The sequence below is a fragment of the Microcoleus sp. AS-A8 genome (genome assembly GCA_039962225.1).
Lineage (GTDB): Bacteria > Cyanobacteriota > Cyanobacteriia > Cyanobacteriales > Coleofasciculaceae > Allocoleopsis.
Genome location: JAMPKV010000012.1, coordinates 57,672 through 115,342, shown reverse-complemented (window position 1 = coordinate 115,342; position 57,671 = coordinate 57,672). Strand labels below are relative to the sequence as shown.

Annotated in this window: 45 protein-coding genes and 1 pseudogene (1 of these 46 only partly in view); 22 read left to right on the top strand and 24 right to left on the bottom strand. The window is 46.7% G+C overall.

The window, feature by feature from the left end; all coding sequences use genetic code 11:
- A protein-coding gene (locus NDI48_20125; GenBank protein ID MEP0833477.1) for an RNA ligase crosses the window boundary here: on the bottom strand, positions 1–467 show its 5' portion. It extends 628 nt beyond the left edge of the window; the window shows 467 of its 1,095 coding nt (coding positions 1–467); its start codon is at positions 465–467; the stop codon falls past the left edge of the window.
- A 143-nt stretch (positions 468–610) separates the two neighbouring features.
- On the opposite strand from NDI48_20125, the gene NDI48_20120 reads away from it, so the two are divergent.
- Genes NDI48_20120 through NDI48_20105 form a run of 4 tightly spaced genes read left to right on the top strand, consistent with a single transcriptional unit; the run spans position 611 to position 6,153 of the window.
- Positions 611–871, top strand: a complete 261-nt coding sequence (locus NDI48_20120; protein ID MEP0833476.1) for a hypothetical protein — start codon at positions 611–613, stop codon at positions 869–871.
- Entirely contained in the window at positions 855–5,243 is a 4,389-nt protein-coding gene (locus NDI48_20115) for a PAS domain S-box protein (protein ID MEP0833475.1), read from the top strand. The genes NDI48_20120 and NDI48_20115 overlap by 17 nt, the downstream gene beginning before the upstream one ends.
- Positions 5,240–5,683, top strand: coding sequence for a response regulator (locus NDI48_20110; GenBank protein MEP0833474.1), 444 nt, complete (start codon positions 5,240–5,242; stop codon positions 5,681–5,683). The genes NDI48_20115 and NDI48_20110 overlap by 4 nt, the downstream gene beginning before the upstream one ends.
- Positions 5,684–5,733: 50 nt before the next feature.
- Complete coding sequence (locus NDI48_20105) at positions 5,734–6,153, top strand: response regulator (GenBank protein MEP0833473.1); 420 nt, start codon at positions 5,734–5,736, stop codon at positions 6,151–6,153.
- On the opposite strand, the gene NDI48_20100 is transcribed toward NDI48_20105, so the two are convergent.
- Positions 6,139–6,375: a hypothetical protein gene (locus tag NDI48_20100; protein ID MEP0833472.1), complete on the bottom strand. Its 237-nt coding sequence runs from the start codon at positions 6,373–6,375 to the stop codon at positions 6,139–6,141. The genes NDI48_20105 and NDI48_20100 overlap by 15 nt on opposite strands.
- The gene (locus NDI48_20095) at positions 6,372–7,394 is read right to left on the bottom strand and encodes a GAF domain-containing protein (protein ID MEP0833471.1); all 1,023 of its coding nucleotides are present in this window, start codon (positions 7,392–7,394) and stop codon (positions 6,372–6,374) included. Before NDI48_20095 ends, NDI48_20100 begins: the two co-directional genes overlap by 4 nt.
- Before the next feature lie 270 nt (positions 7,395–7,664).
- Between NDI48_20095 and NDI48_20090 the strand changes: the two genes are divergently transcribed.
- The gene (locus NDI48_20090) at positions 7,665–8,270 is read left to right on the top strand and encodes a class I SAM-dependent methyltransferase (GenBank protein ID MEP0833470.1); all 606 of its coding nucleotides are present in this window, start codon (positions 7,665–7,667) and stop codon (positions 8,268–8,270) included.
- A 445-nt stretch (positions 8,271–8,715) separates the two neighbouring features.
- On the opposite strand, the gene rpe is transcribed toward NDI48_20090, so the two are convergent.
- Positions 8,716–9,423: a ribulose-phosphate 3-epimerase gene (gene rpe / locus NDI48_20085; GenBank protein ID MEP0833469.1), complete on the bottom strand. Its 708-nt coding sequence runs from the start codon at positions 9,421–9,423 to the stop codon at positions 8,716–8,718.
- Between the two features lie 276 nt (positions 9,424–9,699).
- On the opposite strand from rpe, the gene NDI48_20080 reads away from it, so the two are divergent.
- A complete protein-coding gene (locus NDI48_20080) occupies positions 9,700–11,262 on the top strand; it encodes a S8 family serine peptidase (GenBank protein MEP0833468.1) in 1,563 nt (520 codons plus the stop codon).
- Positions 11,263–11,311: 49 nt separating this feature from the next.
- On the opposite strand, the gene NDI48_20075 is transcribed toward NDI48_20080, so the two are convergent.
- The 7 genes from NDI48_20075 to NDI48_20045 all read right to left on the bottom strand — a co-directional run bounded on the left by NDI48_20075 (position 11,312) and on the right by NDI48_20045 (position 16,847).
- Positions 11,312–11,905, bottom strand: coding sequence for a hypothetical protein (locus NDI48_20075; protein ID MEP0833467.1), 594 nt, complete (start codon positions 11,903–11,905; stop codon positions 11,312–11,314).
- A gap of 366 nt (positions 11,906–12,271) precedes the next feature.
- Positions 12,272–12,619: a type II toxin-antitoxin system PemK/MazF family toxin gene (locus tag NDI48_20070; GenBank protein ID MEP0833466.1), complete on the bottom strand. Its 348-nt coding sequence runs from the start codon at positions 12,617–12,619 to the stop codon at positions 12,272–12,274.
- Positions 12,616–12,867: a hypothetical protein gene (locus NDI48_20065; protein ID MEP0833465.1), complete on the bottom strand. Its 252-nt coding sequence runs from the start codon at positions 12,865–12,867 to the stop codon at positions 12,616–12,618. Before NDI48_20065 ends, NDI48_20070 begins: the two co-directional genes overlap by 4 nt.
- Before the next feature lie 178 nt (positions 12,868–13,045).
- The gene (locus NDI48_20060) at positions 13,046–13,609 is read right to left on the bottom strand and encodes a Uma2 family endonuclease (GenBank protein ID MEP0833464.1); all 564 of its coding nucleotides are present in this window, start codon (positions 13,607–13,609) and stop codon (positions 13,046–13,048) included.
- Positions 13,606–13,881, bottom strand: coding sequence for a TIGR02450 family Trp-rich protein (locus NDI48_20055; GenBank protein ID MEP0833463.1), 276 nt, complete (start codon positions 13,879–13,881; stop codon positions 13,606–13,608). The genes NDI48_20060 and NDI48_20055 overlap by 4 nt, the downstream gene beginning before the upstream one ends.
- 35 nt (positions 13,882–13,916) lie before the next feature.
- On the bottom strand, positions 13,917–14,522 hold the full coding sequence (locus tag NDI48_20050; protein ID MEP0833462.1) for a rhomboid family intramembrane serine protease: 606 nt from the start codon (positions 14,520–14,522) through the stop codon (positions 13,917–13,919).
- Positions 14,523–14,867: 345 nt separating this feature from the next.
- Entirely contained in the window at positions 14,868–16,847 is a 1,980-nt protein-coding gene (locus NDI48_20045; protein ID MEP0833461.1) for a S9 family peptidase, read from the bottom strand.
- A gap of 402 nt (positions 16,848–17,249) precedes the next feature.
- On the opposite strand from NDI48_20045, the gene NDI48_20040 reads away from it, so the two are divergent.
- From NDI48_20040 to NDI48_20030, 3 genes are all read left to right on the top strand, one after another.
- Positions 17,250–17,459, top strand: a complete 210-nt coding sequence (locus NDI48_20040; GenBank protein MEP0833460.1) for a hypothetical protein — start codon at positions 17,250–17,252, stop codon at positions 17,457–17,459.
- A gap of 655 nt (positions 17,460–18,114) precedes the next feature.
- Positions 18,115–18,642: a peptidoglycan-binding protein gene (locus tag NDI48_20035; protein MEP0833459.1), complete on the top strand. Its 528-nt coding sequence runs from the start codon at positions 18,115–18,117 to the stop codon at positions 18,640–18,642.
- Between the two features lie 582 nt (positions 18,643–19,224).
- Positions 19,225–19,596 (top strand): hypothetical protein, encoded by a 372-nt coding sequence (locus NDI48_20030; protein ID MEP0833458.1) that lies wholly within the window; start codon positions 19,225–19,227, stop codon positions 19,594–19,596.
- A 252-nt stretch (positions 19,597–19,848) separates the two neighbouring features.
- Here NDI48_20030 and NDI48_20025 read toward each other — a convergent pair whose 3' ends face one another.
- Both NDI48_20025 and NDI48_20020 read right to left on the bottom strand, forming a co-directional pair.
- On the bottom strand, positions 19,849–21,420 hold the full coding sequence (locus NDI48_20025) for an NAD(P)H-quinone oxidoreductase subunit N (GenBank protein ID MEP0833457.1): 1,572 nt from the start codon (positions 21,418–21,420) through the stop codon (positions 19,849–19,851).
- Between the two features lie 232 nt (positions 21,421–21,652).
- Entirely contained in the window at positions 21,653–24,019 is a 2,367-nt protein-coding gene (locus tag NDI48_20020; protein MEP0833456.1) for a response regulator, read from the bottom strand.
- Positions 24,020–24,491: 472 nt separating this feature from the next.
- Here NDI48_20020 and NDI48_20015 point away from each other — a divergent pair, with 472 nt between their 5' ends.
- Both NDI48_20015 and topA read left to right on the top strand, forming a co-directional pair.
- Positions 24,492–30,521 (top strand): AAA family ATPase, encoded by a 6,030-nt coding sequence (locus tag NDI48_20015; GenBank protein MEP0833455.1) that lies wholly within the window; start codon positions 24,492–24,494, stop codon positions 30,519–30,521.
- Positions 30,522–31,128: 607 nt separating this feature from the next.
- Positions 31,129–33,801 (top strand): type I DNA topoisomerase, encoded by a 2,673-nt coding sequence (gene topA, locus NDI48_20010; protein ID MEP0833454.1) that lies wholly within the window; start codon positions 31,129–31,131, stop codon positions 33,799–33,801.
- A gap of 205 nt (positions 33,802–34,006) precedes the next feature.
- Here topA and NDI48_20005 read toward each other — a convergent pair whose 3' ends face one another.
- The 4 genes from NDI48_20005 to NDI48_19990 all read right to left on the bottom strand — a co-directional run bounded on the left by NDI48_20005 (position 34,007) and on the right by NDI48_19990 (position 35,962).
- Complete coding sequence (locus NDI48_20005; GenBank protein MEP0833453.1) at positions 34,007–34,180, bottom strand: hypothetical protein; 174 nt, start codon at positions 34,178–34,180, stop codon at positions 34,007–34,009.
- 65 nt (positions 34,181–34,245) lie between these two features.
- Positions 34,246–34,707, bottom strand: coding sequence for a hypothetical protein (locus tag NDI48_20000; GenBank protein MEP0833452.1), 462 nt, complete (start codon positions 34,705–34,707; stop codon positions 34,246–34,248).
- Positions 34,708–34,790: 83 nt separating this feature from the next.
- Entirely contained in the window at positions 34,791–35,621 is an 831-nt protein-coding gene (locus NDI48_19995; protein ID MEP0833451.1) for an EAL domain-containing protein, read from the bottom strand.
- Between the two features lie 128 nt (positions 35,622–35,749).
- On the bottom strand, positions 35,750–35,962 hold the full coding sequence (locus NDI48_19990; protein ID MEP0833450.1) for a hypothetical protein: 213 nt from the start codon (positions 35,960–35,962) through the stop codon (positions 35,750–35,752).
- 87 nt (positions 35,963–36,049) lie between these two features.
- Here NDI48_19990 and NDI48_19985 point away from each other — a divergent pair, with 87 nt between their 5' ends.
- Both NDI48_19985 and cobJ read left to right on the top strand, forming a co-directional pair.
- Positions 36,050–37,537 carry a hypothetical protein gene (locus tag NDI48_19985; protein MEP0833449.1) on the top strand — a complete coding sequence of 496 codons (1,488 nt, stop codon included), beginning with the start codon at positions 36,050–36,052 and terminating at the stop codon, positions 37,535–37,537.
- A gap of 125 nt (positions 37,538–37,662) precedes the next feature.
- On the top strand, positions 37,663–39,711 hold the full coding sequence (gene cobJ, locus NDI48_19980; GenBank protein MEP0833448.1) for a precorrin-3B C(17)-methyltransferase: 2,049 nt from the start codon (positions 37,663–37,665) through the stop codon (positions 39,709–39,711).
- On the opposite strand, the gene NDI48_19975 is transcribed toward cobJ, so the two are convergent.
- Positions 39,683–40,030, bottom strand: coding sequence for a phage holin family protein (locus NDI48_19975; GenBank protein MEP0833447.1), 348 nt, complete (start codon positions 40,028–40,030; stop codon positions 39,683–39,685). The two genes, cobJ and NDI48_19975, sit on opposite strands and share 29 nt — an antisense overlap.
- 199 nt (positions 40,031–40,229) lie before the next feature.
- Here NDI48_19975 and NDI48_19970 point away from each other — a divergent pair, with 199 nt between their 5' ends.
- From NDI48_19970 to NDI48_19960, 3 genes and pseudogenes are all read left to right on the top strand, one after another.
- Positions 40,230–40,730, top strand: a complete 501-nt coding sequence (locus tag NDI48_19970; protein ID MEP0833446.1) for a pentapeptide repeat-containing protein — start codon at positions 40,230–40,232, stop codon at positions 40,728–40,730.
- A gap of 281 nt (positions 40,731–41,011) precedes the next feature.
- Complete coding sequence (locus NDI48_19965; protein ID MEP0833445.1) at positions 41,012–42,175, top strand: 5-(carboxyamino)imidazole ribonucleotide synthase; 1,164 nt, start codon at positions 41,012–41,014, stop codon at positions 42,173–42,175.
- A gap of 71 nt (positions 42,176–42,246) precedes the next feature.
- Positions 42,247–42,375 (top strand): annotated as a pseudogene (locus NDI48_19960) (Uma2 family endonuclease).
- 1,679 nt (positions 42,376–44,054) lie between these two features.
- Here the strand turns inward: NDI48_19960 and NDI48_19955 are convergent.
- The 3 genes from NDI48_19955 to NDI48_19945 form a co-directional block, all read right to left on the bottom strand.
- Positions 44,055–44,261: a glycogen debranching protein gene (locus tag NDI48_19955; protein MEP0833444.1), complete on the bottom strand. Its 207-nt coding sequence runs from the start codon at positions 44,259–44,261 to the stop codon at positions 44,055–44,057.
- 147 nt (positions 44,262–44,408) lie between these two features.
- Positions 44,409–44,912 carry a GNAT family N-acetyltransferase gene (locus NDI48_19950; GenBank protein MEP0833443.1) on the bottom strand — a complete coding sequence of 168 codons (504 nt, stop codon included), beginning with the start codon at positions 44,910–44,912 and terminating at the stop codon, positions 44,409–44,411.
- A gap of 84 nt (positions 44,913–44,996) precedes the next feature.
- On the bottom strand, positions 44,997–46,124 hold the full coding sequence (locus NDI48_19945; protein MEP0833442.1) for an RNA polymerase sigma factor, RpoD/SigA family: 1,128 nt from the start codon (positions 46,122–46,124) through the stop codon (positions 44,997–44,999).
- Positions 46,125–46,835: 711 nt separating this feature from the next.
- Here NDI48_19945 and priA point away from each other — a divergent pair.
- From priA to NDI48_19920, 5 genes are all read left to right on the top strand, one after another.
- Positions 46,836–49,439, top strand: coding sequence for a primosomal protein N' (gene priA, locus NDI48_19940; GenBank protein ID MEP0833441.1), 2,604 nt, complete (start codon positions 46,836–46,838; stop codon positions 49,437–49,439).
- Between the two features lie 52 nt (positions 49,440–49,491).
- Positions 49,492–50,655 carry a class I SAM-dependent methyltransferase gene (locus tag NDI48_19935; GenBank protein ID MEP0833440.1) on the top strand — a complete coding sequence of 388 codons (1,164 nt, stop codon included), beginning with the start codon at positions 49,492–49,494 and terminating at the stop codon, positions 50,653–50,655.
- Positions 50,656–50,671: 16 nt separating this feature from the next.
- Positions 50,672–50,953 (top strand): hypothetical protein, encoded by a 282-nt coding sequence (locus tag NDI48_19930; protein MEP0833439.1) that lies wholly within the window; start codon positions 50,672–50,674, stop codon positions 50,951–50,953.
- A 139-nt stretch (positions 50,954–51,092) separates the two neighbouring features.
- Positions 51,093–52,508 (top strand): aldehyde dehydrogenase family protein, encoded by a 1,416-nt coding sequence (locus tag NDI48_19925; GenBank protein ID MEP0833438.1) that lies wholly within the window; start codon positions 51,093–51,095, stop codon positions 52,506–52,508.
- 260 nt (positions 52,509–52,768) lie between these two features.
- A complete protein-coding gene (locus NDI48_19920; GenBank protein ID MEP0833437.1) occupies positions 52,769–53,887 on the top strand; it encodes an FHA domain-containing protein in 1,119 nt (372 codons plus the stop codon).
- Between the two features lie 11 nt (positions 53,888–53,898).
- Here the strand turns inward: NDI48_19920 and NDI48_19915 are convergent, their stop codons facing one another.
- Positions 53,899–54,582: a PD-(D/E)XK nuclease family protein gene (locus tag NDI48_19915; GenBank protein ID MEP0833436.1), complete on the bottom strand. Its 684-nt coding sequence runs from the start codon at positions 54,580–54,582 to the stop codon at positions 53,899–53,901.
- A 174-nt stretch (positions 54,583–54,756) separates the two neighbouring features.
- Between NDI48_19915 and NDI48_19910 the strand changes: the two genes are divergently transcribed.
- Positions 54,757–55,191, top strand: coding sequence for a hypothetical protein (locus tag NDI48_19910; protein MEP0833435.1), 435 nt, complete (start codon positions 54,757–54,759; stop codon positions 55,189–55,191).
- Between the two features lie 89 nt (positions 55,192–55,280).
- Here the strand turns inward: NDI48_19910 and NDI48_19905 are convergent, their stop codons facing one another.
- Positions 55,281–55,712: a hypothetical protein gene (locus NDI48_19905; protein MEP0833434.1), complete on the bottom strand. Its 432-nt coding sequence runs from the start codon at positions 55,710–55,712 to the stop codon at positions 55,281–55,283.
- A gap of 143 nt (positions 55,713–55,855) precedes the next feature.
- Complete coding sequence (locus NDI48_19900) at positions 55,856–57,598, bottom strand: ABC transporter ATP-binding protein/permease (GenBank protein ID MEP0833433.1); 1,743 nt, start codon at positions 57,596–57,598, stop codon at positions 55,856–55,858.
- Between the last annotated feature and the right edge of the window lie 73 nt (positions 57,599–57,671).

Below are 57,671 nucleotides of genomic sequence, written 5' to 3'. Positions count from 1 at the left end.
TTACCGATCCTTTCAACCGCCATATCAAAGGCACAGTATTCGATTGTCGGACAGTAAAAAATACCTGTTTGAACGGCCTGGATATGAGGAATAGAAGGAACCTCTGGATGAGGATATTCTCCCCCAAATAATTCACCGTATATAAACAGTTTTAGTAAGTCATTTCGTTCTGCTTGCAAAATATTGAATATTTTCTTGGCTTGCTCAACTAATTGAGCTTTCAAAGATTTATAATCAAAGAAATCTTCTTCTGGCTGTAAAAATTCTTTTCGTTTGGCAAAACGAACCTCTGAGCCATCGGTGACTATGCCAAAATTAGCGCCATGGATTTTTTCGGTTACGACCCAATTGTTTTTTTTGAAGACTCGATAATCGGATTCTGTAAGATGCCATTTATTCAAATTTTCTGATATTTTTTCATAACTCACATACGTCCAGTCAGTGCTGTTACCTTTTCCCATATTCATGAATTAATAATTTTTTGTTAATATATAGCGTTTCTCGATTGACCGTCAGAGTTGAGCATTCTGTTCAAGCCCAATGGGAGATGCCTTTCAAGTAGAGTTTCTTAACCTTATATATATAAGGCGATCAAGAGAACAGCGGGGTCATGGCGAATTATCAACGAGATCGGTCTGGGAAGCTGGCGCGGTATTTTGAGGAGCCAAAGCAACAGGTTTCCATCAGTCTGACCCCAAAAGCGATCGCGGGATTGGATGCATTAGCTCAATGCTATGGCGTTAAGGGGCGATCGGCTTTTCTCGAACTGTTAGGTCGGGGTAAGGTTCAACTTATCCCAACAGGTACGAGTAGAGCCTGTTCAAAAGCATTTCCAGCAAAGGCAGGAAGGCGTGATGAATCATTTAGTTAGTCCCTCAACTATGCCCTCCTTACAAAGGGTTGCTAAAGTGGCGGCTGCCTTTGTGGTTAGCATTGGCTGTCTAGTACTGATCGGCTGGATTCTGGACATTGACATTCTCAAGAGCGTGCTGCCCGGTTTAGCCACCATGAAGGCGAACACGGCATTGGGCTTTGTTCTGTCTGGAACATCCCTATTTCTGTTAATAGAGCCTTCCTCCAAACAGCGTTTAGCGGGACGGCTATGCAGCCTTTTTGTGATTGCGATTTGCTTAGCAACGCTGGTTGAGTACGTTTTGGGGTGGAATCTTGGCATTGATCAATTGCTGGCTACCGATGATCCGCAGCCAATTAACACGTTGAGTCCTGGTCGGATGTCTCCGCTTACGGCTGTGTGCTTCACTTGGATTGGTATTGCTTTATGGCTGAGTGGAGCAAAGACACGACAGGTGACTACAGCTCTAATTCGTTGGGTTGAAGTCTTATCTGTTTTGACCAGTCTCAGTGCAGTACAGGTACTCATTGCTTATCTTTACCAAGTTCAAGCCATTCTTGGTTTCATTGTTTATACCCACATGGCAGTACATACAGCGCTCTGCTTTGTCGTGTTAAGCGTCGGTATTTTGTTGGCTCATCCGCATCATGGGTTAGTGCGGGTGATGACGGCAGACAGTGCTGGAGGCGTTATTGCTCGTCGCCTTCTACCTGCGGCGATCGCTATTCCCTTGATTTTGGGATGGCTCCGGATTACGAGTGAGCGCATGGGTTTAGTTCAGCCAGCGTTTGGCATGTCCATACTGATTGTATTGTACATTAGCATCTTCGCTGGATTGATTCTCTGGAATGCTCAACAGTTGCATCGCATCGATTTGCAACGGCAATCGGCTGTTAAAGCTCTACAGCAAGCCAATGATGAGCTAGAAGCCAGGATTGGGCAGCGCACCACCGAACTGAGGGAAACCGACAATCGCCTTACGCAAAGCGAAGAACGTTTGAGCCTAGCGATCGAAGGGGCTGGCATGGCGACTTGGGATTTGGATCTGCAAACAGACAAGCTATTATGGTCAGCCCAGCATTTCAAATTGATGGGCTATGAACCTGTCGCCAGTGGCGAGGCAACGATAGAGATGTGGCGAAGTCGGGTTCATTCGGATGACTTGACGCGAGTTATGCAGGCAATGGAACGCGCCCAACGCGAACAAACACTCTTTTGTCCAGAGCATCGCATTATCCGAGCAGATAACGGTCAGGTGGTTTGGCTGAGAGTGTTTGGGCGTTTCTTCTACAATGAGGTCGGTCAAGCCGTGCGCTTTATTGGCATTCTCTTCGACAATACGGAGAAAAAACAGGCGCAAGAGGAGCGCGATCGCTTCTTTACCCTTTCCCTCGATATGCTGTGCATTGCCGGGGTCGATGGCTACTTCAAACAGCTCAATCCAGCCTGGGAAAGAATCCTTGGCTATACTCAGGCAGAACTCATGGCTCAACCGTTTGTCAGCTTTGTTCACCCCGAAGACCGGGCGAGAACGAGTGTAGAGGCTGAAAGACATGCGCGTCGTACGCCCGCAGTCAACTTTGAAAATCGCTACCGTTGTAAAGATGGGTCATACAAGTGGCTTTCCTGGGCATCGGTTGCGAGTCCTGAAAATGGTTTGCTGTATTCCGTTGCGCGGGACGTGACGGCTCGTAAGCAAGCAGAGCAACAGCTAGAGCAACAGGCAACCACCTTGCAGAGACAGGCTGACCTGCTGGAGTTGACATACGAGGCAATTATTGTCCGGGATGAGCAAGGAGCGATTACTTACTGGAACCGGGGTGCAGAAGAGATGTATGGCTGGATGCGAGAAGAAGCGATCGGTCATGTGACTCACAGCTTTTTGCACACCCAGTTTCCAGAGCCATGGGTTGATTTCGACAAAATTCTTTTGCAGCAGGAACGCTGGCAGGGTGAGTTGACCCACGCTTGCAAAGAGGGTCAGCAAATTATCGTCGAGAGCCGTCAAGTGTTGATTCGCAACGAACAGGGAATACCAACCGGATTTTTAGAAGTCAATCGCGATATCACCGAACGCAAGCAAGCCGAAGTAGATTTACAGAAATACAAAGACATTTTTCAATTTGCAGAACACGGTTTAGCCATTAGTAGGGGAACCATGTTCGACAGGGTAAATCCTGCGTTTGCTCATATGCATGGTTATACCGTCGAGGAATTATTGGGCAAGCCCATCCTGGATTTGTATCCGTCTGAGTGCCATACAGAGACTATCGCTTTTATACAACAGCTTAACGAAGCTGGACACCTTACCTATGAGTCGAGCCATGTCCGTAAAGATGGAACCGTGTTTCCGGTATTTATCGACGTAACGATAGTCACAGATGAGCAAGGCAATGCGCTGTACCGGATTGTCAATATATTTGATATTACCGAACGCAAACAAGCCGAAGCCGCACTCCGACAAACTGAAGAACGGTTCCGACGTGCCATTCTGGATGCGCCCCTGCCCATAATGCTCCATGCTGAGGACGGAGAGGTTGTGCAGGTGAATCATGCCTGGACAGACATTACTGGATACCGCCCTGAAGAACTTCGCACGATCGCAGAATGGACGGAAAAAGCTTATGGTAGCCAAAGCTCGTTGGTTCAGGCAGATGTTAAGCGCCTATACCATTTTGAACACCGTGTCTTTGAGGGAGAATACGCGCTCACAACTCGCACAGGTGAAAAGCGCCTCTGGGATTTTTACTCCGCGCCCCTCGGTAAGCTACCTGACGGCAGATGTCTAGTGATTACGACGGCGATCGATGTGACAGAGCAGCGGTTGGTTGAACAAGAGCAGCATCGATTAGCTTCCATTGTCGAAAATAGCCCTGACTTTATTGGCACAGCCAACCTGGATGGGCAGTTGATTTACCTCAACTTAGCCGGTCGCTCAATGGTTGGGCTAGAACCGACAGCACCAGTGAACCACCTGCGGGGAAGGGATTTTCATCCCCCTGAGTATGAGGATGACATGCAACATAACATCCTTCACACCATGATCGAGCAGGGATTTTGGGAGGGAGAATCACTGATGCGTCACTTCCAAACTGGACAGTTAATCCCCGTTCATCAGATTGCCTTTGTAAACCGCGATCGCCAAACCGGTCAGCCGTTGAGTATTGCTACCGTTGCCCGTGACATTCGAGAGCGCAAACGCGCAGAGGAAGCGATTCTTGACTTGAACCGAGAACTCCAGCGCCAACTGACAGAATCTCAAACGCTGCTGGAAGTCATCCCGATTGGTATTGGCATTGCTACCGATCCAGAATGCAAAAACATTCGCGTCAACCCCGCTTTTGCAAGGCAATTGGGGATTCCCTCGACAGAAAATGCCTCGCTCAGTGCGCCGAATCAGGAAAAGCCAAGCAGTTTCAAAGTTTACACTGACGGTCGAGAACTATCCCCAGAGGAGCTACCCATGCAGTATGCCGTTGCTCACGGAGTTGAGGTGTTGGATTTGGAGGTTGATGTCGTTCGCGATGATGGCAAAGTGGTGACCTTGTTGGAATATGCTGCGCCGTTGTTTGATGAAGCAGGCAAGTCTAGAGGTTGCGTGGCTGCCTTTTTGGATATTAGCGATCGCAAGCAAGCAGAGGCACAAGTCAGACAACTCAACGCCACGCTAGAACAGCGGGTTGAGGAACGCACTGCCCAACTGCAAGAAGCCAATAAGGAATTAGAAGCGTTCTCCTATACGGTGGCTCATGACCTGCGGGCACCGCTACGGGGAATTCAAGGGTTTGCTCAAGCCTTAGTTGAGGATTATGGCGATCGATTGGACGAAACAGCGCAGGAGTATATTCAGTATATTTTTGAGGGCACCGATCGCATGAACGAACTCGTTCAAGATCTGCTGGCATACAGCCGCCTCAGCCGTGAGCAAATCAGGCTTACGTCGGTTCGTTTGACACAGATTGTGGCAGAAGCCCAAGCGCAACTGCAATCAGAGTTACGCGATCGCCAAGCCGAAATCACCGTTACAGAACCTTTGCCTAACGTGATGGGGCATCGTCCTATCCTGGTGCAAATGGTTGTTAACCTGCTGTCGAACGGCATGAAGTTTGTGGTTCCGGGAGTCCAACCGCAAATCCGGGTTTGGACTCAAGAGCAGGACAACTGGGTGCGTCTGTGGATTGAAGACAACGGCATTGGCATTGAACCACAATACCAGGAGCAAATATTTGGCGTCTTCGAGCGGTTGCATGGCAGGGAGGCTTATCCAGGGACGGGGATTGGATTAGCCATTGTGCGAAAAGGAGCAGAACGGTTGGGTGGCCAGACTGGTGTAGAGTCAACACCAGGAAGAGGCAGTCGATTTTGGGTGGAGTTGCAAGGAGTGAGATGAACAGTTGTTACAGTTCGACGATTTTGCTGGTGGAAGACGATCCGGGAGATGTGTTTAGAATTCAACGGGCATTCCGCAAATCCAACTTAGACAGTTCTCTAGAGGTTGTCACCGATGGAGAAAAAGCAATTTACTACCTGAATGGAGAGGAACCCTATCAAGACCGCGATCGCTATCCACTGCCAGTGTTGATGCTGCTCGACCTCAAACTGCCGCGACGCTCTGGCTTTGAAGTGCTTAGCTGGCTGAGGAATGAGTCTACTATCAAACATCTGCCAGTTGTGGTTCTAACGTCTTCCGACCAGCCGGTTGATATTGAGCGTGCCTACGCACTGGGAGCGAATTCTTACTTGACTAAGCCGCCCGCTCCTGATGCTCTACTAGAAATGGTACGGGTAGTTGGACTCTATTGGCTTTCTTTTAATCGTTCACTCGGATAGGAATGAATTAAGATCTTTCCTCTGTGGAAGAATAAAAGGGAATAGTAGAGGTGAAACAACTACAGCCAAAGACAGTTTTAGTGGTTGAAGATGAGCGCTCTGACCTGTTTTCCCTAGAACGGGCGTTTCGGCAATTGGGGTCAGAATTTGTGCTTCAGGTTGTCGAAACTGGACAGGAAGCAGTTTTCTATCTTGAGGGAAAGGAACCTTATAGCGATCGCGCCCAATACCCTCTACCTGTCTTGCTCATCCTAGATCTGAGACTGCCGGGAATGTCCGGTCTAGATCTGCTCAAGTGGATACGCCAACAGCCACTCTTCAAAGAGTTACCAATCATTGCTTTCACAGCATACGGCAATCGCGATTTACCCCGTGCTTATGAGTTAGGACTCGACTTCTACTTACTCAAGCCAGCAGAAGCTAACTCATTAGCTGAGGTGTTGCAGGCGCTTAATTTACTCGAAAGATAAAGTAATGGTGATGACTTCATCAAAAACCGACTTACTGAGATGGGAATGAGCCAATTTGACTTGGTGTAATTGCACTCCTGGTAAATCGGCTTGCCAAAGGGTTAGATGAGAAAAGTCATATCCGCTTAAATCCGTTTGCAGTTGATGGGGTAGGTTAATACTATTTTTCCCTGCATACCCAACTTCTGATAGGAATGTGAAACTGAAACTTGCAAAATTCAAGTCATAGTGAGATATCCCACAATCACTGCCTTGCCGCTTAACTTTGTTTTTGTTCCATAAGCTTGTACATCAATTGAAGTGCCATTTTTTCGTTGGCCTTTGAATTTACAATAAAGATACTTATTTTGAGATTTAAAGCACTGATTGATATGAGTCATCACTAAATCATGATAGTTAGATAATATGAGTTCAAATATAGATTCGACTGTAATAAATTCAATAAAACTGTATCCAAAAATAGCGGCTACACCCGGATTGGTATACATAAATTTTCCATCATTAAACATGATGTAAATACCGAGCAACGAGAGTTGTTCCTCAGGAGAGAGTTGCTCATGGGTGACGTTTAATTCCAAGTCTTTCTGCTGTACAGTCTGGCTGGATTTCGGCTCTGAAGGATGGCGTTCAACATAAAGTAAGGCATTTTCTATAATTAGAGCCATTTGCTCCGCACATAACTGCATTAACTGAGCGGTTTGTGAGCTAAAATGTCCCGGATCGGGATGCATCAGGGTGATCACAGCCATCAGCACTTTCCCCCGACAAATCGGTATACTGAGTGCAGAACGAACGGTGTAAGGCTCATTAGGGAGCGTCAGCCAGCGCTCATCCTTCATTGTGTCGGTCACAAGTCCGACTTTGCGGTTGCGACTCACCCAGCCTGCAAGACCTTTATCCAAAACCATACCGACAAGCCTTTGCTTGATGTCTCGGATAACGGCACCGCGAGCTAAGATACTTTCACTGACTCGTCCCTCAGCATCGAGTAAAAATAGGCTACTTTCGTCAGCGTTGGTTAAGCTGATCGCAATTTTTAAAATCTGTTGTAAAACGGTACGGATCATCAGCGTTCCAGTCGCCGTTTTCGCCGTTGTAATTGAGGCTAGAAGTAATTCATGAAGAGTATCGAATGCTATTTTTTTAGCTTGAAGTTCGCCAACTTTTTGCTGGAGTGAAGCCAATTCTTCAATTAGCTCTTCTTTGGATCGATCGCAATCATTCACATTTACCTCGGTCATGAGAAGACGACTGAGCTCTTGGTTTTGGATGCTTCTTCCTTTCAACTTTAAGCGCTATAGCATGTAGAGACAAAAAAGTCCCACGTTATATCACAGGCGCGTAGCACCTAGCCAGACGCAGTCTAGCGTACCGACAAAGCGGATTGCCCAAAAGGGAGGGGCGAAGCGATTGCGCGTAGCGCACCGGCAAAGCCGATCGCGTTCTATAGCACCCAAGTTACAGTGATATGAGCGACAGCTCTAACGATGAAATTGAATCTAGAGGAATCCATGAATCAACGACGCGAGCTACCTGACTGGGAACAGTTGTATCAGGAAAAGAATGTAGAATCCATGCCTTGGTTCAACCCTGATCTCGATCCAGATCTGGATCAAGCGTTAACCCAACTGAACCTTCATAGTACTACAGCCTTAGATCTGGGCACAGGGCCGGGTACTCAAGCGATGGCATTAGCCCAGCGAGGCTTTCAAGTCACAGCAACCGATCTTTCTGTAACAGCTATCCAGAAGGCACAACAGGTTGCCCAAGAAAAAGGTTTAGATATTGTTTGGAAACAGGATGATATCCTCAACAGTACTCTAAACCAAGAATTTTACTTTGTACTCGATCGCGGCTGTTTCCATGTGTTTCCCCCGGAGCAAAGAGCCAATTACATTCAGGTTGTCATTAACTTGATTAAGCCTCAGGGTTATCTATTCCTGAAATGCTTTAGCCACTTAGAAACACGTCCAGAGGGGCCTTATCGATTTACACCCGACGAAATCAAGGACATTTTCAGCGGTCAATTCAACGTTCTATCGGTTCAAGAAACCGTCTATCACGGTACACTGTCGCCACTTCCACACGCCTTATTTTGCATCCTGCAAAAAGCTTAACGAGACAAGGATGAAAGTAGACTTTCCAGATAGGCACCATACACTGACGCACACAACGAAAGAATGAAAATTCTTATCCCTTCTGTCCTCGTATGAGCTCCGGTCTGCCTTCTGCCTTCTGCCTTCTGCCTTATTTTCAGATTAGGTTTTATGAATAGACCTCTTGCTCTCATTCGATTTTCGCCCCCCTAACCCCCCAATTCTGGGGGGAACCTGAATTCAAAGTCCCCCAAAATTGGGGGATTTAGGGGGCATTCCTGGATTTATGCAAGAGGTTTTATAAATAAACATGAATAAACTTTAAAAAAATGCCCACCCTCCAGGAGGTTGGGTGGGCAGGCTTTGACTGGTTAGGGAATTTTTTCGATTCAATCAGCTTTCAGGAAATGAAGCGAAAAATCTTAAGCTTATTTTCTAGTCAGCAGCTTTTTAAGATTAAACCGATTTAAACCGCCGCTAACTGAGGTTCAGGGCGCTTGCTATTGCGAACCCCCTCGATGGCTTCTGCATAATCTTTGGCCTTGAAGACAGCTGAACCCGCCACAATTGCATTGGCTCCCGCTTCTAACACTTGCCAGGTATTGTTTCCCTTGAGTCCGCCATCGACTTCAATCCAAGGATCGAGTCCACGCTCATCACACATTTGACGCAGTTTGCGGATTTTGGGGAGTACCGCAGGAATAAAGCTCTGACCACCAAAGCCGGGATTGACGCTCATAATCAGCACCAAGTCGCAGACTTCTAATACATAATCAATCAACTCTAACGGCGTTGAGGGGTTTAGCACTACACCGGCTTGCTTACCCAATTCTTTAATCTGACAGAGAGTGCGGTGTAGATGGGGAGAGGCGTTGTGTTCACAGTGTACGGAAATAATATCGGCTCCGGCCTTGGCGAAGTCTTCCACATATTTTTCTGGTTCCACAATCATCAGGTGGACATCCAGGGGCTTTTGGGTAACCGGACGAATCGCTTCCACAATCAGAGGACCAATCGTGATGTTGGGGACAAACCGACCATCCATCACATCCACATGAATCCAGTCAGCACCAGCGGCATCCACGGCTCTAATTTCTTCTCCCAATCGGCTAAAGTCCGCTGATAGGATAGAAGGGGCAACAACGATGGGTTTTTGGGATTGCGTTTGGGTCATGACTGGTGATACTCTCCTGCGTCCTCAGTTTTATTTATTGATCTTAACAAAATCTTTAGCCTTTCCCCAACTTAACCTGAACCTTTGCGTTCGCGTGACAGAATTTAATCTGGCGTGGCGCTTTCTCTCACTCCGCGACAACGGCAGGAAAGACGGGACACAGACAAGTGACATTTCTTTGACCCACCCCTTAACAAATAAATGACTCAAACCTATTTAATTTAAGGAGCAGCATCCTTGGCTCACTGGCAGATTGTTCGCAAATTAGGATGGATCATGGGAGGGTTAAGTGCCTCCTACGTCGTTACCCCAGTGATCGCTTCATCAATATCTTCAATCGGAGAAGCGGGGATCGAAGCACGTAAACTACATAACCCTCCCTACAACTTAATCGGTCGTAAAATTGCCATTGGTCAGGTGGAAATTGGTAGACCTGGAGTTTTTGGTTTTGACAAAGCCGTTGCCTGGAATCCTCCCACCCCTCTGGAACGAGCCTTTTATCGCAACGGTCCGGCTAAATCCGATACCAATGTGGATGCTCATGCTGCAATGGTGGCAGGGGTAATGGTCAGTCGAGACAAAGGTTTACCAGGAGTCGCACCCGGAGCAAGGCTCTATTCTACAGCCGTGGGTTCACCCACCAAGGGAGGACAACCGGAAGAGTGTCTATCCGCTCAGTATGTCACCCTGCAAAATGGGGGAGATGTGCGGGCGATTAATTTTAGTTTTGGCGAACCGTTGGAACGAGACACCAGACCGGATGCCACATTGGATGGGAATGCGCTTTTGACTCAATGCATTGATTGGTTATCCACCGTTCACAACACGCTGTTTGTGATTGCCGGGAACCAGGGGGACGGGGGTATTCCGATCCCGACAGATAACTACAATGGGGTGAATACCGCTTACTCAACCAAGCGACAGGGAGTGTTCACGAAAGTGGACTTTCCGAATTTAAGTGCTGCGCCAGTTGGGATTGGCAGACGTTTGATTGAACGCGAGATTAATGTTGGCGATCGCCGCTCCATTAGTATTGTTGCTCCCGGTAGCAAAATTGCGGCGTACAGTTTGGACGGGAAAAAGACTGAGGTGAGTGGGACGAGTTTTGCGGCTCCTCATATTACAGGAACAGTAGCGTTGCTTCAAGAATTTGGCGACCGTCAACTCCAATCCAAGCAGAGAAATTGGAGTACAGACTCCCGACGTCACGAAGTGATGAAAGCGGTGTTACTCAACTCGGCTGAGAAAATCCAGGATAGCGGCAATGGGTTGCACTTGGGAATGAGCCGTACCATTTTGAGCAAAGATAACCGCACCTGGTTAGACTCTGATGCCTATAAAGACCCCAAAATTCCGTTAGATTACCAGATGGGAACCGGACAACTGAATGCCTTCCGTGCTTACCAGCAATTTAGCCCGGGTCAATGGAGGTCAACGGCTGCCGTACAACCCATTGGTTGGGATTATGCGACAGTAGAGGCGTCATCCTTTAAGGATTATGTGTTAGACAAACCCGTGAAGGAAAAAAGTTTTGTGTCTCTGACGTTGGCGTGGAATCGTCTCGTGGAGTTGCAAGACAAGAATCAAAATAATGCCTTTGATGTGGGGGAGAGTTTTCGCGATCGCGGATTGAATCACCTTGACCTTTACCTCATGCCAGTGGATGAGAATAACACGAGCAAAAGTGTCTGTTCTTCCATCAGTGCGGTGGATAGTGTACAGCATATTTTCTGCCCAGTCCCGACTGCTGGTCGCTACAAAATCCGCGTTCAGTATCGCAAACAGATGAATAAACCATCCCAACCGTATGCCCTCGCTTGGTGGACAGTCCCTCGGTAATCCAGTCAACTCCAGGATTTTTCACCTGAGTGCATAAGTGGCATGGGCTTCACGCGATCGCATCAATGAGTTCCTGCCAGCGTTGTTGCCACAGCTGTTGCATGGCTTGCATGACGTCCGGTAAGTCGGCAAAGTCTTTGCTTTGCCGTTGAAGTTCTGGGGCTAATCCTTTGAGTCCGACACAATCTCGGCAACTGTGCAATACTCGCTGCCAAGCGGAATACCACTCTAGTCCCGCTTGTTGATGGGCGTGAATTGGTTGGAGGCGATCGTCTTCTTCCCGCAAATATTGCGATCGTTTTGCCCAAGCGTCTCGCCAGGGTTGTACAGCTTCCGGCATTTCGTGTTCCTCGTACCAATCCCGTTCTGTGCGTAAGATTTCACCAAGTTGATCGAGGGTAGAACGGGAGGTGCAGTTTTGGATGGCAGCAATTCCTTGCTCAATCCAGAGGGGCAAGCAGCGATAACTGATGAATTTAGCGCGAGATTCCACCAATTTGACCCAGATTTGATGCTTCCAGCACTCTATGCGCTCAATTTGGTTGAGGGGAATGTTGAGAAAAGTGGCGACTTGCTGCCGTATTTGGTCAAGGGGTAATTGTCGTGGATCAATCACCCCAGAGGTGATTAAGTTCTGGGACATGATGGTAAATTCACTCCTGTTTTGGGTATTCGGTGTCGTGACCCAAAATCCAAGCCACCCCGCATTAGTTGACATAAGAAGTCGGGGGGCGTCGAGGAGTGTTACCATTCTTCTAGCTTCCAGACTGGTTATTGCAGTTTGGGGGTTAGCCGCTCCTAGCTGGTGCTAACAGCTTTGAGTGGCGCTAAGATTTTTAGGTTTTTAGTGTATCAAGATTACCTTAGCAGATTGAGTGATTTCTGCTCAAGGGTCAAGTTTTGTTTACAAATCTTTAGGAAAATCACCGAGTTGCTCGATTTTAGATATAAAGCAATCGCCTTTGTGGATAGTGTGGCAGAATGCGATCGCACATTCTTTTCGCCTCATTCACAATCCCAAGCAATAGCGAGTTGCTGCCTCTACCCGTGACATAACTTGTTCAGAAAGTCTACCTGCTGGTTGTTCTGGAAAACGTCTTTGATCGAGGGAGCGAAGTTGAAAACACAAGAAAACTGTTTCAACTGGTAAACCACTTTCTGCCGCAGAAACTCGAACATTAGTTGGATAATCGCGTTGGATATTTTCTCCTTTTGTTCCAACAACGACGGTTACCACCAAAGGCAGGCGGTTAATTTCATCAACTGAAAGAACAACGACAGGACGTTGGCCTGCCTGTTCTCTACCTTGAACTGGATTAAGATTTACAAAATAGATTTCGCCTCGCTGAATGCTCACAATTCTGACAAACCATCCATTTCAGTAATTGCAAATTCCCGCTCAATTGCCTTAAGTTCCTCCTGAATAGCTGGGTCATTTGCCATTTGTGAAAGTTGTTCTTCAAAATTATGTGGTTTGTTGCTGAGATTGTTGCTGGTTGGAGTAAATCGCAAATTGTGAATAATTCGCTCAACTAGCCACAATTGCTCTTCATAAGATAAGAGACTAATGGATTTTTCAATCTCGCTTAGGGTAGGAGAGGTCATGATGAGAGATTCTACTGGTCTAGTAGGGTCTAAAGTCTAGCCTATCACTGCTGAGAGAATAGCAGGTTGAATATTAGCTCTAGCGCGTAGCAATAAGCTGTTACGCATTTAATGAATTCGTTGGTATTTAGCTTATTTCTTGTGGGGCGGGCATCTTGTTCGTTTTTAATAGTATGTCTTATCTTTCCATCTTGAGCCATCCAAAAACATGATTTACTGTTAACTCTAGTTCAATCTCCTCCAGTATTACTAAGCGATCGCTCCCTTGCATCAGTTCAGGTTGCTGACCCGACAAAAATACCAGTATGCTGCGATCATCGGGGTCAACAAACCAACCTAATCGGCATCCATGCTGTAGACAGTAGAGAATATTACCAATTACTTTATTAGGCTTCTGTTCAGGAGAAAGAATCTTAATTGTCCAGTCTGGAGGCAGTTTAAAATCATCAGGCACCTCTCCATTTGTATTGAAAGGAATGCGATGCCACTGAAACACCGCTACATCAGGGATAATTGACCGACTACCAAAGCTACACCGCAGTTCAGGGAAAGCGTAGGCAATCTTAGCATCCTCAGTCACTTGGTTAACGGCAGCACAAAGTTTACCCTGCAAACGGCTGTGTCTCCCCTTTGGCATCGGCTTCTGGATAATTTCACCGTCAATGTATTCGCTAGCTGGCTTCGTTTCAGGGAGTTTTAGAAACTCATCCAGCGTAATAGGTTTGGAGGCTGAAACGGTCATTGGATCACCTCCATCTCGTTCATTTCTTCCTCTTCTTCCTCCTTCATTTCTTCCAGAGATTGCCAACCTGCTTGCCATAAGGAAGGGTTTTTCAGTTGTTTGGCATTGAGCCAAAAACGGACATTGGGGTCGCAGGATGCAACCATTTCGGCAAAGACTAAATCCCCTTGGTTTTTGCGGTTGACAACTTGAAAGTGCCGCCAGCCCCAGGTTTTCTGCCTGGATGTCCATTTAGAACCCACGAGGTAAGGGAATTTTTGCTTTTTTGGCATTCCTAAATCCAAGGCTTAATATTTATTAACATTTCTCATGATAGTTTCTTCCGTGCCAAGAGGCGTGCCGCGATCACACCGCCGATAAAGCCAAATAAGTGTCCTTCCCAGGATATTCCGGGTCGCGTTGGCAACACGCCCCAGATCGTACTCCCGTAGAGGAAACCGACGACGAGGGAGAGCAAGATTGAGGGAAAGTTGCGTTCAAAGTAGCCCCGCAGAAGCAAAAAACCCAGGTAACCGAAGATCAGACCACTTGCACCAATGTGAATCGAGTTGGGTGAACCAAACACCCAAGTCCCTAAGCCACTCACCAGCATGGTAATGGCGCTAACCCTAAAAAAGTCTCTGGTTTCTTGCAACATCACAAACCAACCCAGAACGATAAAAGGGATGGTGTTGGCAATTAGGTGACCCAAACCACCATGTAGGAAAGGGGCAAACAAAATGCCACGCAAACCAATAATGTGACGTGGAGCAATTCCGTAAACGTTGAGTGCCCCACCCAAAGCCAAATCTGCAATCCCTAAAACCCAGATGGTGGCAACGAATCCACCGAGGATTTTGCCTTGGGTTTTCAATTCACGGGCGATCGCTCCTGTTTCGGTGCGGAGGATGGCTTTTCTGTCTTCCCTGCTCATAGCTTTGCCTCTGGGATAGCCTGTTTTTGATGTGTGTGGATGTTTCCAGGTTAGCAAGTCCAAGCAGGGCAATTAGTCAATTCCACATGGGAATCAAGGGTTGTGCATCCGTATCGTGTTGTTTGTTGTTGGTGAAAAATAACGAACCACAGAGGCACAGAGAACGCAGAGATAGTAGAGCTAAGAGAGTTTAATGAGTCAATTAGGATTGCTGTATAGTCAGCCCAATAAAATATACAACCTTTGTAGGGTGCGTTATGTTAAATTAACGCACCATTCCTCGCTTCATCGGTGCGTTACGGCTTTGCTTAACACACCCTAAATGCTCATATTTTTTTAGGTTTTCTAGGCTCTATTTCCTAGATTCTCGATCGCAACCGGTTCAATCGTCTCAGCGGGTTCAAAACCAAAGACACGGGAGTAGAAGTAAAACTCACCATCTAAGGTGCGTTTGATATTCTCGGCACGACGGAATCCGTGTTGTTCTCCCTCATAAGCAACATAAGCCACAGGCAATCCTTTCGCTTTTAAGGCTTCGACCATCATCTCTGCCTGGTTAGGCGGTACAACTTTATCTTCTAGTCCTTGGAAGAAAATAACAGGACAAGAAAGTTGGTCGGTGAAGTGAATCGGCGATCGCTTTTCATACAAATCTTTGCGTTCCGGGTAAGGGCCAATTAACCCATCCAGGTAGCGTGCCTCAAATTTATGGGTATCCTTCGCCAATACCTCCAAATCACTGACGCCGTAGTAACTGGCACCGGCCTTAAAGATATCCCGGAAAGTAAGAGCAGCTAAGGTTGTGTAGCCTCCAGCACTGCCCCCTGCGATCGCCAGTCGCTCACCATCCACTAATCCTTGCTCAGCCAGATACTTGGCAGCATTGGCGCAATCGTCCACATCCACAATTCCCCAATTATCTTTGAGCCGTTGACGATAGTCTCGTCCGTATCCTGTGCTACCCCCATAGTTAACATCAACAAAGGCAAAGCCGCGACTTGTCCAATATTGAATTTTTAAGTTAAATGCACTGGAGGTAGAGGCGGTTGGCCCCCCGTGACTTTTAACAATCAGTGGCGGCTTTTCCCCAGTCGGTGCGGTGTAGTCTTGGTTGTTGGGTGGGTAGAAGAAGGCATACGCGGTGAGATTATTCTCAGTTGGGAATGCGATCGCTTGGGGTACGGAGAGATATCCGGTATCTATCTCTAACTGACTTGATCGCCGCAAGACTTCTAGTTGTCGCGTTGCTAAGTCCATCTGAACCACCGCCGTCGGTTCTGTGGCTGAACCCGCCATGAACACAGCGCGATTATTTACCGCATGAACGGATGAAATATCCGTGTAAGCTGTCTCAATCACTTCTAGCTGTTTTGTCTGGGTATCCAGACTCGCCAAGTACCAAATGCCTTCTTGGGTGTAAGTACAAATAATGCGATTAACGGACTCAACGGCATAGGTAGACATGCCAAACACCCACTGGGGAAGCCCAAACTCAGCTTCCATTTCACATAATGGTTCAATCTCTCCTACACTCTCCTGAGCAAGGGGGGGGTTCCAGCGGTAAAGATTCCACCAACCCGTGCGGTCAGAAACAAAGTACAATACACCATCCGGTGACCATTCTGGCTGAAAGACGGACTCCTCAACGCCTCCAGCTACTAGCTGAGGTTCACCCAATAAACCATCGGCTTGAATCGGAGCAACCCAGAGTTGAGTACCATCCCAAGGCATATTCGGATGATTCCAACTCAGCCATGCTAACTGAGTGCGATCGGGACTCAGGCGCGGCGAGGCGTAAAAATCATTGCCAGAAGCTAACACTTGGACATCTTCACCATTGTCCAAGTTAATGCTGACCAACGTGTTTGTGGGTTCATGACCTCCTGCGGTGTGGTCTTCGCACACACAAATAATCCGCCCCCGTCCCGTGTCAATCACCGCATCCGCATAGCGCAGATTTCCCCCTGACTCCTTAGAAATAGGTTGCGGTTCCTGTAGAGGCGCTGCCCCTGTGCCCTTATAGAGGCGTTGATCGGCAAAGTTGGAGAAGTAAATGATGCCATCTTTAACGGTGAAAGAACCACCACCATACTCGTGAACGCGGGTACGAACGTTGAAGGGAAGTGGCGTTACATCAGTAATGGTGCCATCGGGTGTTCGTCTTGCGATCGCATTCCGTCCCGCTTCAGCAGGTCGCCCCTCGCTCCAGTAGACATCATCTCCATCAAGGGCAATACCGCCTATCCCAATTGTACCTGTGACAATCAAGTCAGCCGTAATGGGTGATTTCCAAGAACCATAGGGTGCTATTTGCGATTGGCTCATGCTTATTCCTCTTTTGACAATCCCACGCCTAAAGGCGATTCCTATTCATTATTAGCAATAAATGGCTTTTCAGAGGATAGAGATTGAGCCGCCGCAAATTTATAACTAATGGATGGCTGCGGTTATACCTCAGGAGTGTCTATCTCAAAGTCTTGTCGTAGATAATCTTAGAGCAGAGAAACGTACTCTTTAAAACTATTGCGTCTTAGCCTGAAATGTACGGCAAAAGGTAGATCGATTCATTACGCCTATTTTTTTAATCCTGTCTTGATGAGCCTGCGTATTCTCAATAAGCTCTCAACGGATTTGATAAAACTAGAAGTTCGATGAACGCTCAAAAATAAATTCATTTTTTTACAAGAGAAATATCAAAAAAATGTTGCCTTCAGCCTTATTGCCAACATGGATATTAACCAAGAGCAACTTTTTCCTTGTTTCTGGAGTCACTTATTCCCCTTTGTACTCGGTTTATTAGATGATGCTTTGCTGCTCTTACTCTCCCGACTAGGACTTCATCTCAACGGGCTACAGTGGCTTTCTCCAGTGATGCTGAGTTGTACGGTACTGTATTGGGTCGTGCAGCTCTGGCAAAACCGCATGAAAAACTCGTAAAGTACTTGGGGTGTGGCGATGATGAGTCCCAATCTTTATCAGTAGCAGAGTACTAAGTAAGACAACCCAATGTTCTGTAGGATGCTCTCTTCGCCAGTTTAATGCATTAAACCTTACAGTTGAGTGCGTTACGGCTTCGCTTCACACACTCTACATCTCACATTTAATTGGATGTATCTACTTCCTGGTGAGGAGTCAATCCCTTCTAGAGACACTGGATACTAACAGAGCTGGGATTTGGGAACTCGGCAAAACTTGTGCAATAGACCACTAAGTTGTAGAGTTCTTAAAGGTAAATGAAAAAAATTAGCCGATTCCAAGCGCGCATTGGCATAAAACTGCACTGCGGTTAAACTGGTTCTATCTTCATAGAGAACAATCATAAATATAGCATCTGCTCCCTGGAGAGCTATTTGCTGTGAAAATCGCCATAAATAGGTGATGTAAAGCCTCTCAATAGAGGCTTTACCCGCGATTAGAACATGGCGATCTTGATGGCAAACAACTCACTAGTATCTCTAAAGCTAGGCTCGATCAGGACACCCTAAGAAGTTTGTAGCATCGTGCTGGAACTGAAATCTTATCGAGCGCCGTACTGATGACGGAAACCCAGATGCGTCTGGGACTGACCCATATTGTAAGGGAGGATGCATTCATGCATACCAATTCAGAACTGGTTAATACCGTTGGCAATGCTACTCTAATCAGTCCAAAGGTATATCCCTGGGATTCGGGGCCTGCTGTGATTGAATTGCAAGAGCTGTTACGCGCTCATGGGTTTAACCTCCGAGTCGATGGGGAGTTTGGCAGTTTAACCGAAAAGGCCGTCGCCGCCTATCAACGGGCACAGGGACTGACAGTTGACGGCGTTGTGGGTTCAAAAACTTGGGCGGCCTTAAAAACAACCGTCAAGCCTGGAACTCGCAGACTTAGCATCGGTCGCACAGGGACTGATGTTCGTTACTTACAAGGACTATTACAAATCCAGGGGTATAACGTCCCTTGCAATGGCAACTTTGGGGCTTCTACGCAGCGCGCTGTTATGGCTTTTCAGGAGAGACATAAGTTAAAACCCACTGGCTTGGTAGACCCTACAACTTGGACTGTTCTGCAAGGGAATCCCCCCATACCGACTCCTGCCAAACCAACTCGGTGGACGTTTGATTTCCGCAAATGGCGATGAGTCTTATACAGTAGCGCCTGCTTAAACTTCATCACATCTTTAAAATAGAGGGTGACACCCCTCACCCCCAAATGCAATAATAAGGTTATTAGATGCACCCTGATGATCGGGAGAGTCGCCACAAGTGGCTCTCTTTTTTTTTGTGTGAATTTACCCGAAAAGTCGGCGCGAGGTTACCCTTGGGCTTTGTTTGGTTGGACTTTCCTGAGCCACCCCACCACATTAAGGCATGAAGTTGCACTCTTGAACACGCTGGAGCAAAGGCAACAATCATTGTGGTATGAGGCCGGGGAGGAAATGAAAGTGTTTTTAATCTCCTGAATCATTGGCTCTTGGTCATCTATTCCTCTAGTTATATAGAGCTAAATGAGAAGTAAAACTCTGGACAGAGACCTCTACATTTGTCTTCGGCTATACCTATAAGTGTCAAGTCCTGAGTCGTCAATGAAGAGAAAGACATTAAGGGTTATGTCTAAGTCCCTAGCATTCTCTTGCTAAATAGGATGTTTCCAGGGAATAGAATCGACAGACTACAAGGGGAAAAACGCATAGCGTAGATACGGATGACCAGCAAGAAGTAATATGCAGGCTAATGGATTTATAAAGCGCTCTCCCCTAGGAGAAATAAAGATTAATCAGACTACTCACAGCGAAGTTCAAGCCAATCAGACTCAAACCGATGGCATAATGCTACCCAGTGTCTTGATGTTCGAGCATCCCTTTTATGTTGTTCTGGGTTGGGTCATTTTTAGTTTGATGATGTCGGCGATTTTCACGGTTGTCCGTTCTGAAATTTTTAGTCTAGAGCCTATATCTCAAGTTCCTTGTCGGAACTGTCAGTTCTTTTCAAGCAATCCTTATCTTCCGTGTGCGGTTCACCCTGGTATGGCTCTCACTGAAAATGCGGTTAATTGCTCTGATTACTGTCCTCAAAAACGCAAGTTGTTCCACTAACCTCAACAGTCCAGTTATAGCGAAAGGCACCGGAGATCATACGAGCAGGTAGAAGGCAGAAGGCAGAAGGGTTGCATATTGACGGATCAAGGTTTCAGTATTTGGCGAGAGTCAAGAGTTGCCTTGGCGACTGCTATAAAACAACTGCTATAAAAACTGAATCAAATCAAAAAAACGCCTAACTCTAATGAGTTAGGCGTCTTATTAGCCCCTAGTCACCAAGCGTGTCAGGGGGATTTTTCGACGAGTAGGTTAAATCTGGGCGTCTACATTCTGAATCGGCTGAATGCTGACAGCAGGTTGCTGATGGCTAATCACCGCTTGTTGCAGCATTGGGGTGCGGGTAACAGAACTATTCGCCAACTCAAACAGAGGATTCGATAGAATCCCTGCCAGAGTAGTGGCAATAACGGTTAGGATTAAACCCACTTGCAAGGGGCGCATTCCAGGAAGGTTCCAGCGGATTTCGGGATAATCCTTCACGGCGTCGGACATTTCTTGGGGTTCTTTTACCACCATCATCTTGACGACGCGGATGTAGTAGTAAATTGAAACTACACTCGCTAGCAAACCGAGTATGACTAAACCATACAGTCCGGCTTGCCAACCGGCCCAGAACAAGTAGATTTTGCCGAAGAATCCGGCTAGAGGCGGAATTCCTCCTAAAGAGAGCAAACAAATGCTCAATCCCAACGTTAAGAGGGGGTCTTTTTGATATAAACCCGCGTACTCGCTAATTTGGTCAGTTCCCGTGCGTAGGGTGAAGAGAATCACGCAGATAAAGCCGCCCAGGTTCATGAATAAATAAACCAGCAGGTAAAAGATCATGCTGGCATAACCGGCGTCTGTCCCGGCAATCAGACCAATCATGACAAACCCAGCTTGAGCGATGGAAGAATAAGCTAACAGGCGCTTCATGCTGGTTTGAGTCAGGGCGACGACGTTCCCTAAAACAAGGCTCAAGATGGCTAGTGCGGTGAACACAAAATGCCACTGTTCGGTAACCAAGGGGAAGGCGGTGGTCATCAAACGAATGGCAAGGGCAAAACCAGCGGCTTTGGAACCGACGGAGAGGAAGGCTACCACGGGAGTGGGAGACCCTTCGTAAACGTCTGGTGTCCATTGGTGGAAGGGAACGGCTGAGATTTTAAAGGCAATCCCGGCGATCGCAAACACCAAAGCAATTAAAATTCCTAGGGATTGACCGGCTTCTAAAATCGCGACATTTGTGGCGATCGCATTTAAGTTCGTCTCTCCTCCAGACAAACCGTATAACAACGAGACGCCATAGAGAAATACGGCTGAGCTTGATGCCCCAATCAGCAAGTATTTCAACGCGGCCTCATTAGAACGCGGGTCACGCTTCATGTAACCTGTCAAGAGGTACGATGAAATACTTAACGTTTCGAGGGAGACAAAAATCGCCACCAACTCATTAGCTCCCGATAGGAACATCGCCCCCAAGGTCGCGCTGAGCAAAATGCCGATAAACTCAGCTAAAGACGTGCCAGCTTGCTGCACGTAGCGAATCGACATCAAAATCGTGACAGCCGTTGACAGGGCGATGATGCCGCGAAACGCTATACTCATGGCGTCGCCGTTGAACTCCCCTAAAAAGGCAATGGGGTCGGCAACATCCCATTGGTAGTAGAGGGCGACTAGGGCAAGCAGAAGACCGCCAATCGCCACATAGGGCAGTGTCTGAGTAGCGCTTCTCCCCGAAATCAGGTCAATCAATAAAACCAGCACGAGGGTAACTAGTATAATTCCCTCTGGCAAAATTATCCCGGCATTCAGCTGGGCAGCAATAGTGGCAAAATCCATAGGTTCTATTGTTATTGTCTATGGTTATGTTTGTCTCAACATTAACGTTCTTATCATATCGGTGATTGCCATCGGTTGAGCAGCCAAGTTTGCTCTAGAGGGCTGTGTCAGGCGATATTCGTGTGTTTGAGTAGCCATATCATTGTTGGTGTTCTGAAGTTGTTGATTCCGAAAAAAAATTTAGGTTTGCAACGTCACTCTCTCGGAATCTACTCCTGATCTATTCTAATTTCTAGTCTATGCTGAGAACGAGCTGTAAGTTTCTCAACAATTCATCTGATGTGTAGGGCTTTGGCAAAAAAGTTTTGACGCTATTACCTAGAAATTGACCGAGCTTATGGTTCGACACAAGCCCACTAATGGCTATAATTTTGACTTGGGGGTTAATTTTTTGTAAGACGCCGATCGCCGTTGGGCCATCTATATTGGGCATCATCATGTCAATCAACACAACATTAATTTTTTCCTTATGTTGTGTATATAGAGCAATCGCGCCAATTCCGTCACTCGCCTGTAAAACTTTGTAGCCATAAGTTTCTAGTAAGGTTTTAGTAATGTCACGAATTGAATCTTCGTCATCAACCACGAGAATTAATTCTCCATGCCCTGTGGGTAATTCATCGTGACTTTCTGATGGACAATGAATCGTTGTTGTTGGCATTGCAGGTAAGTACACTTGAAATTGTGTTCCTTTTCCCACTTTGCTTAAGACTTTAACAAAACCGCCGTGGCTTTTAATAATACCAATCGCCGTTGAAAGACCAAGACCTGTGCCTTTTCCCAATTCTTTTGTCGTAAAAAACGGCTCAAAAACTCTATCTATTATTTCCTTGGAAATCCCCATACCTGTATCGGATACAGTAATCACAATGTAAGGACCAACCTTAGCCTCAATATTCATCTGTGCATAGTGAGCATCAACCCAGAAATTTCTGGCAGAAATCTGGAGGGTACCCCCATCTGGCATAGCATCACGAGCATTAACGCAGAGGTTCATTAACACTTGGTGTAACTGAGTCATATCGCCAGAGATAGTCCCCAGATTTTGTGTTGGGAGTTCACTGCGAATTTCAATCGCTCTAGAAAATGTCTGTTTAACAATTTTCTCAATTTCATGAATTAAGTATTTTACGTCTAAGGGAGTGTGCTTACCGGCGACTCCTCGTGAAAATAACAGTACTTGTTTGACTAAATCTGCGGCACGTTTCACATTGGTTTCTAGGATCGAAAGCCACTGTTGGCTCTGTTCATCTGGGAGTTTACATTCCAGAAGTTGAGCTGCCATCATCATCGGTGTCAGTGCATTGTTGAGGTCGTGAGCAATACCGCTGGCTAGGGTTCCCAGACTCTCCATTCGCTGGGTTCGGAGAAACTGTGATTCGAGTTGTTTTTTCTCTGTAATATCGGTGTTGACCGTAAGAATGGATTTGGGTTGCCCATTTTCATCGCGCACTAATGTCCATCGACTGGCAACGATGATCTCTTTGCCTTCTTGGGTGAATTGTATTAATTCACTTTGCCACGAGCCACATTCAGCGAGACTTTTCCAACTGTCTTCGAGTTGATCTAAGGTTTCCCGTCGATACAGAAGCTCATGAACATTTTTGCCGATCACTTCTTGGGCTTTCCATCCGTATAGACGTTCAGCTCCTTTGTTCCAAAATCGGATTTTCTTGTTCAAGTCTCGCACGAGTATTGCATCTGTCGTGATATCGAGCAGAGCAGCTTGTTCGCGGATTTTCTGTTCGGCAATCTTGCGTTCGCTGAGGTCGAGGACAAAACCGACTGCGCTCTGTTGAGACTCCTCTAGAAGAACACCTCCAATCATAATAGGAATGTGGCTACCATCAGAGTGAATAAATTCTTTCTCGTAGGGAGTACAAACTCCAGAAGTAAGTAATTCTGCGAGCGCCTTTTCATCCAAACCGCGATATTCTAATGGAGTCATTTCGTCCCAACGCAAATCTCCTTTTAGGAGTTCGGAGCTATCGTATCCCACCATTTGTAGAAAGGCGTCGTTAGCATCGGTGATACTGCCGTTAACGTCTGTACAAATAATCCCAATGATATTGGATTCAACTAATCGCCTAAACCGGGATTCACTTTGCCGCAGTGCTGCAAAGGCTTGCTCTCGTTCCTCTTGTGCTCGCTTGCGCTCAGAGATTTCTTGTTGTAATCGCTCATTTTGTTCTGTGAGTCTCTTCGTCAGGTGCCGCAAGCGTAGATGGATGTTAACGCGGGCTAAAACCTCTTCATGCTCTAGCGGTTTGATGATGTAATCCACTGCCCCAAGATTCAACCCTTTGACCTTATCCACCTTCTCAGCCAGGGCAGTCATGAAAATTACAGGAATATCTTGAGTGGTTGGATTCGCTTTCAATCGACGGCAAGTTTCAAAACCGTCTATTCCTGGCATCAGTACGTCCAACAAAATTAAGTCGGGTGGGGCATATTCCGCCATTTCAAGCGCACTTTCCCCATCTTCGGCGACCACAACTTTGAAATCGGAATCCTCTAATAAATCGAGCAAAATTTCCAGATTAATGGGAGTGTCATCGACGAGTAAAATTACACTTTTTTGTATAGGTTCAAAACTCATTAATTCCTCTTGATCTTTTATAATCTTCCAATTTTTTTGGTGAAGGCATTTAGCTACTCAACGGGAATGGGCTACAAACAACACCCATTTTTATCCTACTCTTTTAGTAATACTTTAGCGCGGTTACATTCGGAAAGTGAGGGGGTTAGCGAACGCGGCACAAGCTTTTCTGTTTGAGTTTAGGAATAACATCAATTTTTTCCTCTGTCTGGGGTATAGCTCTATTGTGTAACTCAAAGTAAAATTTCGTAATCGAAAGTAATGTTCCACTCTAACGCACCCGTCAGGTAGGGACGATTCAAAGCAGGAGAGTTGGGTGGGTGAGTGTTAAAAAGCGATAGATTTACACGCAGGTTGAATGGCTGTGGAAAGCGAAATGGGTGTCAGCATGTTAAATTAGCAACGCCAGAACTTGTCATCGGTGGAAGCTAATAGCTTTCGCCTATCAAGCTCATCCGCCCGAAAGACGAAAATGAGTATCACTATTGTCGGCTACAGCCTGATCGAAACCCTTTATGAAGGTACCACTACTTGCGTTTATCGTGCTTCCCAGGAGGCAGAGCAAGTTTCGGTAATTATTAAAACTCTTAAAGCTGAGTATCCCACTCTAGAAGAACTTACTCGATTAAGACATGAGTATGAACTACTCCAAGCCCTAGAGATCGAAGAAATTGTTAAACCTATAGCTTTAGAGAGCTATCAAAACGGTCTGGCGTTAATTTTGCCAGACTTTGGCGGAGAAACGCTGAAAAACTTTATCACTAGTCAAAAGTTCGAGCTAAGTCAGTTTTTGCATATTGCTATTCAATTAGCTTCAACGCTAGCCCAGCTCCATCAAAACAATATTATTCATAAAGATATTAAACCTCACAATATTCTGATAAATCTCAAAATCGGTAAAGTTACAATTATAGACTTTAGTATTTCATCACGCCTGTCGGAAGAAAACCAAAGCATCAGTAATCCCAATTTGCTCGAAGGTACCCTTCCTTATATGTCGCCTGAGCAAACTGGGAGGATGAACCGCTCAATTGACTACCGCACTGACTTTTATTCCTTAGGCGTTACCTTTTATGAAATGCTGACGGGACAGCTACCCTTTCAAGCAACTGACTCCCTGGAATTAGTTCACTGTCATATTGCTAAAACACCAGTACCTCCCCACCTTATAAATTCAGAAATTCCAGAGGTGCTGTCTGAGATTGTGATGAAATTACTTGCCAAGACAGCAGAAGAGCGCTATCAGAGTGCGCTAGGTCTTAAAGCTGATTTGGAGATTTGTCTAAAGATGCTGCAAACATCTGGCGATATTTCTCGTTTTAAGGTGGGAGAGTTGGATTTATTTAGCCAATTTTATATTTCGCAAAAACTGTATGGGCGTGAACAGGAAGTTAGTCTGTTAATGGATGCCTTTGAGCGAATCAGTAACCCCCCTCAACCTCCCCTTGGTAGGCAGGGGAAGGGAGGGATCGAGATGATGCTTATTTCCGGCTACTCCGGAATTGGTAAATCTTCTTTAGTGAATGAAATTCATAAACCAATTGTCGCGGCGCGGGGCTACTTCATTTCCGGTAAATTTGACCAATTTCAACGCAATATTCCTTACTCGGCTATCATCGATACTTTTCAATCATTAGTAAAGCAACTACTAACTGAAAGTGAAGCACAACTCGCTCAATGGCAAGAAAAAATTTTAGCTGTCCTTGGGACAAATGCACAAGTCATTATTGATGTAGTTCCGGAAGTAGAACTCATTATTGGTAAGCAGCCAGCCGCTCCAGAGCTAGCGCCAATCGAAGCACAAAACCGTTTTAATTTAGTATTTCAGAACTTCATCCGTGTATTCTGCTCACAAGAGCATCCTTTAGTTATCTTTTTAGATGATTTGCAATGGACGGATTCTGCAACCCTGAAGTTACTAGAAGTGATAATCACAGATGCAGAAACGGGCTATTTATTCTTTATCGGAGCGTATCGAGATAACGAAGTTAATCGGACGCATCCCTTAATGATTACTCTTGATTCGCTTCGTTCCCAAGGTGTCATTATTAATAACATCACCTTAGCTCCCTTAGCACTTGACCATCTTAGGAATCTAATTGCTGACACACTACACAGTGATACCATTGCCGTCAAACCCTTAGCCGAATTAGTAATCAGGAAAACTTCTGGCAATCCTTTCTTTGTTAATCAATTTCTCAAAACTCTGTATCAGGAAAACCTGTTAACGTTTACCCTCCCGTCCCAAGACAGCCAAGCTTTTTGGCAATGGGATATCTCAAACATTGAGGCGATGGGTATTACTGGTAATGTTGTGGAGTTGATGATTCGGAAGTTGCGAAAATTGCCTGATTCTACACAGCAGATTTTGCAGTTGGCGGCTTGTGTTGGCAACACGTTTGACTTACAAACTCTCTCGATTATCTACAAGCGGTCGGCAGCAGTTGCGTATCGCCATCTTTGGGGAGCAATTCAGGAAGGCTTAATATTACCTATTTCTGGCTTGAAAAGCATACCAGAAGACATCATCGATACACATCTAGTTAGTCTGGAATTTAAGTTTCTCCATGACCGCGTGCAACAAGCCGCTTATGCTCTCATTAATGACAGCTATAAGCAAGTCACTCACTTGCAAATTGGTCGTTTACTCTGGCAAAACACTGCGTCAGAGGCACGGCTAAAAAAGATATTTGAAATCGTCGATCATCTAAACTTGGGACGTGAACTAATTAGCGATAAATCCGAACGAACTGAAATCGCCAAACTTAACTTAATGGCTGGACAGAAAGCCAAAGCAGCAGCGGCTCATGCTGCCGCTACCAAATATTTGCAAGCGGGTTTAGTACTGTTAGCAGATTTCAGTTGGGAGACTGAGTACGAACTAACGTTATCGCTGCATACTGAAGCGGCAGAAGCAGCCTATCTGAACGGTGACGTTGAAGCAATGCAGAGATTGGCTGAAATCGTGCAAGCTCGCGCCAAAACACTACTGGATAGCGTAAAAGTGTACGAAGTCCAGATTCAAGCCTATATGGGGCAGAACAAGCTGCTGGAAGCGCTGAATACAGGATTGCAAGTCTTAAAGCAGTTAGGGCTAGAATTTCCTGACTCGCCAAACCCATCAGATATTGGGCAGGCATTAGGAGAAACGGCGGCAATTTTGAGCGGAACGCGAACTGAGGAATTAATCGATCTCCCTGAAATGACAGATCCTCATCGACTGGCAGCCATCAGAATTCTGTCAAGAATATTTGCTGTTTGCTATTGTGGCATGCCTTTACTAGCGCCTTTAACCGTGTGTAAGCAGATTGATTTATCTGTGCAATATGGCAATGCGTCTGTATCTCCTTTTGCCTATGCTTTATATGGTCTTCTGCTTTGCGCGATCGTAGGAGACATTGATCGGGGCTATGAGTTCGGTCAATTAGCGTTACGTCTAGTATCCAAGTTAAATGCTAAGGAGATCGAAACCAAGACATACCACATGGTGCCTGCGGGTGTCCTACATTGGAAAGAACATGCCAGGAATACCTTAGAACCTCTCCTTTCAGCTTTCTCTAGCGGGCTGGAAACTGGAGATTTAGAATATGCTGGCTTTGCCATCATGGTCTGGAGCCACTACTCGTTTTTTGCTGGCAAGGAACTTATCCAATTTGAACGAGAACTCGCCACTTACGCAGATGCTGTTCGTCAAATCAGCCAAGAGACAGCTCTTAATAGTATAAAAATTTGTTGGCAAGCCGTCCTAACTCTGATGGGAAGAAGCCACAATCAGTGTCAGCTAAAGGGGGAGGTCTACGATGAAGAGGAAATGCTGCCCCTACATCAGCAAACGAACGATCAACTGGCAATTCATTACTTATATTTGCACAAACTTGCGCTTTGTTATGGGTTTGAAAATTACCCAGAAGCCTTGAAGCATATCCCTCACATAGAGAGTTCTTTCGGCGCATCGGCAGGGCAACCAACGGCTATTATTTTTTATTTTTATGATTCTCTAGTACGCGTCGCTGTATATTCTGAAACTTCACAGTCTGAGCAACAGGACATTCTTAATCGAGTACAAACGAATCAAGAAAAAATACAAAAATGGGCGCATTATGCTCCAATGAATTATTTGCATAAATACTATCTAGTGGAGGCAGAACGCCATCGAGTTTTAGGCGAAAAAATTGAGGCAATGGAAATGTACGACAAATCCATTGCTTTAGCTAAAGACAATGAGTACATCAATGAACAAGCCCTTGCTCACGAACTCGCTGCCAAATTCTACCTATCATGGGGGAAAGACGCGATCGCCCAACTTTATATGCAAAAGGCTCATTACGCTTATCAAGTTTGGGGCGCTAAACGTAAAGTTGATGATTTAGAAGAAAAATACCCCTATTTATTGACTGGAACTTCAGCTAGAAGCCGAACCCAAACTACAGTTAACCAAATAACCAATTCTCTAACTACTACCAGTCATTCCAGAACGAATAGTAGCTTAGACTTAGCCACTGTTATGAAAGCCTCTCAAACTATTTCAGGTGAAATAGTATTAAGTAATTTATTAAGTCAATTAATGAACATTGCTATTGAGAATGCTGGTGCGGAAAAAGGAATTTTAATTTTAGATAAATTAGGCAATCTTTTTATAGAAGCACAAACTAATATTGAACAAAATAACGTTATATTATTGCAGTCAATTCCCGTGTGTGGCGGTCAGCAATTACCTATATCTATAATTAACTATGTCGAAAGAACTCATAAAGATGTGGTTTTAAAGGATGCTTCTGCTTCCAGCATCTTTAGTACAGATATTTACATACTTAGCAATCAACCAAAATCCGTTTTATGTACACCGCTAATCCACCAAGGTAAACTCATCGGTATTCTTTATTTAGAAAATAATTTAATGACTGATGCTTTCACCTCTGAGCGATTAGAAGTATTAAGAGTTTTATCATCACAGGCCGCCATATCAATCGAAAATGCGCGTCTTTATACAGATTTAGAAGAAGCTCTGCAAAATTTGGAAACCAAAGTACAACAGCGCACCTTGGAGTTACAGGAAAACAATTTACGGCTACAAGCAGAAATTCACGAACGCCAGCGAGCTGAAGAAGCCGCCGAAGCCGCTAACCGTGCCAAGAGTGAATTCCTGGCTAACATGAGCCACGAACTCCGCACTCCGCTCAATGGGATATTGGGTTACACCCAAATCTTTAAAAAGTATAAAAATTTAACGGAGCAGCAAAAGAATGGTATTGGTATTATTCATCAGTGCGGCGAACATCTACTGACCCTGATCAACGATATTTTAGACCTCTCTAAAATCGAAGCTCGAAAAATGGAGCTTTACCCCAAAGAATTTGATTTTCCTGAATTTATTAATGGCATTTATGAAATCTGCCATATCCGTGCCGAGCAAAAGGGTATCGAGTTACTTTACGAAACTCTTTCCCCACTCCCTCAAGGTATCCGAGCTGATGAAAAAAGGTTGCGGCAAGTTTTGATTAACTTAGTGGGCAATGCTGTCAAGTTCACTGAAAGAGGAAGTGTAACGTTCAAAGTAGGGTATCAGGAGGGGAAACTACGGTTTCAAGTGGAAGATACAGGCATTGGCATTGCCCAGCAGCAATTAGAAGAAATCTTTTTGCCCTTTCAGCAGGTGGGTGAGGAAAGTCGGAAGACTGAAGGAACGGGATTGGGGCTGGCAATTAGCCGTCAATTAATTGAGTTGATGAATACGTCAATTAATGTCAAGAGTACCTTAGGTAAAGGAAGTATTTTCTGGTTTGATTTAGATGTACCTGAGGTTGCCTTCAGAGATAATATTGCTAAGGGTCGGGAACGTAACATTAGTACTTTCAAAGGTAAAAAACGCAGGGTTTTAGTCGTAGATGACAAGTGGATGAATCGCTCTGTCCTCGTCAATATACTAGAGCCTTTAGGGTTTGAAGTAGTTGAAGTAGCCAACGGCTTAGACGCTCTTAATAAAGTGCATGAGTTTAAGCCAGATGTAATATTTATGGATTTGGTGATGCCCGTGATGGACGGATTTGAAGCGACTCGTCGCCTCAGGACGTTACCAGAGCTTAAAGATGTCGTGGTGATTGCCATCTCGGCTAGCGTATTTAATTTTGATCGCCAGCAGAGTCAGGAAGTTGGTTGTGATGATTTTCTGCCCAAGCCAATTCGGGAAGCGGAGCTTTTAGAGAAATTACGCCTTCATTTGGGACTGGAATGGATTTACGAGGAGACAACGAGCGATAGCCCAGAACCAAAGGAGCTTCATCCCGAATCTGAAACTCCACATGCAAAATTGATTGTTCCGCCTGCCCAAGAGGTCGCTGCATTGCTCGATATGGCCAGGAGGGGCGACCTCAGAGGGCTGGCTAAGCGGGCGACTCAATTGGAGGAGTTAGATCAGCAATGGGTACCGTTTGCAACCCATCTGCGTCAACTGGCTAAAGAATTTAAAGGAAAACAAATTCGAGAATTTCTCAAAACAATTTGAATAGGAATGTCACTGACTTAAGAGGAATGACACTCCATTAAAAGTCTTGAAATAAATTTCAGGCTCAAAGGTTAAATAAGCTTTAGTTTACTGAGCGAAGCGGGGCGCTTCCCCCATCCTCACGCTTCGCTCCGGCCCACTCCCAACGGGTGAGTTATTTGCGCCACCCTGCACTAGTACCCAGTCACCGCACCTTCTGCTAAGGTCAAGTGAGTTAGCGTTGTCATGAACTCTTGCGGAGCCACTGTACTAACAATCTGTGCTACAGATAGTAAAATCACATCGCCTGGTCGAATTGGTTGCATGAATTTATCTTCCAAGGAAAGTTCCGATCTCCAAGCCCTAATTCATGCTTGATCGGGCTTGGCATTGGTTCTGGCACAATCCCCAGAGGTGGGGGTCGCCGTTGATATCGGCTATAAGTAGAGACAAGGAGCTCAAGCTACATCTAGCAAGAGGGCTGGCGATTCTCAGGGCGGAATCGCTGCGCTGACGCTTCTCGTTGATCATGCTCTGAACATCGTTATTAAATCAGCCCTCTTGACATTTCGCCCCCTCTTCATCCAATTTGACTGTTTAGCCAGCCGCTATTTTTCCAAAAGTTGCTATGTCAACCCTTGTTATCGTTGAATCTCCTACCAAAGCACGCACCATCCGCAATTACTTGCCCTCTGACTATCGCGTCGAGGCATCGATGGGGCATGTGCGCGATCTGCCTCAGTCCGCCACGGAAATTCCGGCGTCCGTGAAAGAAGAAAAATGGGCGCAGTTGGGAGTGAATGTAGAAGCTAACTTTGAACCGATATACGTCATTCCTAAAGATAAAAAGAAAGTTGTTCAGCAGCTCAAAGACGCCCTGAAAGACGCGACAGAACTTGTCCTCGCGACAGACGAAGACCGCGAAGGGGAAAGCATCAGTTGGCATTTGCTGCAAGTGCTCAAGCCGAAAGTCCCCACCAAGCGGATGGTGTTTCATGAGATCACCCAGGAAGCGATTAAGAAAGCGCTGAAAAACTGCCGTAATATCGACGAACAACTGGTTCACGCTCAAGAAACTCGACGGATTTTAGACCGACTGGTGGGTTACACCCTCTCTCCGCTGCTGTGGAAGAAAATTGCTTGGGGGTTGTCTGCCGGTCGCGTCCAGTCGGTATCCGTGCGCCTATTGGTGAATAGAGAACGCCAGCGTCGAGCCTTCCGTCAGGGGAGTTACTGGGATTTGAAGGCCATTTTAGAACAGGGCAAAACTCCCTTTGATTCCCGACTTGTCGCCGTAGGTGGTGTGAAAGTGGCAACGGGTGGTGACTTCGACCCCAACACGGGTCAAATTATCGCCCGTCGCCAGGTTAGATTACTCAGTGAAGCCGAAGCCAGAGAACTGCGAGAACGCCTGCTCGATAAAACCTGGACGGTGACGGATTTAGAAGAACGTCCCGTCACCCGCAAACCCTCGGCACCGTTTACGACTTCGACCCTACAGCAGGAAGCCAACCGCAAACTGCGCCTGTCGGCTCGTGACACGATGCGAACCGCTCAAAGTCTGTATGAACAAGGGTATATTACCTACATGCGGACAGACTCGGTGCATTTATCCGAACAAGCGATCGCCGCCGCACGGAGTTGCGTCGAGCAAAAGTACGGTCAACAATACCTCAGCCCCAAACCCCGGCAGTACGCCACCAAAAGCAAAGGCGCTCAAGAAGCTCACGAAGCGATTCGCCCTGCTGGTAGCACGTTCCGGACTCCCAAAGAAACGGGCTTGGGGGGTCGAGAACTCGCTCTCTACGACCTGATCTGGAAACGCACGGTGGCTTGCCAAATGGCAGACTCCCGGCAAACCCAAATCACCGTTCAGCTACAAGTTGAAGATGCGGGTTTTCGTTCGAGTGGGAAGCGCATCGACTTCCCCGGTTATTTACGCGCCTACGTTGAAGGCTCTGATGACCCTGAAGCGGCGCTAGAAGACCAGGAAGTGATTCTGCCACCGCTCAAAGTAGGCGACCATCCTAACTGCCGTGAACTCGAAGCGGATGGTCACGAAACCCAACCGCCCGCCCGCTATACCGAAGCCTCTTTGGTGAAAATGCTGGAAAGTGAGGGAATTGGGCGTCCCAGTACCTACGCCAGCATTATTGACACTATCCAGGACAAAGGCTACGCCCAAATGAACGGCAACGCCTTGGTGCCCACCTTCACCGCCTTTGCTGTCACCGCCTTACTCGAAAAGTACTTTCCCAACCTAGTGGATACCAGTTTCACCTCCAAAATGGAGCAAACCCTCGACGAGATTTCCAGTGGGGAAGCGGATTGGCTGCCCTACCTGCGGGAATTTTATCTGGGAGAGAAAGGACTGGAGACTCAGGTTAAAGAACAAGAAAGCCAAATTGATCCCAATGAAGCCCGTACCGTTGAACTGGAGAACCTGGTGGCGAAAGTCCGGATCGGTAAGTTTGGTGCTTACATCGAAGCGGAGAATGGCGATGGCGTAGTCACGGCATCGATCCCCAAAGACTTGACGCCAGCCGAACTTGACCCTGAGCAAGTAGAGGTACTGCTGCGGCAGAAAACAGAAGGGCCGGATAAACTCGGACGTCATCCAGAAACCGGTGAGCCGATTTACATCTTGAGAGGCCCCTATGGCCCTTATGTGCGATTGGGTGATGTATCTGAAGAGAACAAAAAACCGAAACAGGCTTCTTTACCCAAGGGCGTGAACATTGAAGATGTCACATTGGAGATGGCTTTGGGTCTTTTGGCTCTTCCCCGTACCTTAGGTGTCCATCCTGCTACAGGGGGTAAAATCCAGGCGAGTTTGGGACGCTTTGGCCCTTATGTGGTTCATGACCAAGGTAAGGAGGGGAAAGACTATCGATCGCTCAAACCCCATGACAATGTCTTGACAATTACTCTAGAACGTGCATTAGAGCTATTGTCAGAACCGAAGAAGGGGCGCAGTGGTGCAGGCAAAACCAAGAAGGCGTTACGAGAACTGGGTGCCCATCCCAAAGATAACGAACCCGTGAATATATATGATGGCCCCTATGGCCCGTATGTCAAACATGGGAAGACAAATGTTTCTTTGCCAGAAGGGCAATCGGTGGAAGAGATGACGATGGAAGCGGCAGTTGAGCTTTTATCCGCGAAGGAGTCTACGAAGAAATCGAGTAGCAAGTCGCGCAAGTCAACGAGTTCAACTAAGAGTAAGTCAAGCGGAACATCTTCTAGCACTCAGACGACCAAGAAGAAAACAGCCGCCTCGACAAGCACGAAAAAGAAATAATCAATTAGCCGTGCTTAAATTTCAGCGACCTTTGATAAATAGAGGGTGAAGCCCCTCAGAGCAGAATGCAATACTGGGGTTATCAAAAGCACCCTGATCATCGAGAGAGTCACTTTTTGCGACTCTCTATTTTTTTGTCAGTTTTTATATGACGATATCCATCCGCTCCAAACCGGGAAGCATAGGCAAACAGCATGGATAACAATTAGGTGATCGCGGGATGGGCATTCCCCAGTGCAGACATCTCCAACCTCATGCGTCGGTTATAGTAGTAGCCCCTAGCGTTTTCGTAGGTTGGAGCGCTGAGCGCCTTGATGTATTCGTCCCAGGTTGCATTCACCCAGATATCGGTTGGGAGTTTAGCTTGTATTTGGCTCATAACAACCCTTTTCGGCTACCGCTCACTCAGCTCTTAACGTAGGGGCAACTCTGCTTTCGCAGACGCTAAGGATAGGCAATCAGCAAGGGTTCTTCCGGTGTAAAACGAGACGGGTAGTTAGACTTTTTACCAAATCCTTTGAAAGAGGCGATCGCAATTGGCGATGATAGAGGTTGAAGTTCTTCAACTTCCCAAAAAATAGCCCATCTTGGCTTTTCGCTAGCCGTAGAAGGAGGGCGATATTTCATGCCCTGCGGGTGTCTACCGCCACGAGACTGAACATGGCCCACATACAAGCCGTGCCATGAGACTTCTGAGTTCAAAGGTCGATTTTCCGCCAAGGATGCATAGATAAACACCTCCACAGTTTTATCTCCCCGAAGTTCATCGGCTTGACGGAACACTTCAAAAGCCATGCTGCCAAAAGCTACTTTTGCCTGTTCTCCCTCTTTTTGCCAAGAAAGAAGGTGTTCCTCTGGTACGGGGGCAAGAATAGCAAGTTGGCGCGTCGTTCCTGTTTTATCCATATTGCTGTGATTGGTGTGGTGACTTTGAGCAGAAGTTAAGTTTACTCAGATCTTGCACCACTTGCTCCATTGAAGTGCAATCGTCATGACCTCCGTTGCTGCCCCAGGAAAGCGACTTCTGGGTTAAACCAGCTAATGGGTTGTGGCTTACCTAAGTAAAACCCCTGAGCATAGCCAACGCCTAAGGCTTTCAATCGTTCCAAAATCGCCGCATTTTCTACATATTCGGCAATTGTCTGAGTTCCCTTCACCTGGGTAATTTGCACAATAGCAGACACAATAGCTTCCGAAACAGGGTTAGTCGTTAAGTCCCGCACAAACATCCCATCAATTTTGACAAAGTTCAGGGGTAATTCTTTGAGATAGGCTAAACTCGCCATCCCTGTCCCAAAATCATCCAGAGCAAATTGACAACCAATTTGCTGTAATCGGCAGATAAATTGCCTAGTTTTTTCGATGTTCGACAAAGCGACTGTTTCTGTGATTTCAAACAATAGGCTTTGAGGGGGAACTAGATGACTGGCTACAGCTTCTTCCAGAAACTTCAAAAATTCTTCGTCGTTAATACTGGAGCCTGATAAATTTAAAGAATTCAGACAACCACAATAATCACCCCTCGCCCAACAGCTCATACACTGATTAGGGCTAGGAAGGTTATTGAAGAAGGATTCTAACACCCAGCGGTCAATCGCTGGCATTAATCCATATTGTTCGGCATGGGGGAGAAAGTTGTTGGGCGGAATGATTTGACCATCATGCCCTACCATTCGTAATAAAATTTCCTGGTGAATGAGGGAGCCTTCTTGAGGCGTTAGCGGCATGATGGGCTGAGAATATAGGCAAAAACGATTTTCTAATAGGGCGGCTTGTAGTGCTTTACTACTTATTGACCCTTGAGGAATATTGTGTAGCACATCAGCTACCTCCAATGACCAACCCTACCATCTCGTTGTTGGGGAAAGTATTGACACAAAAAATCTATAACCCCCCATCCAGCATGTCAAGCCTTGAGTACTAAATGTAATGCAAGCATGACCTGTGGCTATGCCCTGACTTTTACAAAAACGGCAGATGGCAGGAGGCAGATGGCAGAAGGGGAGAAGTTAAAATTTTGTTTTTTCTTAAGATTTCCCTGACTCAGAGCTAAACCATAATTCTCCCAATAGTCTTCACGGCAGTTCCCGTCTTCATCGAGTAAAGTAAGGTAACTACTAACAGCAGTGGCGGGATGGCGCTGTTCGCCACAGGATGTCAAGGAATGGGTTGCTAGTGTCAGTGTCTCAAGCGCTGCTGAGTCCGTGTCTTTCAGGAATGATTTAGATCGGGGAAAAGGGTGGTAATTATGGATTTAGAGGTTGCTCACACTCGTTGCAAAGATCGTTTGGTTTGGGCGATTGAACAGCTACAAGGCAAAGTCGAGCCGACACAACTTGAGACTATTACCGAGTTGATTATCCAAACCATGACCGGTCCTTGGCGCTATTTTCATACTCCCGATCACATTTTTGAGGTCGGTGGGTCAGTTAACGCTATTGAGGTCTTAGCGGCTTTATTTCATGACCTTGTGTATGTGCAAGTCGATCACGGTGTCAGTATCAACATCGGCAGTTACATCGCTCCTTTTGTTAAGGAAGTTAAAGGGACGGAGGTTAAGGAAGCTAAAGGTAAGGCAACCAAAGGGCAGTTGGTAATTCGAGAAGCCACTGACATGCCGGCGTCACTAATGTTTGATATTGTTGCAACGATATTTGGGTTTTCGCCGAGTCAGGTGCTTTCTCCCATGGCAGGGCAAAATGAATTCTTGAGCGCGCTAATTGCAGCACGGTCTTTGGAGCCTGTTTTGAGTCCTGGTATGATTGCTCAAATCGTTGCTTGTATCGAAGCAACGATTCCGTTTCGTCCGTTGTCTGCATCCGGTTTAACTCCTAGCGAGATGTTGTACCAACGATTAATCGCAGCGAATCATCAATTTAACTTTGGATGGAGCGAGGCTGAAATTATTGAAATTGTTAAACGCTGTGTGCAACTATCCAACCGGGATGTGGAGAATTTTGCTTATCCCAATTCAGCCGATTTTTTAGACAATACCTGGAACTTGTTGCCCGAAACCAATCATGAGCTAATTCATGCCAATTCCTACACGGTTGCTGGCTATCGCCGATCGCTGCAAAATATGGAAGGATTCATGAATTTCCTGTCTCCAGAAAAGGTGTTTCAGCGGTTTATGGGAGAGCCAGATGAGGAAACTTATGCAGAACTGATATTGAAAACTCGCAAAAATCTAGAGGTAGCAAAGCTATATTTAGGATGCAAACTCGTCTCGATCGCAATTATTGAGGCACTTTCTATGCGATTGGGAGGACGCGATCGCGATATTCCCCTTTCAACCATGATGGGAGAATTACCCACACCAGGACTCAAAACCCCCTCCTTGGAACAATTTTTGCCCGATATTCCCAGCATTCACCCCCCGGAAACGGCGCTGGAACATGAGGTGTTAGAGCTGTTGAGGAAGGGACGAAATCAGGACTCCTCTTATGATCTCAAAAATTCCCCGATCGCAACATTTATTGTCAACGCTATGGGGTTTCCCTCCGTGCGACACCTGATCCAACGAGCAAAAGACTTCTTTGCCGGCACCCTTTCCACGGATGAATTTCTGAGAGAATGTGACCATCAGGCGATCGGGACAGTCATCGACGCGGTAGAGCAGCTTTTTGAAAGCCGTGCCAATGCTTTGCGGGGATTGAGTGGAGACACAACCCTGACGTTTGAGCCTTATCAAGCGGCTATCAGCAAACTTGGGCAAGAGGTGGTTTCAGAGGTGTGAAATCAAAGGTGATGAGTGGTCAGGGAACCCATTGATTAGTCGGAAATTCTTTTAGGGCCAGAAAATTAACTTATTTGAAGATAAAATTGGCGTTTGTGAAAATTCCTGGCTCTAATTAATTTTTTGTGTTGCTTTTCCAAGATTTTCAACCCCTAGCCCTTGTCGCCACCACCCCCACAGGTGCCCAACGATTGCAACCTCTGTGTCAAACCAGTGGCGCAAGCCTTTGGGTGCCAGAGTCACTGAGCATTGCACAGGCTCAAAACTACACAGGTTCTCTCAAAGACCATATTGCCAGCTTATGGCACCACCACCGTGCCTTTGTATTTTGCTTAGCTACTGGAGCCGTAGTGCGGTTGATTGCTCCCCTTCTAGAGGATAAATCCCGCGATCCCGCCGTTGTTGTCGTTGATGAACAGGGGCAGTTTGTCATCAGTTTATGTAGTGGACACCAAGGGAAAGCGGAGCAATTGGCAAGAATGATTGCGCTCCAACTGGGGGCAACTCCTGTTTTAACAGGTGCCTCTGCTGGGTTAGGCTTACCGGGAGTGGATATGTTGGGCGTTCCCTTCGGTTGGCAACGAGGGGAGGGAGATTGGACGGGGGTGAGTGCTGCGGTGGCGCGAGGTGAATCCGTCCTGGTGATGCAAGAGGCAGGCTCAAAACTGTGGCAAAATCATCTTCCCCAGGCACATCCATTTAACTTGAGATGTCCTGAATCTCCTGCAACCGAATCAGAGATTGTTGAGTCTAAAGAACAACCGAATCATCCAACATCCCACTCCCCCTTACCCCCCCTGATTAAGGGGGGGAGCCAAAATCCCAATTTGATGCCCAAAGCGAGGATTTGGATTAGCCCCATACAAAGGCGATTTTCACCCGAATCGGATTTCCCAGAAGTCCAGTGGCATCCACGGGTGTTGTGGGTGGGCATTGGTTGCGAGCGAGGGACATCCAGAGCGTTGATTGAGACAGCGATTCAGCAGGTTTGTCAGCAAAATCATTTAGCTGAAAGTGCGATCGCAGGACTTGCCACCATCGATATTAAAGCCGATGAAGTGGGATTAGTCGAATTATGCCGCGAACGCCATTGGCCTTTACGCACCTTCCCAGCAGAAGTGCTACGCTCCGTTAAAGTCCCCAATCCCTCAGCAATTGTGGACAAAGAAGTCGGAACGCCCAGTGTTGCCGAAGCCGCAGCAATCGTAGGGGCAGGTTTTATGCCTGCCCTTTCCGACGGCGTAGGGCAACCACAAGTAGGGCAGCCACAAGGGGTGCCTCTACGGGTGGCAAAACAAATTTTTAAATTAGAAGGGCAACCAGGGGCGGTGACAGTTGCGATCGCCCAATCGGAACGAGAATATACGGGGCGTATTGGTCAATTATTACTCGTGGGTACGGGGCCAGGACAATTAGACCAGATCACGCCTGCGGCTCAAACTGCCATCTCTCGTGCGGATGTCGTGATTGGCTACTCTCTTTATATTGATTTAATTACCCCTGTGCTACGTCCGGGGCAGATTGTGGAAGCCCTACCGATTACGCAGGAACGGCAACGGGCAGAAAGAGCCATTGAATTAGCACAGTGGGGTTTAACGGTAGCCGTTGTCTCCTCTGGGGATTGTGGGATCTACGGCATGGCGGGATTAGTGTTAGAAGAACTTCGTGCCCAAGGTTGGGATGGGAAGACTCCAGGGGTACAGGTATTTCCGGGAATTACCGCCTTGCAATCGGCGGCGTCTCGTGTGGGTGCGCCGTTGATGCATGACTTCTGTGCGATTAGCTTAAGCGACTTGTTAACGCCTTGGGAAATGATTGAAAAGCGTCTAATTGCTGCTGCCCAAGCTGATTTTGTCACGGCGTTGTATAATCCGCGATCGCGTACTCGCACCGAGCAGATAGCCACAGCCAGAGCGATCTTTTTAAAGTATCGCAAGCCAATGACTCCAGTGGCACTGGTTCGCTCCGCCTATCGCCAAGAGGAACAGATTACTCTCACCACCTTAGAAAAACTCCTGGAAGCGCCCATTGATATGCTCACGACAGTGCTGATTGGCAACGAAAGTACCAGAACTCATGGGGATTGGATGATTACCCCACGAGGTTATCTCGGCTTTGAGAGCGAATCAACAGGACTGAATTCACCTAAGCGCGATCGCCAACCAGATGGTTAAGTACACTGCTCACTATAGTGAGTACGATTGAACCGATTAAAGCAGGAATAAAGCCTCTCACATCAAAACCAGGGGTGAGATAACCCGCTAGCCAAATTGTGATGGCGTTTACAACAAACAGAAACAAGCCTAGGCTCACAATTGTGATCGGTAGTGTCAGAAGGACTAAAATCGGTTTGATGATCGCATTGACTAACCCTAAAATCACCGATGCTATCAAAGCAGCTACAAAACTTTGGATCACAAAGCCCGGTACTAGATAGGCTGTAATCACCAATGACACAGCCGCGAGTAGCCAAGTCAACAAGAAGTTTGGCATGACCTTTGTTGAACAACTTCTATACAGTATCCTCATCCTACCTGGAGACTGGCCTCTTCGTCCGCGAGTGTTTGCAATGCTTTGCCTCTAAAGCAGGATTTGTGGTTTAACCGTTCGATGCGACACTAGGCAAAGTAGATTTGCGCTCAAATTTAGCGATTGAGAGCGACTCACTACCCATGTGGAGTGTGAATTAACTATGATTTTTCGGCGACTCGCTACCTTCCTCTTGGCATTGATTGTTTTGTGCTGTCCCCTACCTGCATTAGCACAGGCGACTAAATATTATCCGCCTCCTTTGTCTTATAGCAATGCAGAACTAAAAGGTAAGGATTTTTCGGGTCAAACCTTACGCTCTGCTGAATTTTCTAATGCTAATTTAGAACGAACTAACTTTACTGATGCTGATTTGCAAGGAACAATTTTTAGTGCTTCGGTGATGACTCAGGCCAATTTACATGGGGCAAATTTAAGTAATGCAATGGTCGATCAGGTGAACTTCACCAATGCCGATTTAAGTGATGCTGTTCTCACTGAGAGTATCATGCTGCGCTCCACCTTTGACAATGTTGATATTACGGGTGCTGATTTCAGTGATGCAATTCTCGATGGTGCCCAAATCAAAGAACTCTGTACCAAGGCAACGGGCGTGAATTCACAAACGGGTGTACCAACTCGTGACTCTTTGGGTTGTCGTTGATTGTTTTGTTTCAGACTATCTTTATAACTATGAAATCCTAAATCATTTGTGAGATTGGCTTTTTTTAACGAACCACTCCAGGCACAGAGAGCGCACAGAAGAGAAAGGAAGGTTCTTAGAGATTATTGAGGACTGCTATATCTGTTTTAATAAGGGGGTGTGATTGATGTCAAAGAAAAGGCAGAGATGTTCAACTATCTCCTTACCGGAAGAAAAGTAAGTGAATAATCGATTAAAGTGAGAAAATATTGGTTCTCATGTAGTAGCACAGAATAAAGATTATGCGTGTTGGTGTGATTGGTGGAGGGCAACTCGCTTGGATGATGGCAGGTGCGCGTCAGGCATTAGGGATTGAACTCATTATTCAGACGCCCCATCCTACCGATCCAGCGGTTGAAATCGCCACTGAAACGATTTTTGCCCCCATTGATGATGCTGCTGCTACCGCTGAACTCGCAACTCGCTGTGATGTGATCACTTTTGAGAATGAGTTTATCAATTTAGAAGCGTTGATGCCTTTGGCACAGCAGGGTGTCTGCTTTCGCCCACGCTTAGAAGCGTTAACGCCATTGTTGGATAAGTATCACCAGCGCTGTTATTTGGAAGAGATTGGTATACCTCAGCCTGGTTTTATGACGCTTGAAGGAGAAGTGGGGAGTGAGGAATTCCTTCATGCGGCATCCTTTGGGCAACCGATGAATCTAAATGAGTTAGATTTTCCCCTTGTCCTCAAAGCGCGACGCCACGGTTATGATGGTCAAGGCACTTTTATTATTAAAGACAGCAGTAGCTTACAGGAAACTTGGAAAAAGTTAGGACATACACCTGTTTTGCTAGAGGAATTTATTCCTTTTGAACGAGAGTTAGGAGTGATGGCTGCCCGTTCTGTGGCTGGAGATGTTGTTGTTTATTCGGTAGTGGAAACTCAGCAAGAAGAACAGGTTTGTCGTCGCGTAATTGTACCTGCACAGGTGAGTGCAGAGGTGGTGGCCGAAGTTGAGGCGATCGCACATACTCTCTTGAATAGTCTACAAGTTGTCGGTATCTTCGGGCTGGAACTGTTTTTGACTACGGATGGCAAGGTGTTGGTGAATGAGGTGTCGCCTCGCACCCACAATTCCGGGCATTACACCCTCGATGCTTGTGAAACCTCTCAGTTTGAACAACAACTAAGGGCGGTTACAGGTGTATCTTTGGGAAGTCCAACGCTTAAATGTAACAGTGCGCTGATGGTGAATCTTTTGGGTTATGAATATTCCCAGAATGACTATCTGGAAAAGCGGCAAAAGTTGGCGAGTCTGCCAGGAACTGTTGTCCATTGGTACGGAAAAAGCGAATCTCGCCCTGGACGTAAGTTAGGTCATGTTACGGTTTTACTAGATTCTCAAGAACCCTCTGAGGCACAGGCGATCGCCAAAGAAATCGAATCTCTTTGGTATGGTTGACATTAGCTAAACCCCACCATTACAAATTCGCAATGAGGACTTAGACGCCAAGGGCAAACAAGCGTCAGGCAGATTGCTTAAATCGCTATGAATTTGAGCGTCGTTACAACGCGATGCCCTCTCTCAAGAAAGCTGAACGGATTGAAGGAGTTGTTTATGCGGCTGCTGCTTTACGGTTTCGGAGTCATGCTGCACCTCATGGAACAAAGCCCGCGTAGGGGAAGAAAATTAAGCATTGGGGGGTTGATGCAGCCACGGCTAAGCTTTGAGTCGGGTTGCTAGTAGCTAACGTGCCACTTCCGCTAACGCCTTCCCCGTAGGGATTCTCAAAGAGTCCTGCCTTCGACATCCCCTCCTGCCTCACACATCCAACCCCGTTCGCGCTGCCTGTCTAAGATGGGACAGACATCACAACTACGCTGTCAATAGGAGAGGAATTCGTAGCCCTAGAGTGAGTACTTTCCGATGTCTGCGAGCGCGAACTATAGCTCTCGTAGTACTCATCATCCTCGCTGCCATTCTCGCTAGCGTAAACCAATATCGCAGTTCCCAACATGCCAAGGATAGCAGTGAAAACAAAAGCTAATAGAGCAAGGCTTTTTTGGATAAACTTCATCGTATTACCTCGTATGTGTTATTCAGATTGCCAACTTACTTCAGATTGAATTAAGCTTCTTTTCACGAATAAACAGATAGAAATTAGATTGCCTCTGAATTTCTATTACTGGTGAAATAGTGAAACAGAAAACTTATCCCAACTCATGCTCAGTTGAGACTAAAAATCCGTTTTTCCTGAATGGCCAAAAATTAGTAATACTTCTTTTGGCTTATCGCGCAACTAACTATAAATTTACGTCAGCCAATGAAGTCACGTCTCTCCGTTTGACAGCAATTGTTTAGCAACTAATCGTTAACAACTTTGCCATCTCAGGCATCAGGAAGCTTATTGAGTTGATTTTTTGCGGATTGAGGTGAGTGGTTTCGACAAATACTCGTTAACCTTTGGAAAAAAAATAAACTCAGTAGGAAGCTAGGGGATTACTCAGTTCAGTAATCTTTTTATTTAGTATTTATCGTTGACTCCTCATGGCTAAAACTATTGCATGTTTTAGAAAGAACATGAAACTCCTTACCAGAAATCTTTACAGAGATTTCATTAAGATAAATTGCAAATATATGTTAAAGGTTAGAGCAAGAGCGTAAAAACGAACAAGAAAAGAGCCATCTTGTTGATTTTGGAACCTTTATATAAGTTTGTAGTCTGAATGGATTGTCCTAATACCCTATGAAGCTTTTGTAAAGTTGGGCGAGTGTGGAAGAAAGCTGCTAAGTGCAACGCGGCTCCAAATAAGTCACGAACTTGCCAAGTAGTTAAACACTATCCACTCAAAGAACTTTTGAGGTTTAACTTTTAACTTCAAGCGAAATGGCACTAAATTAACTCGACTCCACTTCCTTGCGATCCGCTGTATCTTCCCATGGCTGTGTTTAATTTCTTCTACCTACTTATAGAAAAGAAGATTTCCCGCAGACTTCACTATTTTTAACTTTCCGATACCTGACACCGCTATCTTATCTTACTCCCCCCTTAATAAGGGGAGCTGCGGGAGGGTCATTTCGTAATTCCCCAATCTTCTGAATAATCCTCTCTAAAACACCCTCTAAATACTTATAGGCATCATCATGTGTAAACCTGAAAAATCTAATTCCAACTGACTCAATAAAAGCTTATCTTTCTTTAATACCCCCCTGGGTCAGGGGGGAGTAAGAGAGAGCAGAAGCGATCGCTTTTGCCTGAGGATGTTGGGTTTTTGGGCAGGGAAAAGTAAGACAAAAGGAGCATTCTGCCCATGTCATGATGAGGCGATTACGTCAAGCACTAATCCAACTTCAACGCATTAACTGGCACTTCATCCCAGGAACTCACCGTTCTCAAACGTGCTACCCAACCCGCTAACTTTTGATCGTCTGTCAAATTCTGCTCGAAAGACTCATGGCAATCCTGCGCTTGCTGTTCATCGCAACAGGCAATACAGGAATAGAGGAGACCCGATGGATCAAGCTGTTCATTCACCCAAATAGTCATAATATTCTCCTCTCAACTCGAAATACTTTGATTGAATCTTGAGTAGATGTACTTATTTTCTCCCGAACAGTCTCTACTGCAACTAACAAAGATACACTTGTTGATAATTTATCAGCATCTATCAACAGAAGTTCATCTTTCGATAGATTAGCCGATAGGGTCTGGGAAGATGGACGTGGCAAGCTGAGTGAGAGAATCGCCCATCACCCGGCAAATTCGCCAGTCCGGTAAGACTGAGGCTCCTAGTGTCTCATAAAATGCGATCGCAGGCTCATTCCAATCCAGTACACTCCATTCCAAACGCCCAAAGTCCCGCTCAACCACTAACCGCGCCAGGTATTGCAGAATGGCTTTACCAATACCCTTGCGCCGAAACTCCGGCAGGACAAATAAATCTTCGAGATAAATTCCTGGTTTGGTTAAAAAAGTGGAGTAGTTCGGGAAAAACAAGGCAAATCCCACGGCTTGCCCAGCGTCCTCTGCCAGTATCGCCTCTGCATAAGGTTTGGCACCAAATAGATGATCCAGGAGCGCCTCCGGATTGCCAGTAACGGCGTGGGAAAGTTTTTCATACTCTGCCAGTGCCTGAATTAAATTAAACAGCACAGGCACATCTATTGGTGTTGCAGGCCGTATCGTGAACTCACCCATAAAAAGTCAAGTCATTAGTCATTAGCCAAACGCCTTATTGTACAGGGTTTTACTAACAACTAATGACCCGTTACGGCATGAGTTCTAAGTCAACCAACCTTTCAGGCGTCGAGCCACTTGAGGACGACGTAGTTTACGCATCGCTTTGCTTTGAATTTGGCGCACGCGTTCGCGGGAAAGATTGAACATCCCGCCGACTTCTTCTAGGGTGTAGGGTTCACTACTGGCTAAACCATAGCGTAGCGAAATGACATCTTTTTCCCGCTCCGTGAGCACATCACTCAAGACTTCCCAAATTTCTTGGCGCATCATGGTTTCGCTCATTTGCTCTTCCGGCAACCGCAGTTCGTTGTCTTCGAGCAAATCCACGAGTTCTGTATCTTCTCCCTTACCCACTCGATGATTCAGAGAGAGCGATCGCCTGCGTAATTGTAGCAATTGGCGCAAATTAGAAGGCGTAATATCTAACGCTTTCGCTAATTCTTCTTCATTCGGGTTCCGTTGCAGCCCTTGCTTGAGTTCGCGCTGAGCTTTTTTGAGTTTATTGAGTTTTTCAACAATATGAATCGGCAAACGGATAGTGCGTGCATCGTTGGCAATTGTGCGGGTAATGGCCTGACGAATCCACCAGTAAGCATAAGTCGAGAATTTGTAGCCTTTCTCTGGGTCGAATTTTTCCGTCGCACGATTCAATCCCAAGGCACCTTCTTGAATCAAATCCAGAAAAGGCACTCCTCGGTTTAAGTACCGCTTAGCAATTGAAACCACTAAGCGTAGGTTAGAACGAATCATTTTGCGCTTGGCTACACGCCCCCGATAGAGGCGGTTTTCCAACTGACGTTCTGTCATATTCAGTTGTTTAGCCAGTTCAGCTTTAGCTGGCCTGCGGCCTAAGTTAGCCTGCAAGCGTTCCTGGAGTTGATCAATTTCTACTAAGAACTGGACATTCTTGGCTAGCTCTACCTCTTCTTCGGGCTTAAGCAAGGGGTAACGAGCCATTTCTTTAAAGAAAGCGCCCACTGTGTCATCCGAACTCGTTTTGCTATAACCCGAAGAACGACGACCTGTTGTTAGTGTGTCTTTGGAGTCAGAGAACTCGACTTCTACAAGAGCTAAATCCGGTTCCTCTATCTCTAAATTGTCATTGTTAAAAAATTCTGGATCTTCTGTAAACTTGAGAGTATCGGCTTGGTTCAACTCAGTAATATTCATAGCGTAAATTGAGGGATGAGCGTAGAAAGGATTTGGAGAAGGTTGGACTAAGGGGTTTAGCCTTAGCTGTAACGAAAAACAGGCTTTCCTCGACGCAAGTTTTAATAAAGAGAGGGTTAGCTTGTGAAGAAGCTCCAAAAAGGCAGAGAAACAGGAGATATAAGCGATTGTGCCACAACCTTCATCCAGTGATGAGCCAGATTTTAGGGAGTGGAAAACTCTGATTTTAAGGCTACCAGAATGTATTTGGCTAGCTCTTTGATTACAAAAAAATAAACAAGATTGGTGTATTGGGTGAAAAACCAAACCATTGCAATCCTAGAGCCAAGGCAAACTCGGCAATTTTCAGAATTCCTGACATTGATAAGAGTTTTTACATTTGACAACAACCTACCAAAAATTGAACACTGAACTTAGATGATGAGTGTGATAAAGCGGGAACTAATCCCAGTGAAATCGTTTCTTTAAATTAACTTTGCTATAGAAACAGAATCTCATACACGCTGAGGCTGTCCTCTCTACCCATAGTGAGAAAAGGCTAACTCCTATGGCTCAACCACTCTGCCCCTTTGCGGCTCTCTCATCTCCCAAGAGGGGCGTCTGATTCGGGCTGACCCGTCGTTTCTCCACAACAGCCAGCTAAAATTGACAAGTGGCAAGGCACGACCTCCGAAAGCCTTGGAGATCTTGTTGGTGAGTAGGGTTGATGATATGTCTAATTCCCCTAGTGGTCTGATTCTGGCTGAGCCTGGGGCGTCTTATCGCTCTGGTGCGCGTGAGAATCGATGGGTTGAAGTGCTGGTGGATTGTCCGGGAGTACAGCAAGACCAACAGCAAGAGCAGAAACTATATACTTATCGGTTGCCATCGGAGTTAGATGTACAACCAGGGGATATTTTGAGTGTGCCATTTGGGTCGCAGCAGATTGGTGCGATCGCCATCCGTCTTTTGGACTCACCACCTCTTGACTTAGCACCCGATAAAATTCGGGAGGTTGAGGAGGTTATTGGTTCGGGCTTTTTCCCGACTTACTACTGGAAACTGTTAGAAGGAGTGGCTCAATATTATTGCACTCCTTTGATCTCAGTCATCCGAGTAGCTCTACCTCCAGGATTACTTGCGCGATCGCAGCGTCGCATTCGCCTCCATCCTGAAAAACTTCCCAACAATGCCGATACCGTTGTCCATCCAGCCGCAGGTCAAATTTTAGCCATTCTTAAAACTCAAGCGGATGGAGACTTTAGCTGGAAATACCTCCAACGCCAAGTGAGAGGAGCTAGTTGGGGGTTAAAGGACTTAATTAAACGCGGTTGGGTAGAAAGTTATCTCGAACACCCTAAGCCAACACGTCCCAAACTTAAACAAGCCGTAACCCTAGTCGGATATACCTTTACCAGTGACTTAACGCAGCGGCAACAGGAAATTCTGGATGTACTCAGGCGTCGCGGCGGTGATTTATGGCTGACCGAATTGCTACAAACGTGCCATACAACCTCTTCAACCCTCAAGAAGCTAGAGGAGAAAGGGTATGTGGTGATTCAAGAAAGGGAAGTTTTACGAACTTCTACAGAACCCGTCGTAGCCGGCGATCGACCGAAAGCCTTAACAGGGCAACAGGCAGAGGCGTTGCAGGTGATTACGGGTCTTGATCACTGTGCCCAAGTGCTGTTGCATGGGGTGACGGGTTCGGGAAAAACGGAAGTTTATTTACAAGCGATCGCACCCATCCTACAGCAAGGCAAATCGGCTCTTGTCCTCGTCCCGGAAATTGGCTTAACGCCCCAACTCACCGACCGTTTCCGCGCCCGTTTCGGCAACAAAGTCAACGTTTATCACAGCGCCCTCTCGGATGGGGAACGCTACGACACTTGGCGACAGATGCTGACTGGGGAACCACAAGTCGTCATTGGTACTCGCAGTGCCATCTTTGCCCCCTTGCCCAAACTGGGTTTAATGGTCTTGGATGAAGAACACGACTCCAGCTTTAAGCAAGACCAACCTGCCCCCACCTACCACGCCCGTACTGTCGCCAAATGGCGTGCTGAACTCGAAAACTGCCCTCTGATTCTAGGTTCCGCCACCCCCTCCCTCGAAACCTGGGTAGAGTTAAACGTTGGAAGGTTGAACGTTGAAGGTTTGAAAAATAGCCTGCAACCTGTAACCCAAACCAACCTACCCTTCGGGAACGCCTTTGGCGAACAACCTTCTAACCTGCAACCTTCAACCGCCTATTACCTCTCCCTCCCAGAACGCATTCAATCCCGACCCATGCCGCCCGTGGAAATTGTAGACATGCGGCAAGAATTACAACAGGGGAATCGCTCCATTTTTAGTCGATCGCTTTACAGGGCATTACAACAGTTACAATCACAGGGTCAACAAGGCATCTTATTTATTCCCCGACGGGGACACAGTACTTTTGTCTCTTGTCGGAGTTGTGGCTATGTGGTAGAATGCCCGAACTGTGATGTTTCACTCTCCTATCACTACACCCACGAGGGAGCGACTCAATTACTTCGATGTCACTATTGCAACCATACGCAACTCCATCCTCCTCATTGCCCTGAATGCACATCCCCTTACCTGAAGTTTTTCGGCAGTGGTACCCAACGCCTTGCCCAAGAATTAACCCAACAATTTCCCCAGCTGCGGATCATCCGGTTTGATAGCGACACCACCCGGACGAAGGGGGCACACCGAACGCTGCTGACCAAATTTGCTCATGGGGAAGCTGACCTTTTAATTGGCACCCAAATGCTGACCAAAGGGTTAGATATCGCTCAGGTAACTCTGGTAGGGGTTGTTTCCGCCGATGGACTGCTGAATTTAGCCGATTATAGAGCCGCCGAACGGACATTTCAAACCCTGACTCAGGTTGCGGGTCGTGCCGGTCGTGGTGATGAGCCGGGTCGGGTGATTATTCAAACTTACTCTCCCCAACATCCCGTGATTCAAGCCGTCAGGGGTCACGACTATGAATCCTTCGCTCAAACAGAATTAGAACAACGCGCAGCCCTGCAATATCCCCCCTATGGGCATCTGATTCTCTTGCGGTTGAGTGGTTTGGATGCAGCCGATGTGGAGAACACGGCTGTTGCGCTAGTCGATCAATTAAGTACGACTGAGTCCGGTTATGAAATATTGGGGCCAGCACCTGCAAGTATTATGCGGGTTGCTCGTCGCTATCGTTGGCAGATTTTGCTGAAGTTTCCGCTCGATGTGCCTGTAGTGTTACCGAACTTGGCACAGTTGCGTGAGCGTTGTCCGAAAGATATCAGCCTAACGATTGATGTCAATCCATTGAATATGATGTGAACCTCCAACCAAGGGCACAGTAGACTGAAAATACTGTATTGAAGGTGGCATCATGAACCAACAATTCAAACACGCTATGCTACCCGTCACCACCCATGACGAGTTAGCACGCCAAAACTTTGTGCAAAGCCTGAAAGCTCACATTCTTAGTCAAATATCTCCGGGCAATAAGGTTATTTATGAAAAAGTAGCCAAGCCACAGTTTGAGCAGGAACATCAGCACCCACCCAACAATCGTCATGAAATTCGCCAAGCGATGCTCAATCAACCCTACTATCGTTGGTGGAGTGCCCTACAGCGGATTCAGCAGGAGATGATGTGGGAGTCGGTCACCTCTAGTGTGGAACACCAGCTTCCCAAGCTGATCGAGCGTGCTCAAAATCAGGGTAGTAAATTCGGTTCTTTAACCCTCGACCCCAATTTTAAAACCCCTGCTTACCAAACGGCTGTAGACATTCACTGTATGCCGGGTGGATATCACAGTGAGTTCGTGGAAGATGATGTGACGGTTGCTGCCGTGTACGATCGCGGAACCTACGTTTATGGCAGGGGTTGGTTAGGTCCGCTCAACGATGACATGGGTCTATCTATCGTCCACAATTACCTGGAAAAGGAGTATCCTGAGTTCCGACCTGGCAAAATTCTCGACATGGGATGTTCTGTAGGTCACAGTACCTTGCCCTACGTCGATGCCTACCCGGATGCAGAAGTTCATGCCATCGATATTGGTGCTCCCATGCTGCGTTATGCCCATGCACGGGCAGAATCTTTAGGGAAGCGGGTACACTTTTCTCAACAGAATGCCGAACGCACTGACTTCCCAGACGAGTCCTTTGACTTGGTTGTCTCCCATATTCTGTTGCATGAAATACCGACGCCAGCGATTCGCAACGTTATGCGTGAGTGTTATCGCCTGCTGGCTCCGGGTGGGATGATGATTCATGGGGAGGCTCCTCTGTATCGCGACATGGATACGTTCACAGCCTTTATGTACGATTGGCAAACGGCTAACAACAACGAACCCTTCTGGAGCGCAATGCGGGATTTGGACTTGATGAAAGTTGCCACAGAGGCAGGCTTTCAGGCAGATCAGGTGATTCACACGTTTGTCCCCAACGGTGCATGGAAAGCCAAATATTCTACGAACAATGCTCAAAGTGCCGGCATAAACAGTCGGGGCACTTGGTTTGTCTTCGCTGCCACTAAATGTCAATAACGGAGAGGCAGATTGCATGGCAAAGAAAGCCAAAGGAAAACGACCGGTTTACTTTGATGACGCTCAGAGCGACAAGTTACTGGCGATGGTGATGGCGCTGGTGGGTGAAGTATCTGTCCTGCATGAACGTCTCGACACCCTCGAACGTATAGCCCAAGCCAAAGGGATTGTATCGCTCGAGGAGATAGAGGCTTACCAGCCGGATGAGCAAGTGGCTCAAGAGCGAGAGCAATGGCGCAGGGAGTATATTGCGCGGGTGTTGCGGGTTATAGAGGAAGAGGTGGATTCCCTTCGGTAAGCGCATCTGCTCACGAATACCAAGTTGCATTCAAACGTATAACTCTCTCTTTCTCTTACCTCAGCGTACTCTGTGCCTCTGTGGTACGTTAAATTCTACGTTAAACAGCAACTCAGTATAATCTCTCAGGAATCAAAAAATGGGTGAAAAAATTGCTGTTCGTAATCCTCGCCATGGAAATGTTGATTATTGGATTTCACCGCCGACATCCACTCAACTAACTGAACAATGTAACCAATTGCGAGATGCACAAGTGGCATGGCAAAAGGGAGGTTTAGCGCCACGAATTGAAGCGTTGCAACAGTGGAAACAAGCAGTTTTATCTCATAAAGATCAACTGCTCAAAGCATTAGTCACCGACACGGGGAGGTTATCCGTCTCCCTACTGGAAATTGACTCCTTCATCTCCAGCATTGATCGCTGGTGCCGATTAGCACCGGAATTGTTGATTGAGGATGAAACAGCAACTGCAATTCCATTTGTCCGGCGGCAAAACCAACTCATTCCTTACCCCTTAGTTGGTGTCATCAGCCCGTGGAATTTTCCGTTGTTGCTTTCCAATATTGATACCATACCCGCCTTGTTAGCAGGCTGTTCTGTTGTGATTAAGCCGAGTGAAATCGCTCCTCGCTTCATTGAACCCCTGGTAGAAACGATTGCCGCCGTTCCCCAATTGCGGGATGTTTTGGTTTATGTCGAAGGGGCGGGCGACACAGGTGCGGCTTTAATTGAATCCGTGGATTTAGTCTGCTTTACGGGAAGTGTGGCGACGGGTCGAAAAGTAGCAGAGGCAGCCGCTAAGCGGTTTATTCCTGCTTTTTTAGAGTTGGGAGGAAAAGACCCTGCGCTCGTCTTAGAATCAGCGGATTTAGAGTTAGCGACATCGGCAATTTTGTGGGGTTCAGTTGCTAACACAGGGCAATCATGCCTCTCGATTGAGCGGATTTATGTGGCACAATCCATTGTTGAGGCGTTTGTCGAGCAACTGGTCGAAAAGGCACAACGTGTTCAATTAGCTTATCCCTCAGTTGAAAGTGGAGAAATTGGCCCGATTATTGCACAAAGACAGGCGGCAATCATTAGCGAACACTTACAGGATGCGGTTGAGAAGGGAGCCGTTGTTTGCTGTGGCGGCGTTGTTGAAGAATTGGATGGGGGTATGTGGTGCCGTCCTACAGTGCTGAGGCAGGTTAACCATTCGATGCAGGTGATGACGGAAGAAACCTTTGGCCCGATTATGCCTGTCATGTCATTTTCCACGATGGAGGAAGCGATCGCACTAGCCAACGATACGCTCTATGGACTGAGTGCGGCGGTGTTTGCGGGTTCGGTAGAAGAAGCACTGGCAGTAGCACGCCATATCGATGCCGGTGGCATCAGTATCAACGATGCAGGATTAACCGCACTGATACACGAAGCCGAGAAAAACTCCTACAAATTTTCCGGCATGGGCGGCTCACGGATGGGCGCTGCGGCACTGAAGCGGTTTCTGCGAAAAAAAGCATTTTTGATTAAAACCGAGGTGGTTTCTGACCCTTGGTGGTTTAAAGCCTGAGCCACTCAGGTGTTGATTGGCCTAACCCAGAGCATCGACCAAAAAAGGCAGAGGACAGAAGGCAGAAGGAATGCCTTGACCTTTGCTGACGACTGAAGGTTTGAATCCCCTTCTTCACAAAACATGAAAGCCTTCTGCCTTCCTCAACCTAGCTATAACATTACAGATGAAATTCCCTTGGCCTAAAGCAAAGCCGCTCCGAACAAAGCTTTGTTAGTCTTAAAGAAGGACATTTCCCCTATTACTCCTCCTATACCCTAATGTCTAGCCACTCTTCCCCTCTGATCCAAACGCTGAACCCGGAGCGCTGGGTTGGGTTGAGTATGGACTTTATCGGGGCAGGATATACAGGTTTATTGGTCAAAAATGGTCGGCTGGTGCGAACCTTAAAACCGGGGCGTCATTTTAGCTTTGCCTTACCCCTGCTTGAACAGTGCGAATTGATTCTAGTCGATAGTAAGGTTCGGAACCTGGAGATTGTCTCTCACGGGGACTTTTTATCTCGTGACCAGTTTTTGATTAATGTTTCCCTGAATGTCATGTACCAGGTGGTGGATGCAAAACGGGTTGCTTTAGAATTATCTGACCCAATCGCAGCTCTCACCAGTGCCATCAAAGATAATCTAGGAGTGGCAATTGGTCAGCTTACGGTGCAACAGTTGACTACTCAAGGACGAGCACAAATCCGCCAATACAGCCTCGACCATTCGGAAGTGTCTTATAGCTTAGGCTTTGCGTTAGAAGATGTGCGGGTGAGTGATGTCAGCTTTCCTCAAACTCGTGGGGTGATTCGTCAAGTCGAAGGGTTGAGCGCAAGACAAGAAGCTGAACACGAAGCGGCGCTTAAAATGCAGATTGCTCAAGCCGGTCGCCCAGAGGTACAACCCCCCCCTGTACAGCAGGTCAACATTGTCTCAGGTCGTGACCCCAATGCCAACGAGCCGGCCCTCGGTACCACCTTGGAAGCGACTACGGTGGCGATTGGAGGACAAGCCCCGATTCCAGCGAATTTGCCCCCCGTTCAAGATAGACCAACGCTGGCTCCGACTGTACTAGCTGAAGATATTGAGGAAGGTGCGATCGCTCGTTTGGTACACCGCTCAACCGGTACGATCAGTATTTTATCAACCCTACCGTTTACGATTGGACGCGAACCGACTAACACCCTAATCCTTGAAGATGTCTTGTGTTCGCGCTATCATGCCCAAATCGTTAAACAGACTGACTCTCAAGGAACCGTCCGATACCAACTCATTGATGTGGGGAGTTCTAATGGCACCTTTGTGGGTGGACAACGCCTTGCCCCCAACCAACCCTTCTGGCTGACACCGGGAAATGTGATGAGGATTGGTACTCAGGAATGGAGGTTTGAAGCTTAGGAACGCAGTTTCTAGCGATTACGCTTCCAAAACGCCACAACTCGCTCCTCCCATTGCTGCAAGTATCCCTGCATCACTTCGGGTTCAAACCAAAACACCTCAGCAGGCATCCCCGGAATAGCCACAGCCAGGAGAGAATGTTCCAAATTCAGTTTATAAGCTTGGTAATATTGATTCACTGCACTATAGTAGGCAGCAATTTGCAGTGGATAATCGTACAAACGCTGTATTGAACCTTTAGGTTTGTCTGAGGTTTTCCACTCACAAATACAAGGAATACCCCTAAAGCTGGCAACACAATCTACTATTCCGGCATAGCCCAATTCATAGTTGAAAACTGTTCCTTCTACGAGTCTGACATTACCGACATCTTGCAAAATCGGCTCGATACTCTGCCAGTAGGGTTGGATAGCATCAGGACAAGGGGTATTCTTTCCCTCTAAGTAGCGCTGAATTTGCTTATGGGTTCCCGTACCGCGACGGGACGCTGCTCCTGAAATTTGATTGGCTTCGGCTACTCCAACTCGCTGCCGCCAATTGAACAGCCTTTCTCTATCCTCTTGTGGTTTAGTAGTGTTAAGAATTGTGGTGACGCTTGGCAGGTATGTACCCTTAGCATCGATGTAATATTGTTTGCCATTTTCCCGCACCTGTTTAGCGGCGTTGCGGGGGAGGAGTTGAGAATTAGAACACATTGAGGTGTGAATTTTCTGGGAATCTATGTAATTTTAAAAAACTAATTATTAAACCATAAACTAATAGCTTGGATCATCTTCTTTTAGAAAGACGCCTTTAGGTATATAAATCGTAAGAATCTAAAGAAAGCAATGAATCAAACTTCTTTGGATATACGCCATTTGGTATAGGCTATGTTTAATCAAGAGAACGAAAATTTCACAAACACAACGGTTTGGCAAAATCTTGACTTTAAGATGGTTAAGCAGAGACTCAATCTGATTACGGATCAGCTTGAGTCGGCTCTAGTTAAGTCTTGTACGCTGGAAAAAACTAACTATATTTATCCTGAAGACCAGGCCAAACTCCTAAAATTCATGGAAGTGAACGATCTAAGCGAGGCGCAAGCGATCGCATTGATCATTAATGCCTTTTTTAAGGATAAACCGTCAACTCTGATTAACCCGCCGAGTCTGCTAAATCAGACACTAGAGCGAATTGCGGCACTGGAACAACAGGTAGCCGAATTAGCAAAAGAACGACCTGAAACCGCCAACACCTACTGCATTGGGAATTCTCATTTACTACCCGATGACAGTTCTTGTGCGCTAAATAATGATCAGCGATGATAGATCCCATAGTAAAGCCCCCCCCTCCAGAGAGAGGGTACTGATGGCACAATCCCAATTTCCAGCCAATGCTTTAAAGGTAAATAGGCTTAGGACTTCAACCTCTGACCCAAGCGCTGCTCTAGTTGCCCTAGTAGTGCATCTACATCCTGACCCACTTGCTCAAAACAAGCAGGCGGTGCGGGTTCCGGTTCAAACTGAATGAGCTTGATTTGGTCATTGCCAATCCCGATAATTAGAACCTCCTGCTCCGGCTTATGAGCATCCACAATTCCTAAGATTTCCTGAATGTGGTTTTCTACTCTTTCATTGAGTTCTGCCAGCGCCTTTTTGGGACAATAGACGAAATGGGGGCTGGGTTTAAGGTCAATACCCAGCGTATCCTCGCTTTTTCCGCGTTCGAGAAACAACCCCCAAGCTAATGCCGCTAGTTCTCGCTGATTCTCTTTAGCGAACCGAGTGAGCTGGTGTTTCCACTGCTCTTCTGCCTTCTCCGGCTCACTTGCACCAAACATGATCATCAGAAGTACTGAAATATAAGTGTTGAATACTTGTTGAACTGTCACTCCCGCCGATTTTTGCCGTTGGTGGCTGATAGCTGGGTGGGAGCCTAGAACTCGTTTCGACGGATGAAGTATGAATTGTTTATCCTTCAGCCTTTATTTTATACCTTTATACCTGACTGCACGCGCCAGAGGCTGGCATAAATCCCTTGTTGCTCCAGTAGTTGTTCATGTCGCCCTTGTTCGACTAATTGACCCTGTTCCATGACGTAGATGCAATCGGCATTACGCACGGTGGAGAGGCGATGGGCGATCGCAATCGTTGTCCGATTTTTTGTAATCTTCTCTAATGAGCGCTGAATCGCGGCCTCCGTCTCATTATCCACCGCTGATGTGGCTTCATCCAAGATGAGAATGGGGGGATTCTTCAAAATGGCACGCGCGATCGCAATCCGCTGCTGTTGCCCTCCCGACAGTTTCTGTCCCCGCTCCCCAACAATCGTGTCATACCCTTGGGGCAGTTGGCTTATAAATTCATGGGCTTCGGCAATCTCTGCCGCTGCCATTACCGAACCGTGAGTGGCATCGAACGTGCCGTAGGCGATATTCTCCCGCACCGTACCATGAAACAAAAACACATCTTGGCTCACTAAGCCAATTGCCCCACGTAAATCCTTGAGCCGTAACTGCCGCAGGTCAATACCATCAAGGGTTATAGTACCGCCTTGTACTTCATATAACCTCAATAATAACTTAACCAAGGTACTTTTACCCGAACCCGTCGAACCCACAATGGCGATGGTTTTACCAGCTCCGATGTAGAGGGACAGATTTTGAATCACAGGGGCACGGTCATGGTAAGCAAAGGTCACCTCTTTCAACACCACCTCACCCCGCACCTGCTCTACCTGCAAGGGCGTGTCCCCAGAATGGATTTCGATGGGAGTATCCAGCAGATTCATCACACGCGTGGTGGACGCCATCGCCCGTTGATACTGATCGAGGGTTTCGCCTAATCGAGTTAACGGCCAAAGCAAGCGCTGGGTGAGGAAGACCAACACACTATAAGTACCCACTTCCAGCCTTCCGGCAACAACATCCATGCCGCCGTAAAGCAGAATCCCTGTAAAGCCCAACAGGATGAGCATCCGAATCAGGGGAATAAATGCCGCAGAAAGAGCGATCGCACGCTTGTTACTGACGCGATAGGCGTCACTTTGGGCTTCCATTCGCCCTAATTCATACTCTTCGGCGGTAAAGCTTTTAATGGTGGTGATGCCTGTCAAATTATTGGCTAATTGCCCATTGATTAGACTCACCTTTTCTCTGACATCCGCGTAACGAGGAGCCAGCCGACGCTGAAAGGCGATCGAACCCCAAAGGATAAAAGGTATCGGCAAAATCGTCATCCAAGCCACATTGGGAGCCAGGATATAGAAAGCTCCACCAATCACCAGAGCTGTTGTGATGACCTGGATAATATCATTGGCTCCTACATCCAAAAAGCGCTCCAATTGATTAATGTCATCACTCAAGATTGACATCAACCGGCCAGTACTTCTGTCCTCAAAATACGCCAGTTCCAGGGATTGCAAATGCCCATAAGCATCTAAGCGCAAGTCATGCTGTATAGCCTGGGCGAGATTACGCCACAGTCGAGCATAGGCATATTCAAAAATGGATTCCAATCCCCAAATGATGAAGCTCAGGAAACTCAGGATGAGGAGTTGCTCAAAGATATCTTTTACCCCCCATTGAGCAATCAGAGAATCCTGTTGCTTCACCACCACATCCACTGCCGCACCAATTAAGGCGGGGGGTGCTAAGTCAAAGATTTTATTCACAATTGAACAGGCGATCGCCTGCCAAATTTGAGTCCGGTAGTTGTGCCCGTAATGAATCAGACGCCATAGGGGAGGAGATGAAGACGAGCGGTTGCTCTTCGATTTAGAGCGATGCGATTGCGCCTGGGTAGCA

What these genes read in the sequence shown, in the direction of transcription:
- NDI48_20120 (MEP0833476.1), top strand. Translation starts at nt 611, where the DNA reads ATGGCGAATTATCAACGAGATCGGTCTGGGAAGCTGGCGCGGTATTTT.
- NDI48_20115 (MEP0833475.1), top strand. Translation starts at nt 855, where the DNA reads ATGAATCATTTAGTTAGTCCCTCAACTATGCCCTCCTTACAAAGGGTT.
- NDI48_20110 (MEP0833474.1), top strand. Translation starts at nt 5,240, where the DNA reads ATGAACAGTTGTTACAGTTCGACGATTTTGCTGGTGGAAGACGATCCG.
- NDI48_20095 (MEP0833471.1), bottom strand. Translation starts at nt 7,394, where the DNA reads ATGACCGAGGTAAATGTGAATGATTGCGATCGATCCAAAGAAGAGCTA.
- NDI48_20090 (MEP0833470.1), top strand. Translation starts at nt 7,665, where the DNA reads ATGAATCAACGACGCGAGCTACCTGACTGGGAACAGTTGTATCAGGAA.
- rpe (MEP0833469.1), bottom strand. Translation starts at nt 9,423, where the DNA reads ATGACCCAAACGCAATCCCAAAAACCCATCGTTGTTGCCCCTTCTATC.
- NDI48_20080 (MEP0833468.1), top strand. Translation starts at nt 9,700, where the DNA reads ATGGGAGGGTTAAGTGCCTCCTACGTCGTTACCCCAGTGATCGCTTCA.
- NDI48_20075 (MEP0833467.1), bottom strand. Translation starts at nt 11,905, where the DNA reads ATGTCCCAGAACTTAATCACCTCTGGGGTGATTGATCCACGACAATTA.
- NDI48_20065 (MEP0833465.1), bottom strand. Translation starts at nt 12,867, where the DNA reads ATGACCTCTCCTACCCTAAGCGAGATTGAAAAATCCATTAGTCTCTTA.
- NDI48_20060 (MEP0833464.1), bottom strand. Translation starts at nt 13,609, where the DNA reads ATGACCGTTTCAGCCTCCAAACCTATTACGCTGGATGAGTTTCTAAAA.
- NDI48_20055 (MEP0833463.1), bottom strand. Translation starts at nt 13,881, where the DNA reads ATGCCAAAAAAGCAAAAATTCCCTTACCTCGTGGGTTCTAAATGGACA.
- NDI48_20050 (MEP0833462.1), bottom strand. Translation starts at nt 14,522, where the DNA reads ATGAGCAGGGAAGACAGAAAAGCCATCCTCCGCACCGAAACAGGAGCG.
- NDI48_20045 (MEP0833461.1), bottom strand. Translation starts at nt 16,847, where the DNA reads ATGAGCCAATCGCAAATAGCACCCTATGGTTCTTGGAAATCACCCATT.
- NDI48_20040 (MEP0833460.1), top strand. Translation starts at nt 17,250, where the DNA reads ATGGATATTAACCAAGAGCAACTTTTTCCTTGTTTCTGGAGTCACTTA.
- NDI48_20035 (MEP0833459.1), top strand. Translation starts at nt 18,115, where the DNA reads ATGCATACCAATTCAGAACTGGTTAATACCGTTGGCAATGCTACTCTA.
- NDI48_20030 (MEP0833458.1), top strand. Translation starts at nt 19,225, where the DNA reads ATGCAGGCTAATGGATTTATAAAGCGCTCTCCCCTAGGAGAAATAAAG.
- NDI48_20025 (MEP0833457.1), bottom strand. Translation starts at nt 21,420, where the DNA reads ATGGATTTTGCCACTATTGCTGCCCAGCTGAATGCCGGGATAATTTTG.
- NDI48_20020 (MEP0833456.1), bottom strand. Translation starts at nt 24,019, where the DNA reads ATGAGTTTTGAACCTATACAAAAAAGTGTAATTTTACTCGTCGATGAC.
- NDI48_20015 (MEP0833455.1), top strand. Translation starts at nt 24,492, where the DNA reads ATGAGTATCACTATTGTCGGCTACAGCCTGATCGAAACCCTTTATGAA.
- topA (MEP0833454.1), top strand. Translation starts at nt 31,129, where the DNA reads ATGTCAACCCTTGTTATCGTTGAATCTCCTACCAAAGCACGCACCATC.
- NDI48_20005 (MEP0833453.1), bottom strand. Translation starts at nt 34,180, where the DNA reads ATGAGCCAAATACAAGCTAAACTCCCAACCGATATCTGGGTGAATGCA.
- NDI48_20000 (MEP0833452.1), bottom strand. Translation starts at nt 34,707, where the DNA reads ATGGATAAAACAGGAACGACGCGCCAACTTGCTATTCTTGCCCCCGTA.
- NDI48_19985 (MEP0833449.1), top strand. Translation starts at nt 36,050, where the DNA reads ATGGATTTAGAGGTTGCTCACACTCGTTGCAAAGATCGTTTGGTTTGG.
- NDI48_19975 (MEP0833447.1), bottom strand. Translation starts at nt 40,030, where the DNA reads ATGCCAAACTTCTTGTTGACTTGGCTACTCGCGGCTGTGTCATTGGTG.
- NDI48_19970 (MEP0833446.1), top strand. Translation starts at nt 40,230, where the DNA reads ATGATTTTTCGGCGACTCGCTACCTTCCTCTTGGCATTGATTGTTTTG.
- NDI48_19965 (MEP0833445.1), top strand. Translation starts at nt 41,012, where the DNA reads ATGCGTGTTGGTGTGATTGGTGGAGGGCAACTCGCTTGGATGATGGCA.
- NDI48_19955 (MEP0833444.1), bottom strand. Translation starts at nt 44,261, where the DNA reads ATGACTATTTGGGTGAATGAACAGCTTGATCCATCGGGTCTCCTCTAT.
- NDI48_19950 (MEP0833443.1), bottom strand. Translation starts at nt 44,912, where the DNA reads ATGGGTGAGTTCACGATACGGCCTGCAACACCAATAGATGTGCCTGTG.
- NDI48_19945 (MEP0833442.1), bottom strand. Translation starts at nt 46,124, where the DNA reads ATGAATATTACTGAGTTGAACCAAGCCGATACTCTCAAGTTTACAGAA.
- priA (MEP0833441.1), top strand. Translation starts at nt 46,836, where the DNA reads ATGTCTAATTCCCCTAGTGGTCTGATTCTGGCTGAGCCTGGGGCGTCT.
- NDI48_19935 (MEP0833440.1), top strand. Translation starts at nt 49,492, where the DNA reads ATGAACCAACAATTCAAACACGCTATGCTACCCGTCACCACCCATGAC.
- NDI48_19930 (MEP0833439.1), top strand. Translation starts at nt 50,672, where the DNA reads ATGGCAAAGAAAGCCAAAGGAAAACGACCGGTTTACTTTGATGACGCT.
- NDI48_19925 (MEP0833438.1), top strand. Translation starts at nt 51,093, where the DNA reads ATGGGTGAAAAAATTGCTGTTCGTAATCCTCGCCATGGAAATGTTGAT.
- NDI48_19920 (MEP0833437.1), top strand. Translation starts at nt 52,769, where the DNA reads ATGTCTAGCCACTCTTCCCCTCTGATCCAAACGCTGAACCCGGAGCGC.
- NDI48_19915 (MEP0833436.1), bottom strand. Translation starts at nt 54,582, where the DNA reads ATGTGTTCTAATTCTCAACTCCTCCCCCGCAACGCCGCTAAACAGGTG.
- NDI48_19910 (MEP0833435.1), top strand. Translation starts at nt 54,757, where the DNA reads ATGTTTAATCAAGAGAACGAAAATTTCACAAACACAACGGTTTGGCAA.
- NDI48_19905 (MEP0833434.1), bottom strand. Translation starts at nt 55,712, where the DNA reads ATGATCATGTTTGGTGCAAGTGAGCCGGAGAAGGCAGAAGAGCAGTGG.